This window comes from Halomonas meridiana (genome assembly GCF_009846525.1).
GTDB lineage: Bacteria > Pseudomonadota > Gammaproteobacteria > Pseudomonadales > Halomonadaceae > Vreelandella.
Genome location: NZ_CP024621.1, coordinates 282617 through 336877 on the forward strand (window position 1 = coordinate 282617; position 54261 = coordinate 336877).

Annotated in this window: 66 protein-coding genes, 1 other RNA gene and 1 other annotated feature (2 of these 68 only partly in view); of the genes, 39 read left to right on the forward strand and 28 right to left on the reverse strand. The window is 57.4% G+C overall.

From position 1 onward, the window contains the following. Positions 1-2245 carry the 3' portion of an EAL domain-containing protein gene (locus CTT34_RS01405; protein WP_390620276.1) on the forward strand. 326 nt of this gene lie to the left of the window's left edge, so 2245 of the gene's 2571 nt are visible here — the last part of the coding sequence; its start codon lies off the left edge, out of view; the stop codon is at positions 2243-2245. A gap of 93 nt (positions 2246-2338) precedes the next feature. Here the strand turns inward: CTT34_RS01405 and nhaD are convergent, their stop codons facing one another. The 5 genes from nhaD to CTT34_RS18360 form a co-directional block, all read right to left on the reverse strand. After that, positions 2339-3817 carry a sodium:proton antiporter NhaD gene (gene nhaD, locus CTT34_RS01410; protein ID WP_159340726.1) on the reverse strand — a complete coding sequence of 493 codons (1479 nt, stop codon included), beginning with the start codon at positions 3815-3817 and terminating at the stop codon, positions 2339-2341. 260 nt (positions 3818-4077) lie between these two features. After that, complete coding sequence (locus tag CTT34_RS01415; RefSeq protein WP_159340727.1) at positions 4078-5697, reverse strand: ABC transporter ATP-binding protein; 1620 nt, start codon at positions 5695-5697, stop codon at positions 4078-4080. Continuing rightward, entirely contained in the window at positions 5690-6529 is an 840-nt protein-coding gene (locus CTT34_RS01420) for an ABC transporter permease (protein ID WP_159340728.1), read from the reverse strand. The genes CTT34_RS01415 and CTT34_RS01420 overlap by 8 nt, the downstream gene beginning before the upstream one ends. Before the next feature lie 37 nt (positions 6530-6566). Further along, positions 6567-7022, reverse strand: coding sequence for an ABC transporter permease subunit (locus CTT34_RS18355; RefSeq protein WP_254436436.1), 456 nt, complete (start codon positions 7020-7022; stop codon positions 6567-6569). A 9-nt stretch (positions 7023-7031) separates the two neighbouring features. After that, complete coding sequence (locus CTT34_RS18360) at positions 7032-7526, reverse strand: ABC transporter permease (RefSeq protein WP_254436437.1); 495 nt, start codon at positions 7524-7526, stop codon at positions 7032-7034. 336 nt (positions 7527-7862) lie between these two features. Here CTT34_RS18360 and CTT34_RS01430 point away from each other — a divergent pair, with 336 nt between their 5' ends. After that, positions 7863-8840 carry a TAXI family TRAP transporter solute-binding subunit gene (locus CTT34_RS01430; protein WP_159340729.1) on the forward strand — a complete coding sequence of 326 codons (978 nt, stop codon included), beginning with the start codon at positions 7863-7865 and terminating at the stop codon, positions 8838-8840. On the opposite strand, the gene CTT34_RS01435 is transcribed toward CTT34_RS01430, so the two are convergent. The 15 genes from CTT34_RS01435 to CTT34_RS01505 form a co-directional block, all read right to left on the reverse strand. Beyond that, entirely contained in the window at positions 8837-9793 is a 957-nt protein-coding gene (locus CTT34_RS01435) for a calcium/sodium antiporter (RefSeq protein ID WP_159340730.1), read from the reverse strand. The two genes, CTT34_RS01430 and CTT34_RS01435, sit on opposite strands and share 4 nt — an antisense overlap. Before the next feature lie 743 nt (positions 9794-10536). Beyond that, positions 10537-11094: a Panacea domain-containing protein gene (locus tag CTT34_RS01440; RefSeq protein ID WP_074211148.1), complete on the reverse strand. Its 558-nt coding sequence runs from the start codon at positions 11092-11094 to the stop codon at positions 10537-10539. Positions 11095-11182: 88 nt separating this feature from the next. Next, positions 11183-12346 (reverse strand): site-specific integrase, encoded by a 1164-nt coding sequence (locus tag CTT34_RS01445; RefSeq protein WP_159340731.1) that lies wholly within the window; start codon positions 12344-12346, stop codon positions 11183-11185. A 150-nt stretch (positions 12347-12496) separates the two neighbouring features. Then, on the reverse strand, positions 12497-13300 hold the full coding sequence (locus CTT34_RS01450) for a hypothetical protein (protein ID WP_159340732.1): 804 nt from the start codon (positions 13298-13300) through the stop codon (positions 12497-12499). Continuing rightward, entirely contained in the window at positions 13297-13959 is a 663-nt protein-coding gene (locus tag CTT34_RS01455) for a hypothetical protein (protein ID WP_159340733.1), read from the reverse strand. Before CTT34_RS01455 ends, CTT34_RS01450 begins: the two co-directional genes overlap by 4 nt. After that, entirely contained in the window at positions 13956-14177 is a 222-nt protein-coding gene (locus CTT34_RS01460) for a hypothetical protein (protein ID WP_159340734.1), read from the reverse strand. Before CTT34_RS01460 ends, CTT34_RS01455 begins: the two co-directional genes overlap by 4 nt. Beyond that, positions 14174-14419 (reverse strand): hypothetical protein, encoded by a 246-nt coding sequence (locus tag CTT34_RS01465; protein WP_159340735.1) that lies wholly within the window; start codon positions 14417-14419, stop codon positions 14174-14176. The genes CTT34_RS01460 and CTT34_RS01465 overlap by 4 nt, the downstream gene beginning before the upstream one ends. Then, entirely contained in the window at positions 14416-15069 is a 654-nt protein-coding gene (locus tag CTT34_RS01470; RefSeq protein WP_159340736.1) for a hypothetical protein, read from the reverse strand. The genes CTT34_RS01465 and CTT34_RS01470 overlap by 4 nt, the downstream gene beginning before the upstream one ends. A gap of 72 nt (positions 15070-15141) precedes the next feature. Next, the gene (locus tag CTT34_RS01475) at positions 15142-15945 is read right to left on the reverse strand and encodes a DUF2303 family protein (protein WP_159340737.1); all 804 of its coding nucleotides are present in this window, start codon (positions 15943-15945) and stop codon (positions 15142-15144) included. A gap of 57 nt (positions 15946-16002) precedes the next feature. Then, a complete protein-coding gene (locus CTT34_RS01480) occupies positions 16003-16362 on the reverse strand; it encodes a hypothetical protein (protein WP_159340738.1) in 360 nt (119 codons plus the stop codon). An 86-nt stretch (positions 16363-16448) separates the two neighbouring features. Next, complete coding sequence (locus CTT34_RS01485) at positions 16449-16769, reverse strand: phage antirepressor KilAC domain-containing protein (RefSeq protein ID WP_159340739.1); 321 nt, start codon at positions 16767-16769, stop codon at positions 16449-16451. After that, the gene (locus CTT34_RS01490; protein ID WP_159340740.1) at positions 16766-17092 is read right to left on the reverse strand and encodes a hypothetical protein; all 327 of its coding nucleotides are present in this window, start codon (positions 17090-17092) and stop codon (positions 16766-16768) included. Before CTT34_RS01490 ends, CTT34_RS01485 begins: the two co-directional genes overlap by 4 nt. Further along, positions 17089-17280 carry a hypothetical protein gene (locus CTT34_RS01495; RefSeq protein WP_159340741.1) on the reverse strand — a complete coding sequence of 64 codons (192 nt, stop codon included), beginning with the start codon at positions 17278-17280 and terminating at the stop codon, positions 17089-17091. Before CTT34_RS01495 ends, CTT34_RS01490 begins: the two co-directional genes overlap by 4 nt. Positions 17281-17426: 146 nt before the next feature. Further along, entirely contained in the window at positions 17427-18509 is a 1083-nt protein-coding gene (locus CTT34_RS01500; RefSeq protein WP_159340742.1) for a type I restriction endonuclease, read from the reverse strand. A gap of 24 nt (positions 18510-18533) precedes the next feature. After that, complete coding sequence (locus CTT34_RS01505) at positions 18534-19262, reverse strand: S24 family peptidase (protein ID WP_159340743.1); 729 nt, start codon at positions 19260-19262, stop codon at positions 18534-18536. A 75-nt stretch (positions 19263-19337) separates the two neighbouring features. Here CTT34_RS01505 and CTT34_RS01510 point away from each other — a divergent pair, with 75 nt between their 5' ends. From CTT34_RS01510 to CTT34_RS01520, 3 genes are all read left to right on the forward strand, one after another. Further along, positions 19338-19526, forward strand: coding sequence for a Cro/CI family transcriptional regulator (locus CTT34_RS01510; protein WP_159340744.1), 189 nt, complete (start codon positions 19338-19340; stop codon positions 19524-19526). Positions 19527-19721: 195 nt separating this feature from the next. Beyond that, positions 19722-20231, forward strand: a complete 510-nt coding sequence (locus tag CTT34_RS01515) for a phage regulatory CII family protein (protein WP_159340745.1) — start codon at positions 19722-19724, stop codon at positions 20229-20231. Further along, on the forward strand, positions 20224-20424 hold the full coding sequence (locus tag CTT34_RS01520; RefSeq protein WP_159340746.1) for a TraR/DksA family transcriptional regulator: 201 nt from the start codon (positions 20224-20226) through the stop codon (positions 20422-20424). The genes CTT34_RS01515 and CTT34_RS01520 overlap by 8 nt, the downstream gene beginning before the upstream one ends. Positions 20425-20435: 11 nt before the next feature. On the opposite strand, the gene CTT34_RS01525 is transcribed toward CTT34_RS01520, so the two are convergent. Further along, positions 20436-20696: a hypothetical protein gene (locus tag CTT34_RS01525; protein ID WP_159340747.1), complete on the reverse strand. Its 261-nt coding sequence runs from the start codon at positions 20694-20696 to the stop codon at positions 20436-20438. 23 nt (positions 20697-20719) lie between these two features. On the opposite strand from CTT34_RS01525, the gene CTT34_RS01530 reads away from it, so the two are divergent. The 3 genes from CTT34_RS01530 to CTT34_RS01540 all read left to right on the forward strand — a co-directional run bounded on the left by CTT34_RS01530 (position 20720) and on the right by CTT34_RS01540 (position 24170). Further along, a complete protein-coding gene (locus CTT34_RS01530) occupies positions 20720-21748 on the forward strand; it encodes a PriCT-2 domain-containing protein (protein WP_159340748.1) in 1029 nt (342 codons plus the stop codon). Continuing rightward, positions 21748-23466 (forward strand): DUF5906 domain-containing protein, encoded by a 1719-nt coding sequence (locus CTT34_RS01535; protein WP_159340749.1) that lies wholly within the window; start codon positions 21748-21750, stop codon positions 23464-23466. Before CTT34_RS01530 ends, CTT34_RS01535 begins: the two co-directional genes overlap by 1 nt. A 326-nt stretch (positions 23467-23792) precedes the next feature. Then, on the forward strand, positions 23793-24170 hold the full coding sequence (locus CTT34_RS01540; protein ID WP_159340750.1) for a hypothetical protein: 378 nt from the start codon (positions 23793-23795) through the stop codon (positions 24168-24170). Positions 24171-24327: 157 nt separating this feature from the next. Here the strand turns inward: CTT34_RS01540 and CTT34_RS01545 are convergent. Beyond that, positions 24328-25544 (reverse strand): IS3 family transposase gene (locus CTT34_RS01545; protein WP_159340751.1). Its coding sequence is split into 2 segments (ribosomal slippage): positions 24328-25259 and positions 25259-25544, totalling 1218 coding nucleotides; the frame shifts between segments, so codons are not numbered across the junction. After that, positions 25153-25269, reverse strand: a sequence feature (AL1L pseudoknot). (Overlaps the previous gene by 117 nt.) 199 nt (positions 25545-25743) lie before the next feature. On the opposite strand from CTT34_RS01545, the gene CTT34_RS01550 reads away from it, so the two are divergent. The 21 genes from CTT34_RS01550 to CTT34_RS01650 all read left to right on the forward strand — a co-directional run bounded on the left by CTT34_RS01550 (position 25744) and on the right by CTT34_RS01650 (position 41573). Further along, positions 25744-26322: an N-acetylmuramoyl-L-alanine amidase gene (locus CTT34_RS01550; RefSeq protein WP_159340752.1), complete on the forward strand. Its 579-nt coding sequence runs from the start codon at positions 25744-25746 to the stop codon at positions 26320-26322. 25 nt (positions 26323-26347) lie between these two features. Beyond that, the gene (locus CTT34_RS01555; protein WP_074211129.1) at positions 26348-26671 is read left to right on the forward strand and encodes a phage holin, lambda family; all 324 of its coding nucleotides are present in this window, start codon (positions 26348-26350) and stop codon (positions 26669-26671) included. Beyond that, positions 26668-27099 (forward strand): hypothetical protein, encoded by a 432-nt coding sequence (locus CTT34_RS01560; RefSeq protein ID WP_159340753.1) that lies wholly within the window; start codon positions 26668-26670, stop codon positions 27097-27099. Before CTT34_RS01555 ends, CTT34_RS01560 begins: the two co-directional genes overlap by 4 nt. A 135-nt stretch (positions 27100-27234) precedes the next feature. After that, positions 27235-27555, forward strand: a complete 321-nt coding sequence (locus tag CTT34_RS01565) for an HNH endonuclease (RefSeq protein ID WP_159340754.1) — start codon at positions 27235-27237, stop codon at positions 27553-27555. 215 nt (positions 27556-27770) lie between these two features. Beyond that, on the forward strand, positions 27771-28286 hold the full coding sequence (locus tag CTT34_RS01570) for a phage terminase small subunit P27 family (protein WP_159340755.1): 516 nt from the start codon (positions 27771-27773) through the stop codon (positions 28284-28286). Further along, positions 28249-29970: a terminase large subunit gene (locus CTT34_RS01575; protein WP_159340756.1), complete on the forward strand. Its 1722-nt coding sequence runs from the start codon at positions 28249-28251 to the stop codon at positions 29968-29970. Before CTT34_RS01570 ends, CTT34_RS01575 begins: the two co-directional genes overlap by 38 nt. Positions 29971-29981: 11 nt before the next feature. Then, entirely contained in the window at positions 29982-31289 is a 1308-nt protein-coding gene (locus tag CTT34_RS01580; protein ID WP_217352975.1) for a phage portal protein, read from the forward strand. Then, on the forward strand, positions 31252-31956 hold the full coding sequence (locus CTT34_RS01585; protein ID WP_217352976.1) for a head maturation protease, ClpP-related: 705 nt from the start codon (positions 31252-31254) through the stop codon (positions 31954-31956). The genes CTT34_RS01580 and CTT34_RS01585 overlap by 38 nt, the downstream gene beginning before the upstream one ends. A 65-nt stretch (positions 31957-32021) precedes the next feature. Then, the gene (locus CTT34_RS01590; RefSeq protein ID WP_159340758.1) at positions 32022-33269 is read left to right on the forward strand and encodes a phage major capsid protein; all 1248 of its coding nucleotides are present in this window, start codon (positions 32022-32024) and stop codon (positions 33267-33269) included. A 62-nt stretch (positions 33270-33331) separates the two neighbouring features. Beyond that, positions 33332-33712 (forward strand): hypothetical protein, encoded by a 381-nt coding sequence (locus CTT34_RS01595; RefSeq protein ID WP_159340759.1) that lies wholly within the window; start codon positions 33332-33334, stop codon positions 33710-33712. Next, the gene (locus tag CTT34_RS01600) at positions 33709-34239 is read left to right on the forward strand and encodes a head-tail connector protein (RefSeq protein WP_159340760.1); all 531 of its coding nucleotides are present in this window, start codon (positions 33709-33711) and stop codon (positions 34237-34239) included. The genes CTT34_RS01595 and CTT34_RS01600 overlap by 4 nt, the downstream gene beginning before the upstream one ends. Then, positions 34236-34556 carry a phage head closure protein gene (locus CTT34_RS01605; RefSeq protein WP_159340761.1) on the forward strand — a complete coding sequence of 107 codons (321 nt, stop codon included), beginning with the start codon at positions 34236-34238 and terminating at the stop codon, positions 34554-34556. Before CTT34_RS01600 ends, CTT34_RS01605 begins: the two co-directional genes overlap by 4 nt. Then, on the forward strand, positions 34553-34972 hold the full coding sequence (locus CTT34_RS01610; protein ID WP_074211120.1) for an HK97-gp10 family putative phage morphogenesis protein: 420 nt from the start codon (positions 34553-34555) through the stop codon (positions 34970-34972). The genes CTT34_RS01605 and CTT34_RS01610 overlap by 4 nt, the downstream gene beginning before the upstream one ends. Further along, positions 34969-35298: a gp17 family tail completion protein gene (locus CTT34_RS01615; protein ID WP_159340762.1), complete on the forward strand. Its 330-nt coding sequence runs from the start codon at positions 34969-34971 to the stop codon at positions 35296-35298. Before CTT34_RS01610 ends, CTT34_RS01615 begins: the two co-directional genes overlap by 4 nt. Positions 35299-35355: 57 nt before the next feature. Next, positions 35356-35829 (forward strand): phage tail protein, encoded by a 474-nt coding sequence (locus tag CTT34_RS01620; protein ID WP_159340763.1) that lies wholly within the window; start codon positions 35356-35358, stop codon positions 35827-35829. Positions 35830-35832: 3 nt separating this feature from the next. Further along, positions 35833-36261, forward strand: coding sequence for a phage tail assembly chaperone (locus tag CTT34_RS01625; protein WP_159340764.1), 429 nt, complete (start codon positions 35833-35835; stop codon positions 36259-36261). A gap of 26 nt (positions 36262-36287) precedes the next feature. Continuing rightward, complete coding sequence (locus CTT34_RS01630; protein WP_159340765.1) at positions 36288-36578, forward strand: phage tail assembly protein T; 291 nt, start codon at positions 36288-36290, stop codon at positions 36576-36578. A gap of 55 nt (positions 36579-36633) precedes the next feature. Next, positions 36634-37074, forward strand: coding sequence for a hypothetical protein (locus tag CTT34_RS01635; RefSeq protein WP_159340766.1), 441 nt, complete (start codon positions 36634-36636; stop codon positions 37072-37074). A 55-nt stretch (positions 37075-37129) separates the two neighbouring features. Then, on the forward strand, positions 37130-40393 hold the full coding sequence (locus CTT34_RS01640) for a phage tail tape measure protein (RefSeq protein WP_159340767.1): 3264 nt from the start codon (positions 37130-37132) through the stop codon (positions 40391-40393). Beyond that, a complete protein-coding gene (locus tag CTT34_RS01645; protein WP_159340768.1) occupies positions 40390-40977 on the forward strand; it encodes a hypothetical protein in 588 nt (195 codons plus the stop codon). Before CTT34_RS01640 ends, CTT34_RS01645 begins: the two co-directional genes overlap by 4 nt. Beyond that, complete coding sequence (locus tag CTT34_RS01650) at positions 40977-41573, forward strand: hypothetical protein (RefSeq protein ID WP_159340769.1); 597 nt, start codon at positions 40977-40979, stop codon at positions 41571-41573. The genes CTT34_RS01645 and CTT34_RS01650 overlap by 1 nt, the downstream gene beginning before the upstream one ends. Here the strand turns inward: CTT34_RS01650 and CTT34_RS01655 are convergent. Next, a complete protein-coding gene (locus tag CTT34_RS01655; protein WP_159340770.1) occupies positions 41557-41778 on the reverse strand; it encodes a hypothetical protein in 222 nt (73 codons plus the stop codon). The two genes, CTT34_RS01650 and CTT34_RS01655, sit on opposite strands and share 17 nt — an antisense overlap. A 70-nt stretch (positions 41779-41848) precedes the next feature. Between CTT34_RS01655 and CTT34_RS01660 the strand changes: the two genes are divergently transcribed. From CTT34_RS01660 to CTT34_RS01685, 6 genes are all read left to right on the forward strand, one after another. Next, positions 41849-42253, forward strand: a complete 405-nt coding sequence (locus CTT34_RS01660; RefSeq protein ID WP_159340771.1) for a DUF6950 family protein — start codon at positions 41849-41851, stop codon at positions 42251-42253. Then, positions 42246-46751 carry a phage tail tip protein J-related protein gene (locus tag CTT34_RS01665; protein WP_159340772.1) on the forward strand — a complete coding sequence of 1502 codons (4506 nt, stop codon included), beginning with the start codon at positions 42246-42248 and terminating at the stop codon, positions 46749-46751. The genes CTT34_RS01660 and CTT34_RS01665 overlap by 8 nt, the downstream gene beginning before the upstream one ends. A 9-nt stretch (positions 46752-46760) precedes the next feature. After that, positions 46761-47150, forward strand: coding sequence for a hypothetical protein (locus CTT34_RS01670; protein ID WP_159340773.1), 390 nt, complete (start codon positions 46761-46763; stop codon positions 47148-47150). Next, positions 47137-47496: a hypothetical protein gene (locus CTT34_RS01675; protein WP_159340774.1), complete on the forward strand. Its 360-nt coding sequence runs from the start codon at positions 47137-47139 to the stop codon at positions 47494-47496. Before CTT34_RS01670 ends, CTT34_RS01675 begins: the two co-directional genes overlap by 14 nt. Continuing rightward, positions 47493-48821, forward strand: a complete 1329-nt coding sequence (locus tag CTT34_RS01680) for a phage tail fiber protein (protein WP_159340775.1) — start codon at positions 47493-47495, stop codon at positions 48819-48821. The genes CTT34_RS01675 and CTT34_RS01680 overlap by 4 nt, the downstream gene beginning before the upstream one ends. A gap of 360 nt (positions 48822-49181) precedes the next feature. Beyond that, complete coding sequence (locus CTT34_RS01685) at positions 49182-49475, forward strand: hypothetical protein (protein ID WP_159340776.1); 294 nt, start codon at positions 49182-49184, stop codon at positions 49473-49475. A gap of 298 nt (positions 49476-49773) precedes the next feature. Here the strand turns inward: CTT34_RS01685 and CTT34_RS01690 are convergent, their stop codons facing one another. Next, complete coding sequence (locus CTT34_RS01690; protein ID WP_159340777.1) at positions 49774-50004, reverse strand: DUF1654 domain-containing protein; 231 nt, start codon at positions 50002-50004, stop codon at positions 49774-49776. Positions 50005-50100: 96 nt separating this feature from the next. Here CTT34_RS01690 and CTT34_RS01695 point away from each other — a divergent pair, with 96 nt between their 5' ends. Continuing rightward, a complete protein-coding gene (locus tag CTT34_RS01695) occupies positions 50101-50688 on the forward strand; it encodes a HEPN domain-containing protein (RefSeq protein WP_159340778.1) in 588 nt (195 codons plus the stop codon). Between the two features lie 92 nt (positions 50689-50780). Here CTT34_RS01695 and ssrA read toward each other — a convergent pair. After that, positions 50781-51160, reverse strand: a transfer-messenger RNA (tmRNA) gene (gene ssrA / locus CTT34_RS01700). Positions 51161-51204: 44 nt separating this feature from the next. After that, positions 51205-51696 carry an SsrA-binding protein SmpB gene (smpB, locus tag CTT34_RS01705; RefSeq protein WP_062360527.1) on the reverse strand — a complete coding sequence of 164 codons (492 nt, stop codon included), beginning with the start codon at positions 51694-51696 and terminating at the stop codon, positions 51205-51207. A gap of 126 nt (positions 51697-51822) precedes the next feature. On the opposite strand from smpB, the gene CTT34_RS01710 reads away from it, so the two are divergent. Next, the gene (locus CTT34_RS01710; protein ID WP_159340779.1) at positions 51823-52257 is read left to right on the forward strand and encodes a type II toxin-antitoxin system RatA family toxin; all 435 of its coding nucleotides are present in this window, start codon (positions 51823-51825) and stop codon (positions 52255-52257) included. Continuing rightward, positions 52247-52558, forward strand: a complete 312-nt coding sequence (locus CTT34_RS01715; RefSeq protein ID WP_159340780.1) for an RnfH family protein — start codon at positions 52247-52249, stop codon at positions 52556-52558. The genes CTT34_RS01710 and CTT34_RS01715 overlap by 11 nt, the downstream gene beginning before the upstream one ends. Positions 52559-52565: 7 nt before the next feature. Here CTT34_RS01715 and bamE read toward each other — a convergent pair whose 3' ends face one another. Next, complete coding sequence (bamE, locus tag CTT34_RS01720) at positions 52566-53030, reverse strand: outer membrane protein assembly factor BamE (RefSeq protein ID WP_159340781.1); 465 nt, start codon at positions 53028-53030, stop codon at positions 52566-52568. 72 nt (positions 53031-53102) lie between these two features. Here bamE and fur point away from each other — a divergent pair, with 72 nt between their 5' ends. Then, positions 53103-53555, forward strand: coding sequence for a ferric iron uptake transcriptional regulator (fur, locus tag CTT34_RS01725; protein ID WP_016915905.1), 453 nt, complete (start codon positions 53103-53105; stop codon positions 53553-53555). A gap of 182 nt (positions 53556-53737) precedes the next feature. On the opposite strand, the gene recN is transcribed toward fur, so the two are convergent. Next, a protein-coding gene (gene recN, locus CTT34_RS01730; RefSeq protein WP_159340782.1) for a DNA repair protein RecN crosses the window boundary here: on the reverse strand, positions 53738-54261 show its final stretch. Its footprint extends 1150 nt past the window's final position; 524 of the gene's 1674 nt are visible here — the last part of the coding sequence; the start codon falls outside the window, past its right edge; it ends in the stop codon at positions 53738-53740.

Below are 54261 nucleotides of genomic sequence, written 5' to 3' on the forward strand. Positions count from 1 at the left end.
TGCGTTTCATCGCGAGCCGGTGATGCATAGCTGGTCCCAGCTCTACCAAGCCAACGACAACCGCGTTGAAGCCATCCTGGATTTAGAGCAGCAGCGAGTCGCCGTGGTGGATGGTTCGATCCAGCAGAGCTATCTTGCCGCCGTGACCGAGCGATTCGATATCCGCGTCATCTGGATGCCGGTGGACAGCTTCGCCGCAGGTTTTCAAGCCGTGGCACGCGGTGACGCTGATCTCGTAGCCTCCAACCATCTGTTTGGTGACTGGCGAGCCCGGGATTACGGCCTGCGTGAAACGCCGATCATATTTCAGCCCTCGCGCCTCTTTTATGCCGCCTCGCCCTCCCTATCTGCCGATGTGCTAGAGCGCATCGACACCACGCTGCTAACGTGGAAGGACGATGTGGATTCGGTGTACTACCAAACGCTCAGCGCATGGCGCTCGGGCGGCGCGACCGAGACGCTGGTTCCCCGCTGGCTGTGGTGGGCCTTAGGGCTGTTGATCGTCGTGTTGGCGCTGGCCGTAGGGGCCTCACTGCTGCTCCGGCGGCGGGTCAGTATCAACCGCGCCAAGCTCTCCACCAATGAACACCTGCTGACCACGATCCTCGACAGTGTCGATGCGTATATCTACATCAAAACGCCGTCGCTGGAGTACCGTTACGTCAATCGACAAATCAGCGAGTTGTTCAAGCGGACGCCAAAAGAGATTCTCGGCAAGCGCGATGACGCCTTTTTCGACCCCGCCAGCGCGGCCGAAATGGCCGAAATCGACCAGCAAGTGCTCTCTTCGGGCAAAAAAGTCACGGTAGAAGAGCACAACGTGCTAAAGGGCGAGGAACGGGTACGCACTTTCCTGTCGATCAAAATGCCGCTGGAGATGTCCCCCGGGGAAGCGCCGTGCCTGTGCGGTATTTCCACCGAGCTGACTGAATATTTAGAGATGCAGTCCCGCACCCACCACCTGGCGTTCTACGATGCGCTAACGGGGCTGCCCAACCGACGCCTGCTGCTGGAGTCGCTGGCAGAGGCCACCGACCCCGATAGAGGGCCTAGTGGTTACAGCGCCGTACTGATCGTGGATTTGGACAACTTCCGACTGGTCAACGACATTCAGGGGCACGAGAGCGGTGATCAACTGCTAATCAACGTCGCGCAGCATCTCAAGCAGCGCCTGAGCGACGATGCCACGCTGGCACGTTTTAGTAGCGATGAGTTCGTCGTGCAGGTCAATGGCTTGGGCGAGCGGCAAAGCGATGCGGCTGCCAACGCTGAACGGCTGGGGCGCCAGCTTTTGGACACGGTATCGCAACTGCGCAACGACCGCGCTCTACCGATCAGCGCCAGTATTGGTATCACGCTGTTCGACGGTGAAGGCCTAGGCGTCAACAGCGTGCTGCAGCAGGCCGATATGGCCCTACAGCAGGCCAAAGCGGCTGGCGGCAACACCCTGCGCTTCTTCAATGTCGATATGCAAACTAGCGTGCTGGAGCGGGCCAGTCTCGAAGGGGATTTGCACCAAGCGCTAGAGCGTAACGAACTGGCCCTGCACTATCAGGTGCAGGTCGACCACCAGGGGGCCACCACCGGCGTGGAGGCGCTACTACGCTGGTACCATCCCCAGCGCGGCTGGGTATCGCCCGGTACCTTCATCCCGCTGGCCGAAGAGAACGGACTGATCGTGCCCATCGGCTACTGGGTGTTGCAGTGTGCCTGCGAGCAGCTGGCCAAGTGGTCGCATCAGCCGGCCTACGCGGGGCTGACCATTTCGGTGAACGTCAGCTCGGTGCAGTTCCAACAACCGGAATTCGTGCGTAACCTCGAAGGGTTGCTGGCGCAAACCCAGGCCCCGCCAGGTCGACTGGTGTTGGAAGTGACCGAAAGCCTGTTGATGCGCGAACCCACCCGGGTGCGTAATACCATGCTCAAACTTCGCACCCAGGGCATTCGTTTTGCGCTGGACGACTTTGGAACTGGCTACTCATCGCTGAGTTACCTAAAGCGCTTGCCGCTGGACGAGCTGAAGATCGATCAATCCTTCATCCGTGAGCTGCTCACCGACAAGACCGACGCTGCCATCGTGGATACCACCATCTTGCTGGCGGTGAGCTTGGGGCTGACGGTGGTGGCCGAAGGGGTCGAGAAGAAAGAGCAGTTGGATTGGCTGAAGGGGCACGGCTGCTATCGTTATCAGGGGTACCTGTTTGGGCGGCCTACGCCTATCGAGTACCTGTTCGAGAGCTACTGAACCACTGGCCGCATACCAACATAAGACGCCCGAAAACAGAACACCCGCCCAGGTTGCCTGGGCGGGTGTTGTGCATAGCGACTCAGCAGAGCGCTAGCCAAAGACGCTGAAGCTGCCGGCGTTGAGCCACATGTGTACCGCAATGCTTGCGATGTAGCCGAGCAAGATCACCGGCGACCAGCGTAAATGGCCCAAGAAGGTATACGAGCCGCGCGCCTGACCCATGACCGCCACCCCGGCAGCAGAGCCAATCGACAGTAGGCTACCGCCCACTCCCGCCGTGAGTGTGATCAGCAGCCAGTGGCCATGGGACATGTCGGGCTCCATGGTGAGGACCGCGAACATGACCGGAATGTTATCGATCACGGCCGATACGATACCCAAGGCAATGTTGGCCCAGGTGGCGTTCCAACCGGTGTAGAGCGCCTCTGAGAGCAGTCCCAGATAGCCCATGAAGCCTAAACCACCAACGCACATCACCACCCCGTAGAAGAACAGCAGGGTATCCCACTCGGCGCGGGCCACACGGCTGAAGACATCGAAGGGCACCACGCCGCCGAGCTGTTCTAGCTTTTTATTATCGCCCAAGCGGCTATAGCGTTCGCGCTTGCGCTCCAGCGAGCGGGGAAGGCTTTGGCGTAGGTAGTAGCCAAAGAACTGTAGATAGCCAAGCCCTGTCATCATGCCCAAGACCGGCGGCAGATGGAGCAGCGTATGGCAAAGCACCGCCGTGACGATCGTCAGCAAGAACAGGGCAATGATGCGCCGTGCGCCGCGTTTGAGCTGAACGTCTTCATACACGCTGCTGGGTTTTTGATCCTTGATGAACAGGCTCATCACGATCGCAGGAATCAAGAAGTTCACGAGAGAGGGAATGAACAGGATAAAGAACTCTTGGAACTCGATGAGACCTGCCTGCCAAACCATCAAGGTGGTGATATCACCAAAGGGGCTAAAGGCACCGCCTGCGTTGGCCGCGACCACGATGTTAATACACGCCAAGTTGATAAAGCGCTTGTCGCCTTCGGCCACTTTGGTGATGACTGCGCACATCAAGAGGGCGGTGGTTAAGTTATCGGCAATGGGCGACAGCATAAACGCCAAGCCGCCAGTCAACCAAAACAGCGTGCGGTAGTTAAACCCTTTGCGTAGCATCCAAGAGCGCAGCGCATCGAAGACGCGACGCTCTTCCATGGCGTTGATATACGTCATCGCCACCAGCAGGAACAGCATTAGCTCGGTAAACTCCAGAAGCGTCACGCGAAATGCGTACTCGGACGTATCCGACATGCCGTTCTGAACGTATACCCAGCCAATGAGTCCCCAGATGATGCCCGCCGCCACCAGCACGGGCTTGGATTTGCGCATGTGAATCTTCTCTTCGGCCATCACCAGCGCATAGGCCAGCACGAAGATCGCCACGGCCACATAGCCTACGGCAGAGGTGGTTAAATCTACCTCGCCGGTGACGGCAAAGGCCGCCGGGCTGATGAAAAATAGTAAGGCCGCTAACAAAAAAGGCCAGCAACGAGTGTATCGAGGCTGGCCTGGGTCATGATGTAGCGTCAACATGGCGCGTTTATCCTTATAATGGTTAAAAGAAGGGGGAATAAGCGCCGCCAGTTTAACAAGCTATATTGCGTCGCAATACGGAATTAAACCGAATGAACAGGGCGTATCTTTTAGAGATACCGTCTTTTTTTTAGAAATTATCCGTTTCGCTAATAGTAAATAACGCACAATAGTGTAAGAAGTTTAGCCGGTTAAACGAAAGGTGAATGCCTTACATCCATAAAGGCAGCGATGGTGCCACTGCCCTTATTGGCACTTAGTTAATGGCCGTGAGTCGTCAGGGCCTCTTCGAGCCATCCTAGCTTCATTTGCGGCACCGACGCCAATAGCGTTTGCGTATACTCGTCGAAAGGCGGGCTCAACACGGTATCACGCTCGCCGTCACGCACCACACGCCCTTGGTGCATCACCGCAATGCTATCGGCAATCGCCTTGACGGTGGCCAAGTCGTGAGTGATGAACAGGTAGGCCACGTTCTCCTGCGCCTGTAGCCGCAACAGCAGCTTTAAAATACCATCGGCCACGAGCGGGTCGAGCGCGCTGGTGACCTCATCGCAGATGATGAGCTTCGGTTTGGCCGCCAGGGCACGCGCAATGCATACGCGCTGTTTTTGACCGCCCGACAGCTCGGCCGGATAGCGGTCCATAAACGCTTCCCCCAGCTCGATGGCGTCGAGCAGCTCGATCACCCGCTGACGGCGTGCTTGGCCTTTCAAGCCGAAGTAGAACGTGAGCGGGCGGCCGATGAGGGTGCCTACGGTGTGGCGCGGGTTCATGGCCACGTCCGCCATTTGATAAATCATCTGCAGTTCGCGCAGCGTCTCTTTATCACGTTTGGCGAGGGTGTTGGGCAGTGTGCTCCCGTCAAAGCGAAGCTGGCCCTGGTTGGGCGGCAGCAGCCCGGTGATGACCCGCGCCAGGGTGGATTTCCCCGACCCAGACTCCCCCACGATGGCCAGCGTTTGGCCTGCGCTCACCGAGAGATGAACGTCCTTCAACACGTTGCTTCCGCTTTGGTGGTACGCCGCACTGACGCCCTCGATGGCCAGCAGTGGCGTGGATGACGGCGTTTTCGGCGCATGCTCGATGGAACGCACCGACACCAGCGCTTGCGTATACGGCGCTTGAGGCGACTCAATGATGTGCGCGGTGCTGCCCATTTCGACTTTTTCCCCCTGCCGCAGCACGAGGAGGTCATCTGCGACTTGAGCGACCACGGCAAGGTCGTGGGTGATATAGAGTGCACCGACCCCCGTGGTTTTGATGGCCCGCTTGATGGCGGCCAGCACGTCGATTTGCGTGTTGACATCAAGGGCCGTGGTGGGCTCGTCGAAAATGATCAGATCGGGCTTTGGACAGAGTGCCATCGCGGTCATGGCACGCTGTAGCTGCCCGCCCGATACCTGGTGCGGGTAGCGGTGGCCAAACTGTGCCGGGTCGGGTAGCCCAAGCTGCTCGAACAGTTCGATGGCTCGTGCCTCGGCCTCTTGGCGAGTGGCTAGGCGGTGGTACAGGGTGGTCTCGATGACCTGCTCCATCAGCGTGTGGGCGGGGTTGAACGCGGCTGCCGCTGACTGCGCCACGTAGCACACCGTTTTACCACGCAGCTGACGCAGTGCCTTGGGCGAGTCTTTCAAGATATCGCGGCCGTTCACCCACACTTCACCGCTCAAGCGAATATCGCCGCGTCCATAGCCCGCTGGCGACAAGCCAATGGTCGATTTGCCCGCGCCGGATTCACCAATCAGCCCCAGTACTTTGCCGCGCTCCAGGGTGAAGCTGACGTCGTTGACGATGGTGATCTCCCGGGGCGCTTCGCCGGGCGGGTAGGCCGTGGCTTCGATGGTCAAATGACGAATGTCTAACAGCGAATCAGCCACGGCGGCCTCCTTTTAGATCGGTGGTGTGTCGCAGCACCCAGTCGGCTACCAGGTTCACGGAAATGGCCAACATCGCGATGGCCGCCGCAGGAATCAGCGCAGCGGGCACGCCAAAGACGATGCCTTGGCGGTTTTCACGCACCATGCTGCCCCAGTCGGCTTCCGGTGGTTGAACGCCGAGCCCCAAAAACGACAGCGAAGAGAGGAACAGGACGGCGAAAATGAACCGCAGGCCCAGCTCGGCCACTAGCGGGGTGAGCGCGTTGGGCAATATTTCTCGGAAGATGATCCAGACGTTGCCCTCGCCGCGCAGCCGAGCGGCTTCCACGAAGTCCATCACGTTGATGTTCACCGCGACCGCTCGAGAAATACGAAACACTCGGGTCGAATCGAGCACGCCCATGATCAAAATCAGCATGAGCAGCGTGCTGGGCATCACCGACAGAATGACCAGAGCAAAAATCAGCGTCGGGATCGACATGACGATATCGACACCGCGCGACATGAGTTGATCCACCCAGCCACCGTAGACCGCCGCCAGAATGCCCAGCACCGAGCCAATGGAGAACGCCAGCGCCGTGGCTAGCGCGGCAATGGTCATCGTGGTGCGGGCGCCGTAAATCAGCCGTGAGAGAAGGTCGCGGCCTAAATTGTCGGTGCCGAGCCAAAACTCTGCCGATGGCCCCATCCACATGTCGCCCACACTGTCGGCCATGGGGTAAGGGGCCAGCCAAGGGGCGAAAAGGGCCATTACTAAAAAACCGAACGTGAGCAGCAGGCCGATCAGCGCAGTCACCGGCATCCGTTTCAGCAGCGTTAAACATATCGACATGGTGGTGCGTTCCTATCTAAAGACGGTGATCAGCGAGTTATTTGGGGTGGCGCAAGCGCGGGTTGGTGACGATGGCGATGATGTCCGCCAGCATGTTGAGTCCGATGTACACCGCTGCAAACAGTAGTCCCACCGCCTGTACCACCGGTACATCGCGCTTGGCGACGTGGTCGATCAGGTACTGACCCATGCCGGGGTAGACGAAGATCACCTCGACGACGACCACGCCCACGATCAAGAAAGCGAGGTTCAACATGACCACGTTGACGATGGGGGCAATGGCGTTGGGAAAGGCGTGTCGCGCAATGATGCGAAATAGCCCCAGCCCCTTGAGTTCGGCGGTTTCGATATAGGGGGACTGCATCACGCTTAAAATGGCCGCCCGCGTCATGCGCATCATGTGAGCCAGAATCACCAGCGTTAAGGTGGCAGCAGGCAGGACAATGGCGTGTAGCCGCTCGCCCAGGCTCATGCCGCTATAGACGGTGGACACGCTAGGGAACTAGTTGAATTTCACGGCAAAGAGATAGATCAGCAAATAGCCGATGAAAAACTCGGGTAGCGAGATGGCCGTTAGCGTGGTGCCGGAAATGATGCGATCTGGCCAGCGATTCTGATAACGCACCGCCACGAGCCCTAAGAGAATGGCGAATGGCACGGCCACCACGGCCGTCCAAAACGCCAAGAACAGCGTATTCCCCGCCCGGCCCCACAGCGACTCGCCAATATCCTGGCGATTGGACAGGGCCGTGCCTAGATCGCCCTGTAAGATGCCGCCCAACCAATCGATGTAGCGCGCCCAGGCGGGTTGGTCGAGCCCTAGTTCACGACGTAGGTTCTCGAGGGCGTCAGGGGTGGCGCTCTGCCCAAGGATGGATTGCGCCACGTCGCCAGGCAGTAGCTGGGTGCCCACGAAGATCAGTACCGAGACGGCGAGAAGGAGTAACAGGCCCAGCGCCAAGCGCTGAGCGATCAGCTTGATAACGAAGGTGTTCATCACGAAGGTCCAGATTAAGAAGCCAGCGAGCGCTTCGAAAGCGCAAAGCCCGCTATCATCTCGCCCATGGGAGGCGCTGACCAGCCCCTAATGCGGTTTAATATTGCCTCGTAGGCACTGCTGCCCCTCGGCAGGCGCGGGTCGAGCCGTTTAAACCGACCATTGGTGTCCGTCACGGCGGGTTGCTAACGTAAGAACGAATATGCCGCTATGCTATCGGTGTCGACCGGTAGGCGATGAGTAGCCAGCCAATAGACGGCGAAAGCTTCACGTGACGGCATTCAGAATCCGCTCAATCCATCAGGCCGAGAAGGCCTCAACTGCAAAGGACGTTGCATGCGCGCCCGTTTCTGCTCTCTTTTTCGTACCGGTGGTGTGTTGGCATTCACGCTGATGATGGCGGGTATGGGGCTGGATGCCCACGCGCAAACGCGCATTACTTATAAATCGGCACTTGCGGGCACGGCCTATCACCAAATGGGCAGCGAGCTTGCTAACGTCATTCGACAAGGCAGTGACGACGCTATCGTACTGACCAACGAAGAGAGCCAGGGGTCGGTGCAAAATGTTCAAGAAGTCATGACCCGGCAGGGGCGCTATGTATTCACGGCACCGCCTGCCCTCGTGGCTCAGGCCGTGGCGGGCGAAGGGCCGTTCGCTGGTCATGAGGATGAGCGGTTCGCGGCCATTCGTGGACTGTTTCCCATGCCGTCGCTGACCATGCACTTCGTCATGGCGGGGGACGATGGCACGGCATCGTTCGAGGCGTTACGCGGCCAGCATGTGCTGATTGGGCGTGGCACGTTTAGCGCCGGAGAGGCCGCTCGCTATTTTCAGCTCTTCGGTTTGGAAGGGAGGGTGCGCTTGGCCGATGCCTCGATCACCAACGGCCCAGAAGCGTTGAGAGAGGGCCTGATCGATGCGTTCGTCACGGCCAGTTCTTACCCCACCCCCAACGTGATCGAGACGGCGTCGCTCGTGCCCATCACGCTCATTAGCTTGACCGCCGAGCAGATCGCTCAGACGGGGGCGGTACCCCAGGTCATTCCAGGAGGCACCTATCCCGGCATCGCCCAGCCCACCCACACGACGTCACGCCCCGTCATTGCGTACACCACCGAGCAGATGGATGCAGAGACCGCGTATCGCCTTACGAAGCTCTTTTGGGAGCAAAAAGCGCGTCTCGCGGAGCAGGCCGCCTGGTGGGCGGGCGTCACGCCGGACCTGCTCGCTCATATGACGACACCGCTGCACCCCGGCGCTCTGCGTTACTACGACGAAGTGGGCACTGACTTACCCGTGCATGTCCGTTAAAAGATAGTAAAGCTCAGTGCAATGTACGCTGCGTATCCACCCAGTAGCGCGGTGCCTTCCCAGCGGGATAGGCGCATGCCGGTATAAAGAAAGAGCAGCAGCAGGCCTGCCGAGCCCAGCATCACCCACTGGTCAAACTGGCTCACCCGTTCGGCAATGGGCAGCGGCTGGAGAACGGCCGAGATGCCGAGAATCCCAAGCACGTTGAAGATGTTGCTGCCTAGGATGTTACCCACGGCGACATCGGCGTGACGGCGCAGCGCGGCAATTACTGACACGGCCATTTCTGGCAGTGATGTACCGACCGCGACGATGGTCAAGCCGATGACGGCTTCTGAAATCCCCATCGCTTGGGCAAGGCCAATCGCTCCATAAAGCAAGAGCTGCGAGCCACCAATCAACATGCCCAGCCCCACGACGAGAGCGGCGACGATCATGACGGTCGAGGTGGGAATGGCCGTGACTTCCTCCGCTTCGGCGGCGTGCATGTCGCCTTCCGGCATCGGCTGTTGGCGCTCGGTGCGGTAAGCCCACACCAGATAGGCAGTGAGGGCGGCTAGCAGTAGGGCCGCTTCCCAGCGACCCAGTGCACCGCTCCAGGCCAGTACGATAAACAGGACACTGGCGCCGACCACCACCACGCCGTCTCGCCGCAGCGCCAGGGGCTGAACGGTCATGGGGCAGATGGCGGCACACAGCCCTAAAATCAGTAACACGTTACCGATGTTACTACCGACGATATTGCCCACGGCGATGTCCGGCTGCTCGCGTATCGCGGCATCGATCGATACCACTAGCTCAGGCGCCGAGGTGCCAAAGCCCACGACCACCAATCCCGTGAGTAGTGGTGAAACCCCCATTCGCTTGGCACCAGCGACCGCACCGCGTATTAACGCCTCCCCGCCGCCGAATAGCAGCACGATACCGGCCAGCAAGCTCAATCCATACAGCATGTGTCACTTCCTTCTCGATACGCTTGGACGTTTGCCAAGCTTAGGCCTCTAACAGTAGCTGGCTTCATGAGGCGTGCAAAGCCCTTTGCATCGGCCACATAAAAGAGACAAAGGGCGGGAAGAGGGCATGAGAAAAGCGGTCGCTTTCATACTGGAAATAACGCTAAAAAGAGGCGCTTGGACGTATAAGGGCAGTGAGCAGGCACAAAAAAAGCACCCGTGGGTGCTTGATTTGTAGGGGTGTCTGGTGGAGGCGGCGGGAATTGAACCCGCGCTCTTGTTATTAATATCATAGGCTTACAAAAAAAACTGACTAGATAATGACTATTAGTGTCTCACTCATTCAAGCTACATGTAGTTTTTAATGAAACGCTTAATCTTGGGTGTGACCCTGGGAGAGCTGTGAAAACCTGCCAAAGTACGTTCATAAAGTTGATCTGAAATAGGCGTTCTTGGTGTGAATTCACCCATGGTGACAAATTGGGAGATGTCTTCAGCATTTTTGACAACAGCCTCACTGTAGACCACATAGCTTTGCTGGTTCACGAACGGATGCTCACCGGGGTGGAATAGGCATGTGCTGTCAAACTTGCGCCCATCTCTGACAGTAGAGATGTTAACAAGCAAAACCCCGTGGTAGCCCCTTTCGGGATAGTACACGGGGTCATTCATCACTATGTGTAGATGGTTAACAGGGCCTGAAAGTATCAGGAGAGTCCCCTTGCGAAAAGGACAATACCCTGTCATCTGAGACGATCCATCACGGCGTGAAGCTGGCGGCGCTGAAAAATTTCAGCTGTTAGCTGTTCAGCTTCTTCAGGGGTTTTCCCTAATGCTTTGTAGACGTCCTGAGGGGAGATGGGTCGTGCTGACTTGTTTGGATCAACCCACTCGGAGCAATATTCGTGGGTGAAATCTACAATCTGCCAGCGATTCATTGAGCCGTAATCGTTCCAAACAGAGTCCAGCAATTCAATGTCTGCGTCACTCAATTCGTCAAAGGCTTCTCGTGTGCAATCACTTTGAGCAAGGGCAACTTCATGACGCTCAGAGCCTTCAGCGATCCATTTTTCCCATTCACCTGTACGACTACCGCCTTGCATTAGTTCAAGTACAGAGGAAAGCACAGGGCCTTTGTCCATTGAGAACCAAGCGTCATGGCTTAATGGTTCGTCATATCTCTCCATCGAAGCACGATCTGCCAGATACATCAGCTTCATCAGCTTCAAATACGACATTTGCCCACCACGCCGCCATGTGAAGTAGGCTGCAATTTGCGCAACTTTTTCTTCGTTAAGCATGATAGCTACCTCCAGATGCTCTAACTTAGAGCTTCTCCACTATTAATGGAGGATGCGCAGCATAAATGCAAGTTTCTCGTCTTGCAAGCTACGTCGCGTTATGTTTAACCGAAAATTTATCGTTAGCCAGCATCCCCGCCTGGCTATTCGTCGTCGGTATCCAACCTGCGTATATCCGCGCCGTGGTCACCACGCTGGTATGCCCCATCTGTTTTGATACCCACGCGAGTGGCTCGCCAGCGCTGACCATCATGGATGCGTAGGTGTGGCGGGTTTGGTACGGGCGGCGGTACCGGACTCCGGCGCGCTTCAGTGCGTGGGCCCATAATGTTTTGCGTATAGCCTGATCGCCGGACCATGGTTCGCCTGTGCGGGGGTTGAGGAACACGCGGCCGCTGGGGTGTAGGTAGCTGAGTGTCTTCTGCGCTTTTAGTGCTTCCAGTGCACGGGGCAGGAGGTCAATGGTACGTGTGCCTGCTGTAGTCTTAGTGGTTTCCGCTTCACCTTTGGCTGCTTGGGTGATTGCACGTGTGATCCGGCAGCGCTTTTGCCGCCAGTCGATATCTCCCCACTCAAGCGCGACAAGCTCCGATGTGCGTAGCCCGCTCCACAGTGCAAACTGAATCAACGGTAAGCCGTCGCTGGGGAGAGCGGCTAGGATCGCGGCTTGCTCTTCGGCTGTGAACGGGTCGATATCATCCACCTCTTTGGGCGGTTCTATTTTCCGGTAGTGCCAGCCTGCTAGTGGATTGCCTGCAATCATCTCATCGTGCATGGCATCATCCAGCGCTGCTCGCAGTGGACTAATGAGGTTCGATATTCGTTTGTTGCTGCAGGTCAGGCGTGATGCCCAATCACGTACGTGGCCACGCTTTAGCTCTGCCAGTAGCAGGTGGCCGAACTCGGGGATCAGCTGACCCTCAATGGTGTTTTTATAATCTTTGTAGCTGCTGGCTTTCAGAGTGGGCTTTTTGGTGGCCAACCAGGTGCGCAAGTACGTATCGACCCGATCCTGACGCATGAACTTGCGAGCGTTCTTACTGCGGGGAAACGTCACTTGATAATCAAACGTGCCGGCATCGATCGATGAAATGACCGCGGCGCGATGGCGCGCCGCTTTCTTCAGGTTAGCGGGGGTGGGCTCGAGCTTGAGCCGTTCGCGGCAGCGGGTGCCCTGGTAGTAGAAGTCGATTTCGATACTACTGGTCGAAGCTGCCCTGACCCCTTCGTAACTGCTCCCTTGGTTACCCACCGTGCATACCCCTCAAGTGACATTAGTATTCGCCCGTCCGGCGCTTTGAAAAACTGCTCGCCTTGCCGCCAATCCCCGCGCTTGATCTTTGAGCGAATGGCAAACTCGCTGTAGCCGGTCAGCTCGCTAAACCTTTCAATGGTGACGTGATCAATCGGCAGCATGTGAGCCTCCTGATAGTGTGCAGGTGGCGGGTGCGCTTTGGCTTGGCATCGTTTCAGGCTTAATGCCAACGGGCTGCAGGTCGTAGATCCATACCGGTGGGTTTGCCTTCCATGAATCGGAGCCGTTGATGGATTCCCATAGCTCCTGGAAGGCGTGACGCGAATCTGAATAACGGTAGCGAGCACCTTTAACAGACCGATAAGCAACGTGAGGAAGGTAGAATTCGCTTTCTCGCCAGTCATGCTTTTCTTTGAAAACTCCCTCCTTGCGCGCATCCTGCTCACTAATATCCTGCAGTCGCTCAAGGCGTACATTCACCACATCAAACACTAGGCGGGCTGCCCAGCGTGGCATGAATATTGATGGCCTCCACGGGAAGCTACGCGCCCGATCGAAGTTCTCGCGGTAAACGCAGGCTTCGTAGTCATCATCTGGATTGATCGTTTGGATGATGCCCGTGCTGCGGCGGTACGCTGGCTCTGGGACAAATGCGTGTGCTTCCTTAACGTATATCCGATCACCTGGCTGCACCCGCGAGTAAATCCGGTGGGTGGTGCCTTCCGCGCACGTGGCTTTGAGGTACGGGCCTGGGTTGCCTGCGGGCGATGGGCCGTTGTCGATCGTCGCATTGGCGAGGTCAAACGCTGCAGCTTCCCAGCGCTTTTTGCTGATACCGTTGCCATCGACCAGGGAGTTCTGAGCATCGACCACGCGGCGGGTTTGGTTTTTGCGGCCTTCGAGGAAGGCCTGAACCATGGCGGTGTTGAATAGTTTGCCGTGTTCTTTCATTGGCTACCTCCCGCTTCTTTTCTGATCTGGTTACCCACCAGGATGGCAACGTTCGCAGCTTGCTCTCTTGGTGTGTCGCCAAATTTATTCCAGTCGATGGGGCCGTTCCGCAATTCTTCAGCAGCGCGTAAGCAGCCTTGCTGCTGCTGGTTAACGCACAATACTTTTAGGCTTTCTTTAGGTGCGCGTTTCAGCACAGTTTTAGCGTCATCGGCGTAAGCCGGGGTTACTTCCCCGTCATGTGCTAAAGAGTGAAGCACTGCTTGGCAAGCGGTGAGCTTGCTGATCAGATCAGCTTGGAAGGCAGCTAGGGTATCGCGCTCTTCCTCAGCGGCAGCGGCTTTCCTGCCCAGCTCTCTGTAGCCTTCAAGATGGTTGCTGGCAGCCTTGGCGACCATTTCCCGGTTAAATTGCTCAGCCTTCAGCGCCCGTGCTTTCCATTTCTCACGGCGAGCTTTCAGCTTCTCAATCACCTCTAGCACTTGGGCGGTGCCGCCCATCAGTTGATCTTCTTTGCGAAGGCCTGCAGCCTCGGATATCTCGAAGATGCTGCTGATTGCCATGGCGAACAGCCGTTCGTACCGCTGCGCTTCTTGAAAGGCCGCTTTCGCGGCCTGCTCGCTGTCTTGAAATGAAATACGCCATGCTTCGTAGCTCATAGCAGACGCTCCTTAGGTGGGTTCGCGCCAAGCGCTTCTAGCCGGTCCACGGTGGCGTTGAACGCTTTGGCGAGTCGTTTGCGGCGACCGCCGGTGAGGTGGTCCGCCAAATGGTTGCCGCAGCCGAGGTGGTCGTGGGCTTCCACATAGGCGATGTACAGGCGACGAGCACGTTTCTTGAGCTGCTGAATACGGGCGGCCTTGATGAGCGCTTTCATCCCCGGCCCCCTTGCCCATAGGCCTTGAGCGCTTCGGTCAATGCTTCGTGTGGGCCCCACTGGCGAATGTTGTTCTGCAGGTCGCCGGCGCTCATCCAGATGCAGTCTTCATCGCCTTCTGCATAGATGATCTCGATACGGGCGCATTCAGCACCGCGCATCTGGCGACGCTTATTGAACTCGATGAAACGGAACTGGGGGTATTGCGGGCTGGCTTCGGGGTGCTGTGGTTGGGTGCTCATGCGTCACCTCCTGCAGCTGCAGCTTTTGCGGCGGCGCGGTCTAGGCGATCGATTTCGGCTAGGATTAGAGCGCCTGATTTAATTAGATTACGGCGCGGATCAGGGCTTGGTTTCCACCACGTTTGATCAAAAGGCCACACCGCCGCCGCGGCGTCCTTACCGCTTTCTGGTGATTCAACTTGTAGAGCATCTGCTGCGTTAATGGCATAAGAAGCACCAGCAACCGCTAAGCTGCCGGGTTTATGCTGGTCGTCATTCTCACGGCTAAACCCTTCGCTGAAGATTTGTCGCATGCGTTCGTTGTAAACCGCGAGGTAGGACGCGTTGACGGTGTCTTCAGGGCCTGAGTAGCGGATGTCTGTGAATAGCAATAGCTGGGCAAATACCGTTTTTGCGCGAACGGATACGATTAAAATGCCATCTTCGTTCTCGGCACGGTAAATTTCGGTGTATCCCGCAGGTGCGGTGTTATCCAACTGGTCGATATAAGTGTCTGGTTCAGCTTCATAGCGGGCGTAGTCGTCGCCACCATCTAGGTCGCTGGGTAGCTCATGGGTAACGGTATGCACCGCAAAGCCAAACGGTTCCAGAATGTCTTTGACGGGGCGCTCTTCAAAATATGGGTGCTCAAAAATTTGATGGATGTGCATCGGTTTGCTCCGTGGTGGTAGAGCCCCGCCGCTGGTGGTGGGCAGCGGCGGGGTGGTGTTGCGGGGGTGGGCTTACGACTTCTTGAAAGCACCGAGTAGCAGGGTGCTGTGTTCGTCTAGCTCCTTGGCCAGCACGTCCTTGAACTCTTTCGCCATCTCTTCCTTGACGGCTTCCAGGCCGATAATGCGCAGCTTCAGGCGCGGCTTGCTGTCGTCAGCGAGGATCGATACGCGAATATCAAAGGTGCGGAACGACAGCCCCTCATACGGTAGGCAGTGGAAACGGATAATGTCGGGTGTGCTATCACCGGCGCTGGCATCTAGCGCGTCCATGCCTGACCGGCTGCTGCCCCAGTCGCGATCTTCTGACACGCGCTCAGAAGTGGCCTTGATCTCAATGCGGCGTACGGCGGCGGCGAGTTTCTGAGCAGTCATCTCGACGCCGTTGCTGTCGATCCCGGTGATGCAGTGGTGCCAGTCCTCAATCCAGTGGGCCAGTTCCTTTTGCCCAAACGCGCTTTCGTGAGCATTTAGGCACGCCACAAAGGCGCTGGTTTTTTCCAGGGTAAGGGTGGCGGTGTGGTCGCCGTGGCCTGGTTCAGCGGCGTTGCCCAGGTCAAAAAACGCCTTGGCCGACATGGCGTCCACGTTGACGAAGACGCGTGATTCATCTTCTTCGTTGACGTAGGCGGCGTAGTCTTCGATCGAGCTGGTGGTAAAGCTGCCACGGAAGCGAGCGGGCGATTGCTGAAAGTTTTCCAGCGACTGCAGCTCGTAGCCCTTCGGTACCAGCATCGTGGGGGTGTCGGTGCCGGGGTTGCCGATCTGCGCGGCGTGAACGAGGGCTTCAATCTTTTCGATGGCTTGGTGGTCCATGGTCATTCCTTTTGCATTGGTTTGCGTTGGTGGGTGGTGGGTGTATCCGTGCGCTGGTTAGGCGCGCTGGGTGCTGCTTTGGCCTTCCTGCTGGAAGTCGAACTTGCCCTGGTTCTCGGGGAACAGCGTGAGCTTGCCGCCTTTGCCGACGTATAGCGGCGTTTTGGTGGTGTTTTCCTCGCTGCGCTTGCCCTTTGCCGTGGGTACCACATAGCTGAGCTTGTGGGCACAATCGACCTGCGAGCTGTCCGCGATCTGTTTCAGGCTGAACTTGATGGTGACGTCGGCGGCTTTGCCGTGCTGCACGCAGCCAGCGGCTGCATCGCTGAGGGCGCGGGCTAGCTTTTCGCGGAAGATGCCAGCGTCCAGATCGTCCAGTAGGGCGTTGATATCGGTGGAAGTCGGTTCGTTTGCCATGGTTGGTTTCCTCTTGCGTGGTGGTAGTGGCCGTTTGGCCGGGGTTTTTCGGCGTTGCCTGGGCAACGTCGCGAAATGGTAATGGCTTAGCCGTCGTTGGCGGCTTCGCGCTGGATGCGGATGTTCAAGCGGTTGGCGATGTAGAGCAGGCCGCGCTCTGTCACCAGCGTTTTGCCGTAGGGGCGTTCGGCACCTAGCCCTGGGTTTTCATACGCTTTTAGCTCGACGACCAAGCGACCCGTGCTGGTGTGTGGGCGGGTGGCCACGTTGCTGGCGTCTAGCATGCCGAGCTCGCGTAAGCGCTTGCATAGCGTGTTTCGGCCAGTGCCGAGCAGCGCGGCGGCTTCTTGAAGCGTGTAGCGCTGGCCGAGTACGCGGGGTGGTTGTGGGCGTTGGGGGGCGTTCATGCGGCGTCTCCCGTAGGTGGGGTTAAGAGGGCTTCTAGTTCGCGGGCGATGCCTTGAAGTTCAGGTAGTGCCTGCTCGCCCATATAAGGGGCGTCACCCGGTAAACTTACATACATCACCTTGCGGGCGGTGTAGTTGCCCAATGCCGTATCACTGAACAACATCACGTCGACATTGAAGGTGTGGACGTGGCCTGAGTACTCCGCCGAAACGGCATAGGTGCCTTGCATGGTGATCGTGATGGCCAAGTCTTGGATGTAGGCCATGGCGTCGCGGTGTGCTTGCGTTAGCACCGGGGCGGGAAGTTGGGCAACGGTGGTCATGCCGCACCGCCTTGGCAGCGATAGTGGGCCGCTTCTTCAGGCGTGAGCAGGTGGATAGTGCGAGAGGGGGAACCAGCGCGGCGGGCGGCGATGCGGCCTGTGGTGGCTTGCATGGCCGCGATAGCGATGTGGCTGTTACCTGCGGCCGGGTGCATGTACACCCGGCATGGTTGGGCATTGGTTTGCATGTGTTGACTCCAAGCTGTGGTGGTTACAGCTGACGTTTGCAGACGTCGTAGAATTGAAGGTAAATGTATTTACCTTTAGAGTCAACGTGCGATGTTAATTTACCTATTGATGCAAGAAAAAGCCGGTGCAAGACCGGCTTAGGAGCTTACTCGTAGCTTTTTACGACTGAAATCAGAGCTTCTCTGTGGTTGAAAATGTCAGTCAAAGCACTTAGATCATGCTTAACTGATTCATTATCTTGACGAATTTCGATTCTCTTCAATGTCTTGGAATTGAAGTGAAGTCGACAAATAGGCTTACGATTATTGTCATCGAGAAGCACGGCACAGTAAGACTTTGCATCTCGCATGAAAACCCTTTCAGGCGCTACTTCACTAGCGACGATGGCCCTAACCATGTTGTAACCATCAATTTCTTCCTGAGTCGTGACAATCTCGTCATCTGAAGACTGTTCAGGTGTCTCCTCGTCCATCTGAATGGACTGGACGTTTACTGATCCTGATTCATCTCCACTGGTCGTGGCTAGTGCCTGCTTCAAACGAAGAGACACCTGTTCTTTGATGTGCTGAGCCATAGCATCGCGGATGATAGGGGTAAATTCATCCAGCACCTGCTGGGTCATGCGGCCATCGAAAAAATCTTGAGCGATGAATTTGATGAAGTCGCGCGGTGGCTCTTTGAGCATTTTGCTGAAAGATGCCATCGCAAGATTGGTGTATTTTAAGCGGTTTGCCGTGCTGAGAATGGTGTCAACATTGAAAACGGGCTTGGCAAATTTCTTCAGCTCTTCAATGTCTCTTTCGTTATAGTCGGTAAGTCGGAAGGTGAAAAACGGCCTGTTATCCAGCTTGTTGGTGTCATCGAGATCTGAATAGAAGCGATACTCGATACCGTTGGTCAAGATCGCGAATTTGGCTTCTGTGCAGTTGAAGTAGCGATAGAGCTGGCTAAATTGAGCATCAGCCAAATCAGTGGTGCGCGGCTTGCATTCAATTAGTATGGAGAGCACACCATCGTTTTTAATGGCATAGTCGACCTTTTCGCCTTTTTTCAAGCCGACGTCAGCTGTAAATTCAGGCAGTACTTCGGTGGGGTTGAAAACGTCATAACCTAAGCTTTGAATGAATGGCATGACCATAGCATTTTTCGTCGCTTCTTCATTGACAATGTGGTCAAGCTGCTCTCTGGCACGGCCCGCCAGTGTTGCGATTTTCTGTGCTATCTCCATGTTCCCTGCCTTTTGGTTGGTTTGCTACATCCTCCCAAATGCCCAGCGTCCCAAAAACCGAGCGCAAATTTGGAAGTTATCTGTTTCATCCATTTCGTAGCTGGGGTACAGCGTATTGTCAGATATAACTCTAATTCGGTTTCCAGGTAAATGCTGCAGACGTTTAACGTGTACTTGGCCGTCGAGTTGAAAAATATAAACGCCGTCGTCCTGCATTTCTCGGACAGAAACATCAATGATTGCAAAGTCACCATGGCCCAGCGTCCCCATCATAGAGTCGCCTCGGGTACTGATGATCCTCAAGTGAGGGGAGGGTTCGATTCCGATAGCCCGTAAGACCGCTCTGGGCACTTCCATGTAGGCAGTGGTTTCTTCCGATAGAACAACCGCACCATGACCTGCGCTCGCAGTTACGGCAAGAATTGGAATCCTGTAATCAGCACTGCTGGTACCTTTCTCAGCATGCTCGTTGAGTAGCGGCTCCATAAGAGTCGACTCCACATTTTTACTGTGCATGGGTACGACGTTGCTGCTAGTGGTCGCTTTCTCACGCTTGCCCGTCAAGATCCATGCGGCTGTTGTTTGAAGGACTTTTGCTAAGCGCTCAAGGTTATGAGAACCAAGCTGTTGGTTAGAGTTTTTTTCCCATTGGGAAATTGATTCACGCGTGACGCCTACGCGTGCAGCTACCTCACGCTGAGTAAGCCTGAGTTGGGTGCGCCTTGATTTGATTCTTTCTGCTTGATCGCTCATGTAAATAATCTTACGCCTTGTAGCGGTAATATGTTTCCGCTACAGTGGGTAAATGTATTTACCTGGGTGAGCGACATGCGTAAATCAGATGTAATTGAGCATTTTGGTAGCGTGAAGGCGGCAGCGAAGGCTTTGGGGCTGACTTCCCAAGCAGTGAGCATGTGGCCGGAAACGGTACCTAAAACCCGCCAATGGCAAATCGATGTATTGACGGAAGGCAAGCTGAGAGCGCAAAGGGTAAATGAATCTGAGAAATCAGCCTAATAGGGCTGTTTGAGGTGCTGAGCGGGACTGCAATCCCGCTCAGCTATTGCCAGTGAGGGTCTGCCCACCACAGACGTTCCCACACTGGACTTGTAGCAACGCAAGTGAGCAAACCAATAAAGCCGCCTGCGTTACTCTTCCCATCATACACCACGGGGGAGCGGTAACGCATGGCATAGAAACGGGAGTAATGCCATGTCTAAACGCTGGCCAACCTCAAAGGAGCGCGCTGAGCGCGAAATCCTGCCCCTTAACTTGGCGCTGTATCACGCGGCGCGTGACTACCTCGGAGGCGGCAAAGCCATTGCCGCCATCTACGGACTGCCTGCTACCACGCTGCAGCATCGGCTAAACCCCAACGCCGAGAATCACAAACTGACCATCGACGATCTGGAGCATGTGCTGGAAGCCACCCGCGATCCGCGCATTCTGGATTCGCTGCTGGCCCTGGTGCCGGGGGCACATTGGTTCGAGTACCAGGAAGCAACGAACGAGTGCAGCGAGCAACATCTGTTGAACTCGGTGGCGAACTTATCCAGCCAAGTGTCTGAACTGCTCACGCGGATCAGCGAGCACCGCCGCGATGGCAAGTACCACGACCATGAAAAAGCGGAGCTGGAAAAGCTGAAAGGCCAACTGTTTGGCGCGGTTCAGGCGCTGCTGGTATGTGCTCAGCAGTTTGATGGGGAGGTGAGCCATGGATAAGGCGGATGTGGCGAACGATTACATCGAGTGGCGTACTGAGCAGGCGCTGAAAGCCCGCGAGTATCAACCGAGCGCACTGGCCAGCCGTGCGATCTGCAAAGAGTGTGACGAGCCGATCCCGGCAGCGCGCCGTAAGGCGTTGCCGGGCGTTCAGTTGTGTGTGGCGTGTCAGACTGTGTTGGAGGGGCGATGATGCAATTAACTCTACTTGCCTATTGCTCTCAAGCCAGCCGGATAGATAGTGATCCAAATTTTTTGATTGGCATCTTTAAAGCTAGGAAGTTCGCGATTCGTGCCAAGCTGAGTTCTTGGATCCTCGAAATCCAGCATGCTCTCTTGTTCGAGCTCTTCGCAACATTTGATCACCTCCTCAAATGTTGCATCCATCTGGCTCACATCAATCTCTGTCTGCTTCAAAGGAACTGCACGTTTCAAAATTTCAATATGGGTAGGTGTAAGCTGCATAATTCTGCCTTTGGGGGTGAAGTATGAATGACCTCCTTAGCATAGACGAATTGCGCTTAGCTCTGACACATATCCCCGCCGATGACCGCGAGACGTGGGTCAACATCGGCAACGCCGTCAAGACTGAGTATGGCGATGATGGTTGGTTTGCCTGGGACGAATGGAGCCAAGGCGGGGCGAGCTATAACGCGGCGGATGCCAAAAGCGTGTGGCGTAGCTTGCAGGTGGGCCATGTGCGATTGGGCACCATCATCAAGCTGGCGAGTGATAACGGCTGGCAGCGTGAGCGAAAGGCGATGACGCCGGAAGATCGGAAGCGCTTGAAGGCTGAGCAGGAGGAGCGACGCCGTAAGGCAGCCGCGCAAGTAGAAGCCGATCAGGCGAAGTTGGCCCGTATGCAACAGGCGGTATCTCGGGCTTGCCAGCAGGTAGTTGAAAGGCATTTAACGGCGGAAGGTTCAGCAGCGTACCTGGAAACCAAAGGCGTGGGTGCTCATGGTGTGCTGTTCGTGAAGCGGGCGGTGCTGGTGAGCATTGATGCCAACGTGGAAGCGGCCAGCGTGTGGGCAGGCAGTGAGGTGAAGGATTTCTTTGACCAGTTGCCTTCGCCCCGACCGGATCACCTGCATCTGTTTCAGCTTCGCGTGGGTGATGTGGTGCTGCCGCTGTACGATGGCGGCGGTGTGCTGTGGGCGCTGCAGGTGATCAACGGGAAGGGCACGAAGCTGTTTCCGAAGTTTGGCCGCAAGAGTGGTTGCTGGCACCGTATTGCGTGGCAAGAGCCGCCTAGCATTATTGGCGTGGTGGAAGGTTACGCCACCGGGGCCAGCGTTCATGAAGCGATGGGGTGGCCGATGGCGGTGGCTTTGGATGCGGGCAACATGGCCCGCGTGGTGCCTCAGTTGCGCGATCTGTACCCGCAAGCGCAGCTGGTGATCTGCGGTGATGATGACGTAGAGACGGAAGGGAACCCTGGCAGAACCAAAGCGGAAGCGTTGGCGTTTGAGTATGGATGCCGTGCCGTTTTTGCTGAGTTAGGCGAGGTGGCCTGATGCCGGATTGGAACGATCTTCATGCAGCGCGTGGCCTTGCGGCCGTGCGTGAGCAAATCAGCGCGCAATTAGCCGACGCGGCGAATGATGCAGAACTCCCCCCGGCCCCCTCTGAATGGCAGCCCCCGGCACCGGTGGCCGCTGCTGCACCTTCGGGGGGCGTGGGGGAGGCGCCAGAATGGAATAGCGAAAGCGTTCATCGCCGCTTTGCACTGCTGGAAGGTGAGAAGCAGGTATATGACCTGGTGCGTAGGCGGTTGATCAAATGGGGGGCGTTTGAGGCACTGACCTCTAAGTCGTTAGCCAAAGAGTGGGTGGAACGGCAGGATAAGAAGCTGATCGACCCGGATCAGGCGCGTATGCAGGTGGCAGAGGCGAAGCTGGCGGGTAAGCAAAAGGCGAGCCGCGGCAAAATGGGCATGCCGCCGACTGAGCGTTACGTTTATTTGGACGGTACCCAAGAGATATGGGACCGCCAGCTAAAGCAGCGCTTGCCCGCCAGGGCGGTGCAGTTGGCGTTGGGGGATGCGTGGTCGCTTTGGATCAATTCGCCAGAGCGTCGGCAAATTCCCCATGACTGCTTGATCTTCGACCCGGGCATGACGCAGAGCCCAGGCGAGCATATCAACACGTTTGAGGGGCTGCCACTGGAGCCGGTCGATGCGCCCGAGCGATGCAAGTCGATTCATTACCTGATTCAGTGGCTATGTAGCAACGATCCAGACGCGACGCACTGGCTGACGTGCTGGCTGGCTTACCCGCTGCAGAACTTAGGCGCCAAGCTAGATACTGCGGTGCTGGCTCACTCGACGATCGAAGGGTCGGGCAAGTCGTTGCTGTTGTCGGATATCATGGGGGCGATCTACGGCATCTATTCGGCCACGGTGGGGCAGGCTCAGCTGGAGATGAACTGGAACCAGTGGCAGGAGAGTAAGCTTTACGGTGTGTTCGAGGAGGTCGTGAGCCGCGACCAGCGCTATAACCAGGTCGGCAAGATCAAGCACATGGTCACCGGCAAGACGATGCGCGTTGAAGCTAAATTCATGAACGGTTGGGAACAGGCCAACTACATGAATGCGGCGTTTCTCTCCAATGAGATCATGCCGTGGCCGATCAGCGAGCATGACCGGCGTATGTTGGTGATCTGGCCCGAGAAGACACTGCCTCCTGAAGCGAGCAAAGCGATAGGCCGCGAGCTGGTGAATGGCGGCATCGAGGCGTTTTATCACTATCTGCTCAACTATGACACCGGCGACTTTGACGAACGCACACGGCCACCTAAGACCCCCGCCCGTGAGCGGTTGGTGGCATTGAGCCGTGCAAGCTGGGAAAACTTCCTGGTGGCATGGCGTGAGGGTATCTTAGGTGTGCCTTTCACGGTGGCTAGGACGCAGGATGTTCACGACCTCTACCTTGAGTGGTGCAGTAAGAACCGCGAGCACACCATGAGCGAAACGAAGTTCTCTTTGTTTATCAGTACGCAGGTGCTCAAGACGGATAAGCAGCTCTGGTGGTATGACATGGATAACGCCCGAAAGCGCTCTATCTTCTTCCTCCCGAACCCACCTGATGGGGTAGACCTGAGCGATGGTAAAAAGCTGGGTGCCTTGGTCAAGGCGTTTAGGGACCAGGCATTAGAAGCGGGCTGGAACCCTGCGAGCTGGGATAAGTGCCAGGGTTGGGTCAAGCCGTATGGCGGCTCACCACTCGATGATTAATGTCTAGGGTCACTAGGCTATGTCTAGGCTGTTCTATGCCAAGGATAGACAATGAAAACCAATTTTAAACAATGGGTTATGCGAACCTGTCTAGGGTGTCTAGGGTTTCACACGCGCGCGCGGGTGCGCTCACGCTATTACTAGGCAGTTATCCACACCACCTTTTTAAATTTCCCCTATATAGGGAAAACCCTAGATACCCTAGACACCCTAGACAATTATTTATAAAGCTATGTAAGTATTAAGTTTTTAAGTGTCTATGGTGTGTCTAGGGTTGGGGTGAATTGATCTAGGGTTAAAAAGTGCCACCACCACGGAGCAAACCAATGCTGAAAGAGATCGATGATTTGTTGCACCACTGGGCCGATCAGCTGAAAGGCCGGGGAATGCGTCAATGCTCACCTCTGGGACGCTTGGCGGAGTTTGGCGGCGTGATGCCGCCTAGTGGCCCCAAAGGCTCGCGTGATCTTCTAGGCCTGGGCGATATGGATGATGCCGCCTGGGAAGTGCAAAAGGCCGTGAACGGGCTGAGCGCTGAGTACCAGGTGTTAGCCCATGAGCATTACCTATGGAATGGGTACAACGACGCGAAAGCTGAGCGCCTTGGACTCGCTGAAAGCACTTACTATGACCGCCTGCATCGCATGCATTACGAAATCCAGCAGGCGTTGAAGGACAACCACCGCCGCTCAAAACGGGCCTAATCATTCATGCCTTTCGATGTTTGCCTAACCATGCCCAACTTTGTAATTAGATTTTTCGTTTGGCATTAAAAACGGCTTGATGCCACCGGAGTCAAGGCTCACCATTCAGCTACTGTCTTGAACCGCCCCGGTTATTCCGGAGACCGGTTTGTTTGAGTCAAGCAGCTTCACCCGACTCTTCCAGTTGACGATAATACGTCCTTTCTCGTTCTGCTGGTGGAACGTTTCCGATGGGTTCCAGCAGTCGGCGGTTGTTGAACCAGTCAACCCACTCCAGCGTGGCATACTCAACGGCATCCAGTCCCCTCCATGGGCCACGATGATGGATCACCTCCGTTTTGAACAAGCCGATGATGGTTTCAGCCAGCGCATTGTCGTAGGAGTCGCCGGTGGTGCCGACTGAGGCATTGATACCCTCGTCAGCCATACGCTCGGTGTAGCGGATCGAGAGATATTGGCTTCCCCTATCACTATGATGGATCAACCCTTGTCTGTGTTTTCGTGCCCACAGAGCTTGCTCCAGAGCGTCCAGCACCAGTGCCGTTCTCATCGACGTCGCTACACGCCAACCCACGATACAGCGTGCATAAACATCGATAACGAACGCAACGTAAACGAAGCCAGACCAGGTAGCGACATAGGTAAAATCGGCTACCCAAAGCTGATTAGGACGCATAGCCGTAAAGTCACGTTTCACTAAATCAGGTGCCCGTTTCTGGCCGGGATCACTGAGGGTCGTGAAGGGGCGTTGGCCTCGCACCACGCCGCGAATTCCTAGGCGGCGCATGAGCCGTTCTACAGTGCAACGAGCAACATTAACGCCTTCACGGCGGAGTTGCCGCCAGACCTTACGGGCACCGTAGACGCAGAAGTTTTCTTCCCACACGCGCTGAATCTCAGCGGTAAGAAACGCATCCTGTCGATACCGGTCTGCCCGCCGTTCAGGATCAGCTTCAAGTGCCTTGTGGTGGTAATACGTCGATGGGGCGATTGGCAGTTGACTACAAATCGACTCGACCCCGAACTGAGCACGATGCTCGTCGATAAATGACACCATCAATTGGGTTTGCGGTCGAGCTCCGCCTGGGCGAAAAAAGCAGCCGCCTTACGGAGAATTTCATTAGCGCGCTTCAATTCGACGTTTTCACGCTCTAGCTGCTTGAGTCGTTCATTTTCAGGCAGGTTAACCGAGCTGTTTTCCTGCGTGAGTTCTGTGCGTTTGCACCAGGCTCTCAAAGTCTCTGGTGTACAGCCGAACTTGCTGGCAATGGAGCAGATCGCCGCCCACTTGGACGGGTATTCGCCTTGCTGTTCAAGGACTAATCGAACAGCTCGCTCCCGGACTTCTGGGGAATATCGTTTTGGTGAGTTCATAACTCCATCCTCTCAAGATATGGAGTCTCCGGTAAAGCCGGGGCGGTTCAGTCTAGTAGATGCGCCTGAACCACTAAGCCCCAACCATTGCGTTGGGGCTTTTTGTTGGGCGCTAGATAACCAGTGCTCCCGCTCGTGGTGGGCGGTGCCTCGCATGGCTTCGGCTGTGCGGGGCATTTTTATTTGAGGAGGTGGCCAAATGGGCATGCGTTGGATCGATCAGGTGAACGCGGTGCCGCAGCGGCCCCCTCAGCGCAAAACGGTGATGCTTTCGGCTGGGCACAGCGATACGGTGCCGGGCATCGTGGCGAACGGGCACAAGGAAGCCGACAAGGTGCTGGCGTTCCGCGATGACCTGAGCGTTAGGCTTGCTGAGCTGGGTATTCGCCATGTGCTCGACGGTGAACCGGGCGAGAACCTGCCGTTGCGCACGGCGACGGCCATGGCGTCCGGCTGCGACATTGCCATCGAGTTTCATACCAACGGGGGCGGCCCTGGTGCCACGGGTGTGGAAACGCTGTCTCGGGCGTTCAACAAGCCGTTGGGTGCCGAGCTGTGCCGCGTGACGTCAGAGGTGCTAGGCATCGCCAACCGTGGCGCCAAGCCGGAGAGCGCGGGGCAGCATCACCGCTTGGCGTTCGTGAGCGACGGCGGCGGCATCATTCATGAGTTGTTCTTCCTCTCCAACGCCAACGATCTGTACCAGTTCCTGACGCACCGTGAGGCGCTGTTGGATGCGGTGGCCGAGGTAATCGCGGACGCGGCGCGGGCGGCGTGACATTCATTCGACAAAGAGTTCTCTCATGCCGGGACGTGACCCTAACCTTTGGCAGCAGTTGCTGACCTATATCGCGCTGGTTTGGCCGCAGATCTATGCCGGTGGTTTGGCGTTCGTCGTGGCGCTGATTCGTGGCCTGCACGCGGGCAACAAGGCGCGGCAGTCGTGGTTGGAGGCCATCTTGTGCGGTTGCCTGACGTTCGGGCTGTTCCCGGTGCTGCACTATCTGGGGTTGCCGGGTGGTCTGGCGGCGTCGATCGGTGCCTTCATCGCGTTCAAAGGCACGGAGTGGTTTGGCACGCGTGCAGATGAACTCTACGAAAAGCTGATTGGCAGGTGGCTGAAATGATCAAGCGCATCATGGGCAACTTATCAGGCTGGATGATTGCGGGGCTGTTGGGCATCACGGTGTATGCGGGCATGCAGGCGCGTGAGTATGCGCTGCAGCTCTCGGTGACGGAGAGCCGGTTGGCTCGAGCCCACGAACAGGTGGAGATCCTGCAGGAACACCAGCGCTGGCAGCGTGAGCAGATCGACACGCTGAGCGCGGTGCTCTCGGCAAGAGACGAGCAGCTGCAGCGTGACGCTGAGCTAGTAGACATGATGCGCAACACGGCGCGGCAACTGGAGAGAGACGATGCGACGACTAGCGATTGGGCTGGGCAGCCTCTGCCTGCTGCTGTTAGCGACTGGGTGCGCGAGCTCGCCACCGACGATGACGATTCCCGTGGTGGTGGCACCGGAAGTGCCCCCGCACCTGCTGACGCCCCTGAGTGAGCCTCAGCGGCGTGTGTCGCACAACCGCGACTTGCTCCAGTTGCTGGCGGACTATGAGTCGCTGAGAAGGCGGGCCAATGCGGATCGTGAGTCGGTGTATCAGCTGTTGCTCAAGCCTGGGTCTGCGGGGGAGCAATGAGCGACTACGATCAGCGCCGTGGTTCATCCGCTCAGCGTGGCTACGGGTACAAGTGGCAGAAGGCGCGAGCGGAGTACCTGAGGGCTAACCCGCTGTGCGTGTTTTGCCAGCGCCGGGGAAGGGTCACGGCGGCCACGGTTGTCGACCACATCAAACCGCATAAAGGCGACCTGAAGCTGTTCTGGCGACGGTCGAACTGGCAGAGCCTGTGCAAGCCGTGCCACGACATCGACAAGCAGCGATTAGAGAAGGGAGGCGCGCTGCCTGGCTGTGATGCCGAGGGTATGCCCGCTGACCCGCATCATCACTGGGCGTGACGCTGCACTTTTGGCTTTTGCGCCATCAGTGAGGGTTTTCTCGTTGTCAGGCATGGGGGGAGTCAAAAGTTCAGGGCTTTTCGGCTCTAGACCGATACGCCCCCTTTTCTTGTGCAAGCGGGAAAAATGGGAGGGGGGTATATCGGTTTGAGGGCATCCAAAGCCTAGCATTTCATCGGTTTAGTGCCGACCAATTTCACATTCTGGAGGTTTCCATGGCTGGCAATAAGAACTCTGGACGCCGCCCGTTGCCGGGGAACGTCCATCTACTGCGCGGCAACCCAAGCAAGAAGGGCGCACATGAATTTCACGACACGGGCCAGGCGCCCCAGCTGAAAGTAGAAGCGCCGCCGTGCCCTTCCTTCTTGACCAAGGATGCCAAGGCCGAGTGGCGGCGCATCGTGAAAGACCTGGAAATCCTGGGGCTGATCACCAAGGTAGACCGTGCGGAATTGGCCGTTTACTGCCAAGCGTGGGGCGATTGGAAGGCCGCCCGCGAGAAGATCGCTTCACTGGAAGACAAGGGCATGGTCGAAGTGACCCCCAGCGGCTACAAGCAGATGAGCGCCTGGATGCAGCTAGCCAACCGTGCCGAAGAACGCATGCGTAAAGCGGGCGATAGCTTCGGCCTGAACCCCAGCGCCCGCGCCAAACTTGGCCCCGGCACCGTAGGACAAGGAGAACTGTTCCCCAATGAGCAAAAAGAAACCGCCGCAAAATACGGTCTGTGATGACCGGGCGACGGCGTTTGCTCAGGCGGTAGCGGACGGTGAACTGATTGCGGGGCCCCAAGTGCGCGATGCCTGCGCACGCCACTTGCGCGATCTGGAAGAGAGCGAAGCACGCGGCCTTTATTGGGATCTGGGCGCGGCCAACCACGCCATTGGTTTTTTTGAGGAAGTACTACGGCTCAACGGTGGGCGCTTTGAAGGTGAGCCGTTTCACCTGCTGCCGTGGCAGGCGTTCATCGTCGGTTGCCTCTACGGCTGGAAATCAGATGACGGCTGGCGGCGCTTCCGCGTGGCGTACGTTGAAACGGCGAAGGGCTCGGGCAAGTCGCCACTGGCGGCAGGCGTGGGCCTCTATGGCTTGGTGGCCGATGGAGAGGAGCGCGCCGAAGTCTACGCGGCCGCGACGAAGAAAGACCAGGCGCAAATCCTGTTCCGCGACGCGGTGGCCATGGTCGATCAGTCGCCGCTGCTCGCCACGCGCATCGTCAAATCGGGCGCGGTGGGCAAGGAGTACAACCTAGCCTTTCACAAAACGAGCAGCTTCTTTCGCACGGTGGCGGCTGACGATGGGCAATCAGGCCCACGGCCACACGTCGCGCTGCTGGATGAAATTCACGAGCACAAAACCCCGCTAGTAGTAGAGATGATGCGGGCCGGTACCAAGAGCCGCGAGCAAGCGCTGATCTTCATGATCACCAACTCTGGTACCGACCGACTATCGGTATGTTGGGACTACCACGACTACGCGGTAAAGGTAGCCAGTGGCGCGCTGGAAGACGATTCGTTCTTCGGCTTCGTCTGCTGCCTGGATGAAACCGACGACCCGTTTGAAAGCGAAGAGTGCTGGTACAAGGCCAACCCATCGTTGGCGTATGGCATCCCCGGCTTGAAGTACTTGCGTGAGCAGGTGACCCAAGCACGCGGCATGCCCAGTAAAGAGGCCACCGTTAAGCGTCTCAACTTCTGCATGTGGGTGCAGGCGGACAACCCCGCGATCAGTCGCGATGCTTGGTTAGCCACGCAAGATAAAGAGTTTGATCACGATAGCCTGCTAGGCCGCCGCTGTTACGCGGGGCTGGATCTCTCCAGTACCCAGGATTTAACCGCCTTAGTGTTGATGTTTGAGCCGGTACCGGATGACCCCGTGTGGCGGATGATCCCTTACTTCTGGCTGCCAGAAGAGGGCTTGGCGCGTAAGGCCGAAAAAGACCGCGTGCCCTACACGCTCTGGCAGGAACGGGGCTACTTGCTGACCACACCGGGCAAAGCGATTAACAAACGCCACGTGCTGCATCAGCTTTCGGAGATCGCCGCGATGTACGACCTGCAGCGTATTGGCTACGACCAGTGGCGCATAGAAGATCTCATAGCATTGATTGATGACGAAGCCGTCACGCTGCCACCGATTGAACCTGTTCGCCAAGGGTTCCAAACCATGGCTCCAGCAGTGGATGAATTTGAAACACGGCTAATTAACGGCGTGTTACGCCACTCCGGACACCCTGTGCTGACGTGGTGCGCTGCAAACGCGATTTATAGCGAAGACCCTGCGGGTAATCGCAAGATTGATAAGAAGAAATCCACCGGCCGTGTGGACGGCATCGTTGCCGCCGTGATGGCAACGTCGTTAACGCTAGGCGTGCTCGAAGACGACGGTGGCGACCCTGACTTTATTCTGCTGTGACTGGAGATGCCGTGCGCAACTTACTGAACCGACTAACAGGCAACAATGCCGGGCCTGCGGTGCGCGAAGAGCCAACCGTCACGCCTCAACTAAACAATGCCACAGAGGGAGAATCTGCGGTTAGCAGTTCTGACTACAACGGCATGATGGAGCTGTTTCAGGTCAACCCCAGTTTTGCAGGCCCGGTGGTCACGCCGGAAACCGCGATGCGGGTGACGGCGGTTTACGCCAGCGTCCGCATGTTAGCCGGTGCGGTGGGCACCATGCCGGTGCATATCTATGAGCGCACCGCTACCGGTAAGCGCCGTATTGATCACGACCTCTGGTGGATACTCAACCAAGAGGCAGGCCCTGGTTTTACATCAGCGTCAATGTGGGAATTCCTAATAGCCTCAATGCTATTGCGTGGCGATGGCCTGGGTTGGTTCAAGCGTAATCGATTAGGTGAAGTGGTAGAGATCGAGCCGTTAGCACGCAACCAGACCATCATCGAAAAAAAGGATGGTCGGCTGCGCTACCACGCCCAGCTTGATGCTACGTCTTCAGCAGGGCCGGGCTACAAAGGGCTGGATCAAGACGATGTGTTCCACCTACCTAACGTTGGCTTTAACGGCATTTGCAGCCCCTCCGTGATTGGCTTGGCCGCCAAGCAGGGCATAGGCCTTGCACTGGCGGCAGAGGAGTACAGTGCCCGGTTCTTCTCCAACGGGGCGCGCCCGGATCACGTCATCACCATGGACAAAACGCCCACGCAGGAACAGATCGACCGTATCCGTGATAACTGGCTGAAACGACACACCGGCACCGCTAACGCTCACTTGCCGGGCATGCTGGTGGGCGGTGCCAAGGTGCACCAGATCACCATGAGCTCAGAAGATGCGCAGCTGATGGAGGCACGCCAGTTCCAGGTAACCGACATTGCCCGGGCGTTTGGCCTGCCGGGCTGGATGATCAACGCTAACGAGAAGTCCACCAGCTGGGGTAGCGGACTGGAGCAGATGGGCTTGGGCTTCATCATCTACACCCTTCAGCCTCACTTAACGCGAGCTGTGCAGGAACTCAATAGAAAGCTGTTCCGTGACCGTCGCCATTTTGCGGAATTCAACGTGGCTGCGCTTTTGCGTGGCGACGCTAAGACCCGCTCTGAATACTACAAGGGCGCGCTAGGTGGAACACAAAACCCCGGCTTTATGACGCAAAACGAAGTGCGGGCAAAAGAGAACCTGCCGCCGATCGAAGGCGGCGACCAGCTCTACACACCCGAGGGGAAATCCAATGCCGATGCCCAAGCTGCTCCAGCTTTTCCTGGACAACGTTAACCGCCCGCGTGACTTCAAGGTGGCCGTGGAAGGCGATGAAGCCGAGATCTACCTGTATGACGCCATAGGCGATTGGTACGGCGTCAGCGCTGCCCAGTTCGTGCAAGAGCTTCGCGGGCTGGATGTTGCCACCATCCACCTCCGCATGAACTGCCCCGGTGGCGATGTGTTTGAAGGCCGGGCCATGGCCACCGCGCTGGCTCAGGTAAAAGCCAAAACCATTTGCCATATCGAAGGCTTGGCCGCATCCGCTGCCACCTACGTGGCCGGTGCCTGCGATGAAGTGGAGATTACCCCCGGTGGCTTCTTCATGATCCACGAAGCATGGACGCTCACTATGGGCAACAAGCGCGATCACCAAAAGCAAATCGATCTGCTCGCCAAGGTCGATGACAGCATTCTTGCAGATTACGAAAAGCGCACCGGGGCAAGCCGAGAGCAGCTAGCCGCCTGGATGGAAGCGGAAACGTGGTTCACCGCAGAGGAAGCCAAGGAAAACGGCTTTGTGGATACCATCACCGACACCGACCGCAAAGCCAACCGCGCCGCCTGGAACCTCGCAGCCTACGCCAACGCACCGGCTGCGCTGACCAAGCCGCCAGTGGTAGAAGATCACTACAACCGTGAACAGGCGGAACGTCGCCTGGCACTGTTAGAACGGCAATAGCGGGCTCCCGCTAGCCAATTCACCAGCCGCCTACGGGCGGTTTTTTTACGCCTAGGAGAAACACCATGCCCAAGAGCATTCAAGAACTGCGGGAGCAGCGCACCAAAGCCGCCAAGGCCTGCCGAGAACTGCTGGACAAACACCCTGGTGACCAGTGGGGCGATGCTCAGCAAAAGGAGTACGACAACCTGGTGGGCAACATCGACAACTACGATGCCGAGATCAAGCGTCACGAAACCCTGATGGATCGTGAAGCGGAAGAAGCACATCGCATCGAAGACCGCGCCAACCGCGACGGCATCTCTACAGATGAAGCCAGCCATCTGAAACAGAAAGAGCAAAAGATTTTCCGTAACTGGATGCGCAACGGTGTGGATGGGCTGGATGCGGAAGAACGCCAGCACGTTCAACAGCTTCGCCAGCAGATGATGCAGAACGCCATGAGCACCGGTACCGGCAGCGAAGGGGGCTACCTAGCGCCGGACCAGTTCAGCAGCGAGCTGCTGCAGGCGCTTAAAGCCTTTGGTGGTATGCGTGAAGTGTCGAATGTCATCCAGACAGCCAGCGGTGTCGCGATCAGCTGGCCAACCACCGATGCCACCACGGAAGAAGGTGAAATCGTTGGTGAGAACCAGCAGGTGTCTACGGGAGAAACCAGCTTCGGCACACTGCCGCATAACACCTACAAGTTCAGCTCCAAGTCGATCGCCATTCCGTTTGAGCTGCTGCAAGACAGCGAGATCGACATTGAGGCCTATATTCGAGAGCTGTTGAACCAGCGCCTGGGTCGCATCACCAACCGCATGTTTACCGTGGGTACCGGGGTAGGCCAGCCTCACGGCATTCTGACCGGCTCACAAAGCGGCAAGATCGCCCCGACTGGGCAGGTGTCTGCCATCACCTACGACGACTTGGTGGATACCGAACACAGCGTAGACCCGGCGTATCGCATGGCGACTTGCCGCTGGATGTTCCACGACCACACCCTGCGGGATCTCAAGAAGCTGAAGGATGCCGACGACCGCCCGATCTGGGTGCCGGGGGTGGCCACCAAAGAACCGGATACGCTGGCAGGCTACGGTTATGCCATTAACCAACACATGCCGAAGCTGGGGGCCGGTAACAAGCCGCTGCTGTTTGGCGACTTCCAGAAGTACATCATCCGCGACGTGATGCAGATTCAGCTGTTCCGCATGACCGACTCCAAATACACCGAAAAAGGCCAGGTAGGTTTCCTCGCCTTTATGCGGGCTGGTGGTCGTTTGATGGATGTTGGCGGTGCCGTGAAGCATTTCCAGTGCGCGGCTTCCTAAACCCTCAGCGGGGCGCATGGCCCCGCTGAGTTTTTCTACTTGCAGGAACGCAGGAGCAAACCATGGCTACCAAGAAAGCAACCCCGGAGGAGGCCACCCAACATGCTGACGCAACCACAGATGAAGGGGCCGCCCCCGAGCCAATCACCCCCGAGCCCAGCCCCGCAGCAGCGGCCGATGCCGGTACCACCCCAGCAGCGCCCGAACCACCGCCACCTGCCGATGATGAACCCGAGCAGCCGTTGCCAGAGCTAACGGTGCTCATCCTTCGGGATGAAACCATTGGCGGCAAAGACTACCGCCCCGGCGATACCCCCAAGCTGCCGGGTGCCGAGGTGGAAGCGCTGGTGGCTCGCAAGGCAGGCGACATTAACCATAAAGCCATCGCCGCCGCCCGCAAGGCGCGCAACAGTGGGGCCAATGAAGAAGCGGTGATCGAATGATGCGCTCCACACTGGTTGCGCCGCCATCGGTCGAGCCGGTCAGTGTGGCAGAGGCTAAGTTGCAGGCGGTGATAGAACATGATGAGCATGACGATATGGTGTCGCGGCTCATCATGGCCGCCCGCCAGGAAGCCGAGCAGCTGACCGGGCGGGCGCTGATTACCCAAACCTGGCAGCAACGGGGAAACCCCCACGGCGGGGCGGTAGAGCTTCGCCGCTGGCCTGCGCTTGAAGTAGTCAGTGTCAGCGATAGCCGCGGCGAACTGCCCACTACCGAGTGGGCGGCGCAGCTGGGGGAATCGCCGGTAGTCGAACCCGTAGACCGCTTTGAAGGCTTGGTGACGGTGGTTTACAAGGCAGGCTATGGCGCTGAGCCGGAAGCGGTACCGGCGCCTATTCGCCAGTGGATACTCGCCACCGCTGCCTCCCTTTATGAACACCGAGAGCGCGCTGTCGCTGGAACCATCACCGCCAAGCATGACTTCCTGGACGGCTTGCTGGATACGTATGTGGTGCAGCCTGTATGAGAGCCGGACGCCTAAGAGATCACTTAACCCTGCAAGGCTATGGCGATGTGAAAGATGCCATCGGCGGTACCCGCAAGGATTGGTTTGAGGTCGGCACCGTCTGGTGCGAAGTGCGCGGTGTTAGCGGTAAAGCCTTTCTCTCTGCCAGTGCAGAACAAGCGGAAGTGACCGCTGAGATTCTCATGCGCTACCGCCCCGATGTGAAAAGCGGCATGCGCCTGGTGCGTGGTGCCGAGATCTACACCATCGTGACGCCGCTACCCGATCCCAAGCGCCGCCAACTGCTGTGCATGTGCACGCAAGGGGTGAAACAGTGATTCACAGCCATCTCGACTTCTCAGGGCTTGCCAGCCTGGAAGAAGACTTAAAGCAACTCACGCGGGCTGAAAACGACCGCGTGCGCCGCCAAGGGGCTAGGGCAGGCGCTGGGGTAGTGCGTGACGAAGCCCGCCGCCGTGCCCCAAAGCGCAGCGGCAAGCTGGCAAAGAACATCGTAGCTGTGACCGCCAAAGTCTCGGAGAACAGCCGGGCAACGGCGGGGGTACGTGTGCGAGAGCGGGGAAAGGCCAGCGACCCGAGTAACGCCTTCTACTGGAAGTTTGTAGAGCTAGGCACTTCCAAACTTCCACCAGCGCCGTTTATCCGGCCTGCCTTCGATGCCGTTGAACAGCAGGCGGGTGACGCGGCCATCGAGAAGATCACCCAGGCACTTGATAAGGTGCTGACGAAATGATTCAGGTGGACATTTATCAGGCCATCGAAGAGCTGGCAGAAGGGCGCGTGTTTGCGCTGGTGGCCCCCCAAGGCACGGCGGTGCCGTACTTGGTTCACTCGCTGCCCAGCCGCAACAGCGACGACACCATAGCGGGCATGGGCGCTACGAGGGCAAGCGTTCAGCTAGATGCCTACGCCCATTCACAGCTTGAAGCGGACCAACTGCTGGAAGCTGCGATTGACGCCTTAGACACGCTGGACCCCGGCGAGTTAACCCAACTGCAGGATTACGAAACCGACACTGCGCTCTACCGAGCCACCGCAGAGCTCACGATCTGGCACTAGCCAACAAGCAACACACCACCCGCCGCCGGCGGGTTTTTTTATGCCTAGGAGGCCACCATGGCACGTAAAGCTAAATACCAGTTAACCGCCGGTACCATCGTGTGGGTTAGCGCCACTGCTGTCGCCGATATCACCGCCACGGTGCCGGAGGGTGAGCAGAAGAAAATCTCCACCACGGCCAAAGAGATCAGCTACACCGGTGGGCAAAAGTCAGATCTCGATATGACTGTTTTGGAGAGCGATGAGCAGGAGATGGAGAACGGCTTGCGCGGTATGGGCGAGCTCACCATCAGCGGCAACTGGAAACCAGAAGACGAGGGGCAGGACAGCCTGCGTACGGCGGATGCCGACGACTCATTGCGTCTACTAAACATCACGTTCAAGTCTGGCAACTCCGTGAAGCTTTTGGTGCAGGTGCGTCAAGACAGCTGGAGCCTTGCCCAAAACGGCGTGGCTAGCGGCACCTTCAACCTGCGAGTGATTGGCAAGCCAGTATACGAACCAGCCCCGACGCCACCGGCAGGAACCTAATCTATGGCAGCGCGTAAAAACCCCGAAGCCCACAACCTTCGCCAGGAGCTACTGCAGCCCCTGGCGGGGTATCGGCACAAAGAAGTGCCCGTGCCGACTAGCAAGCGCAAGGTGATCGTGCGCGAACCAGGTGCCGATGACTGGCTAGAGTGGCAAGCACGTTTGCAGGCGGTAGCGGGCGAAGAGGTCTCTGAAGACAACTCTGATGCCGTGAGCGAGCGCATCAGCCGCTTGGATGACCACACGCCTGAAGCGGCCATGCTGGTTCGCGTACTGATCGACCCGCAAACCTATGACCGTATTTTCAGCGATGAAGACGTGGACAGCGTGGCCGCCAGTTGGGGGCCGGTGTATGGCCGATTCCTGAACGCAGCGTTCGAGCTGGCGGGCCTGACCACTGCCACACCTGTCGAAGACGCAAAAAAAAACTAACCGACCAGCCGGGGCTTCTGTTTCAGATGACCCTGGCATTGCGGCTGGGTAAGACCCTCGCAGAGCTGGCAGGCCACCAAGCACCGATGACGGCTCGCGAGCTGATTCAGTGGATGGCGTTTGATCAGCTGTCACCCATTAGCGACCGCCGTGGCGACGTGCACGCCGCCCAGATCGCCACCGCCGTGTACCAGTCGCAAGGCGCGAAGGTGGACTTTGAAGACGTGCTAATCGACTGGGGAGGCAGCGACACCACCGAAGGTGTTGAAGATGATGAGGCGCTGGAAACGTTGTTTGCGGCGCTGGCGGGGAGCTAGCCAAACTTAGCAAAGTGGGTTAAGTTCCCCATGGGAAACTAATAGGGAACATAACATGAAGAAAATATTGATTATGGCTGGTTTGCTTATTGGGTTATCTGGTTGTGCTCAGCAGGAGGTAATGCAGCAAACTCAATCTGGCTTTGCTGAAAAGACTATTCAGGATAAAAGTCAGTCTGTAGTTAGTCAGGATATCATTAATGCATGTATCAACAGGGGGCATACAATAAGAGAGTCTAGTGATTCTAGAGTCGTATGCTCTTCTACTATGCAAGGTGCTAATGCGGCACTTACGCAAATGTTGATTGGAAACTCATATTCAACAACGCCTGAGGTTGTTGTTTCATTTGTTATTGCATCAATTGGTGAAAACGTAAGAGTGGTAGCTCAGCCGCACGTAGAAACCCAAATGGCGATGGGTCAGAATCAAGTTCAATCCATGCGTGATAACAATGCGCTAAGAAACAATCTTCAAATGTTTCTAAACTCTCTTTAGTAATTATGATGCTTAAAACCCGCTACGGCGGGTTTTTTTACGCCTGGAGAAAAGTATGGCCGCTGCGTCCCTGCGTGAATTGATTGTGCGTATTAGCGCTGATTCCAGCGTTTACCAGCGCGAGATGGCTCGAGCCTCACGCATGGGCACCGACTACTACCGCACCATGGAGGGCGGGGCGCGGCGTCAGGATCTGGCCTTGCAGCGCAACCAAACTAACTTGCGGGCGCTGAATGCGCAGATGTTGGAAATCCGCCAAACGGCGGTGGGCATGGCGGGCGTGCTGGCCGGTGCCTTTGCCGTGGGGGCGTTGATTCAGACCGCCGATGCCTACGGGCAAATGGCCTCGCGCATCCGCCTAGCCACCGAAGGGGAGCGGGAATACGCCCAAGTGCAGGAGCGCTTGCAGCAGGTAAGCCGCGTTACCTACAAAGCGCTGATGGATAACAGCGAGCTGTTCGTGAACTCGGTTCGCCCGCTGAAAGAATTGGGTTTCGCCACAGAAGAAGTGCTGGACCTAACGGAAGCATTGAGTGCTGGCTTAGTGATCAGTGGGGCCAACATGCAGGCCACCACCTCGCTGATTGACCAGTTCGGTAAGGCCATGATCGCGGGCAAGCTGCAGGGTGATGCCTTCGATGCCGTGATCGAAAACGCCCCACGTCTACAGCAGGCCATGGCTAAAAGCTTGGGTGTCACGACGCGCAAGCTTCAGGAAATGTCGACGGCAGGCGAGCTGACCGCCGATGTTGTGATGCGAGCACTGCAGGCGTCGTTGGGTGATCTTCGCCAAGAGCTGGATGAAATGCCCACCTCGGTGGAAGACGCCACTCAGGTACTCAAAGACAGCTTTATGGTCTATATCGGCCAAGCCAATGAGGCCCATGGCACCACAGCCGCGCTGGCGGGTGGCATCGAACTGCTAGCCGATAATATCGAGAACGTGGTAGCGGTGGCCGGTGTGTTTGCCGCCATGGGCTTGGCCCGCTACATGAGCACCCTGGCGATTACCGCCGGTGCGGCTGCCCTTGAGTTTGTGAAGAACACCCAGGCACAGATCGCTTATGCCGCTGCCCAGCAGCAGGCTGCCGCCGCCACGGTTCGACTAGCCGCTGCTGAGGCCACTGCTAGCAAGCGTGAGTTAGGCCGGGCCATGGCAGCCGAGCGAGCCGCACGGGGCACCGATCAACACACGGCGGCGTTGGCCCGCCTTGGCACAGCCCGCACGGCTTCTATCGCCGCCTCTGCACAGCACACAGCAGCTACCAACGCGGAAGCAACAGCTCAACAACGCCTGGCAGCCTCTACCAGTTTGGCTGGGCGTGCCAAAGCAGCCGCGTTGGCATTGCTGCCGGGGCCTGCTGGATTGATCACGCTGGCCGCCGGTGCGGCCGCCAGCTTCATGCTGTTCCGCGATCGCACCGATGAAACCGCCGCCTCGCTGCTGAATATCGAGCAGCCAATGGATACGCTGATCGCACAGTTCCGTGAGCTCACCGTAGAGAACCAGAAAGCGGCGCTGATTCGTTGGGGCGATCGACAAGAGGAGGAAGCTGAAAAAGCCCGTAGCGCCATGGAAAGCATCCGCCAAGGGCTGTTGGGTGAAGCCTTTGGCGATATGGATGGTGCCAGTGCGCGTGTCTTCTTCGATGAAGTCAACGCTATGTTTGAGGAGGTAAAGACCGGCGCCCGCAGCATGGACAGCGTGCTGACTGAGGTACAGGCGCGCATCGGTATCGATGATAGCGTGATGCGTGAATATCGACTGCTGGCCGCTGAGTTCTCAGATGGTCGTATCAATGCTGACGAGTTTGGCGAGCGCATCGATACTCTGAACGGCCTGCTGGATGAAACCGCTAGCGCAGCGGGGCGGGCGGGAAGCGGTATTGAGAATAACGCCCCCAGCGACAAAACCCTGCAAGCCTGGCAGCGTTACAACGACCAGCTGCGCGAACAGATCGCCAACCTGCGGGACCCTTCCGCGATGGGGCAAACTAACCGCCGCCTGGATGCCATGGGGCCGGAAGTCAGCGATGTAATGCGCGGCTATACGCTGTGGCTTTCCGCAACCGCTGAACAGGAGCAAGCCAATTCAGAAGCGCGTAAGAAAGCCGCCGACGCAGCGCGGGATGCCGCCCGAGATGGGCAACGTAACGCGGAGCGAATCGTTCAGGCATACGAACAGCAGGCCGCTTCGCTGCAGCGTCAGATTGCCCTGCATGGCGATAACAGCCGAGCGGCAGCACTAGCGTACGACCTTGAAAACGGCAGCCTACGAGAGATTAGCCAAGCCCATGCCCGCCACCTGCAGCAGTTAGAGCAGGAGTTAACGACACGCGAGCAGCTGGCCAAGCAAGCGATCGAAGCCCAAGAGCTACTTCGGTTTGAGGCCGCTGAGCGCGCCCGCTTGTCTACCCGACAGCAGGGCATGGAAATCGACATCATCGCCGTGGGCCGAAGCGATCAGGCCATCGAAGTCATGCGCGAGATTGCCAGCGTTCGCCAACGCTACGCCGATGAAATGCGCGAGCTCCATCAGCGTCAGGAAGACGACAGCACTCGGATTAGTGAAGCGGCGTATGAGGAGCGGCGGGCGCTGCTGCAGCAACTCATGGATGAAGAAGTCGGCATGGTCGAATCAGCCGCTGCACGTAAGCGGGCGGCTGAGGAGAACTGGCGCAATGGTGCTAATCGTGGCCTTGAAAGCTACATGGACCAGGCGCGTGATGTTGCCACTCAATCAGAGCAGGCAATGAGCAATGCCCTGCAGCGCACTGAAGACGCGCTGGCGGAGTTCGTCAAAAACGGGCAGCTAAGCTTTAGCGACCTAGCTGACAGCATCATCAACGACATGATCCGCATGGCGATTCGGCAGCAAGCGTTGGGCCTGTTTAGCATGTTCGGCGGGGGCGGCGGTGGTGCCATTGCGGGCGGCTTCATGTCTCAAATTGGTTTTTCGGAGGGTGGCTACACCGGCCCGGGTGGCAAGTACGAACCGGCTGGCATCGTGCACCGGGGCGAAGTGGTGTGGAGCCAAGAGGACGTAGCACGGGCGGGTGGGTTAAGCGTGGTGGAATCGCTGCGTAAGAACTTTACCGGATACGCTAATGGCGGTGCGGTAGGGCAAGGTGTGGTGCCTTCGCTGCCTAGTCGTCAGGAGAATGGCGCTATTCCCAGGGCAGGCAATACGTATCACATCACCGGGCAAGTGGATAACGATGTGATCCGCCGTATCGAGCAGGCCGAGGAAAACGCCTATCGCCGCGTGCTTAACGATGCAATGCGTAACGGGAAAATCAGAAGGGCGTTAAGCGTATGAGCACAGTTGATTGGCCCACCGAGCTGCAGCCCGCCACCATGGAGTGGGGGCGAGTGTTTAACTCTTATGCGTTCACAAGCCCGTTCACGCAGTCTCAACAGATCCGCACCCATCCGGGTGCTTACTGGAAATGCTCGCTCACGTTTCGCAACTTGAAGCGGCCCAAAGAGCGCGTGCTATCCACCTTCATTGGATCGCTCCACGGCATGGCGGGCACGTTTAAGCTGAAACCCTGGACGCGCCCACCGGGGCCGTTCGTGGGCAATGCGGTGGTGGATGGCGGCGGGCAGGCAGGTGCTCAGGTGGTGACTCGCAACTGGAACGCCAACGCCTTGGTGTTACGCCTTGGCGACTACATCACCATCTCAGACCAGCTGCTGGAAGTGCTAGCCGATGTGACCAGTAACGCTCAGGGTATTGCCGTGGTGCCTGTTTCCCCTTGGCTGCGAGTGCCCCCGGCCAACGGTGCAACGGTCAATTACCGAGAGCCATACGCCATCATGCGCTTGGCGCGGGATGATGTGTCGCTGTCTATTCAGGCGTTGATAGCCGGTGGCACGTTGGAATGTAGAGAGGCCTTCTAATGCAGGTATTCCCGTTTAGTGATCAGGTGGTGGCTATGCTGGCCAAGCCCACCGTGCGCATGGTGTATGCCGCTGAGCTGGATTTCAGAGATGGCGTAGCGCGTGCCCATACAGGTACGGGGCCGTTGGTGATCGAAGGCCATACCTATGAGGGCATTGGCGCTTTTGGTGGTGTCAGCAGCACTCAGGAGCAGCTGAACAGCACCTCGCCTATGTCGGTAACGCTCACCTTGTCGGGATTGGATGCGCCCCTGGTGGCATCGACCCTACAGGATCGGTGCCGAGGGCGAGCGGGCAAGTTGATGCTAGTGGCTTACGATGACGCCGGTAACTACGCCGCCGATATTCTGTTCAGCGGCAAGATGGACGCCGCCGCCATGAGCTACGGCGGCAGTGAGGACGACAACGCCATTAGCGTAACGATCACCGACAGAATGATTGATTGGCAGCGCGGCGGTACCGAACGCTGGACCGATGAAAACCACCGCGCCCGGCACCAAGATGACCGCTTTTTCTTTGCCGTGGCGCAGCTATCCGATTGGCCGATCTATTGGGGGGCCAAGCGTGATGCGCCGAGTTTTAGTTATCCTCGTTAGTAGCGCCATAGGTAAAATCATCGCTTCCTAGCCGGTGTGAGCCATATTCAACTTTATAGCCTTCAGGGCAAGTCGCTTCTGCTTTTTGTTTTGAAGCGTAAACACCAGCTAAGTGCCAGGGAGATGTTGTCAATACTGCCCAGCCTAAGACCCAACCTTTGTTGTCTGGGTCAATTTTTAAATTTTCATCTATTTCAAAATTCATTCTTAGCTCCTGTTGGATTCTTAATGTCAATGCACTAACGACTCTATCACAGATTATTTCAGGGTAATTCATGCGCTATCGAGACTGGACCACCCAGCTCCACAATGCCATTCAGGCCGCCTCCGGGCGGCCTTTTTTGTGGGGTGAGTTTGACTGCTGCCTATTCGCTGCTGATTGCTGCATCGCCATTTGCGGCGTTGACCCAGCCGCCAAATACCGTGGCCGATACCACACAGAGCTAGGCGCTAAGCGCGTGCTTCGCACTACTCACGGCAGCCTGGAAGCTGCTTGGGATGAAGCGTTTAAGCGTGTGCCTGTGACCATGCGCCAACGGGGTGATGTGGTGCTGTTTGATAGCGAGTTCGGCCGCTGTGTGGGTGTGGTGTGGGCGAACGCTATTTGGGCAGTTACAGAAACAGGCGTGCACCGAGTGCAGGCAGAACCGCTGGTATGTTGGAGAGTCGGCCATGAGTAAAGCGGTCAAAGCGGTTGCAGGGGTCGCGGCGGCGGTGGTGGGGTTTGCCACTGGTCAGGCTTGGCTTGTGGCCGTTGGTGGCGGGTTACTTTCCCAAAGCCTTGCCAAGACTCCCAGCGTTGGGAGCGGCACTCAAACCGAGCTAAAACAGGTTATCCGCAGCTCAAAAGAGCCCGCTCGCTACGTGTTTGGCCGCGCCGGTACCGGTGCATTGTTGGCGTGGGCGCAAGAGCAACCGGGCGAACAGCAGGAGAACGAACGGCTGCACCTGGTGTACGTGCTGACCGAGGGCACCATCGCAGGCCTTGATCAGATCTACGTCGATCAAGAGCCGGTGGCCAGCGCGGGCGACCGCATCGAATACCAGCTCATCACCGGCGCCACTGCCCCCGATGCCTACATGCTGGCGAATAGCCCGGATTGGCAAAACAGCCAGATTGGGCGTGATCTCTCTTGGGTGCGCGTCACTCTCAAATACGACCCCGACTACTTTGCCAGCGGCATTCCGGATCTGCTCTTTGAGTACCGTGGCCGTAACGATATTTACGACCCGCGCACCTTAACCAGCGGCTACACCAACAACGCCGCGCTGGTCATCCTGTGGTACATCCGCCACCGTTTGCGCGTGCCCGATGATGAGATCCTGTGGGATACGTTCATCGATGCCGCGAACGTGTGCGATGAGATCATCACGAACCCAGACGGCAGCACCGAGCGCCGCTATACCGTCAGCGGTGGCTTCAAAGCCGACGAGCGTAAAGACCGCGTATTGGCAGACCTAGAGGCCGCGTGCGCGGGCTCGCTGATTCGCGTGGGCGGTAAGTTTGGCTTACAGGTGGGCGCGTACTACGGCCCCTATGAGCTGACCATTGATGAAGACATGGTGATCGGCACCGTTACCGGGCAAACCGAGGTATCACGCGCCGATGCCGTGAACACCATGCGCGGCAAGTTTATCTCTCCGGAACAGCGCTGGACTGAAACCGACTACCCCGCCGTGAGCGTGGCCGAGTGGGTGGCTGAAGATGGGGAGGAAATTGAGGATACGCTAGATCTCCGTTTCGTCAGCAGCCCCTACCAAGCTCAACGCCTCGCCAATATCGCGCTACGCCGTAAGCGGGCCGGGGGCACGTTAGAGCTACCGCTGAACTTCCGGGGCTACGCCTGCCGCCCGGGCCGGGTTGTGCAGGTGGCCTTGCCCACGCTGAATATCAGCGGTGAGTTCCGCGTGGTTGACTGGGATTTCAGCGGGGAAAACGGCTGCCGCGTCACGCTGCAGCAGGAACAGCCCGAGATCTACGACGACGCCGTGGGCCAACCCTTTAACCCGTTCGGCTTCATCCAACTGCCTGCTGGTGGCATCGGCTCGCCTACGGGCCTGCAGTACGTGCTACAAAACGTGGGCGAAGTCATCCAAGGTCGTTTGGTGTGGAACCCGGTAGACGCCGCGCTGCATTACAACGTGGTGATCAAGCGCGACGGCGTGGCCGTACAAGCGGCACAAGTGCCCGCAGGCGTAGAGCGCTGTGACGTGGGCGGGCTGGAAGCGGGGAGCTACACAGCAGAAGTGCGGGCGCGTGGGCGGCTGGGGCAGTCTGGCCCTGCCGTGGTGTCGTTTGCCATCAACGTACCGCCGATGCCGGAGAGCGTCGGTATCTCTGCCGCGAACGACAGCATCACCCTAACGCCACGCCTGAGTGGCAGCTATGGCCGGGTAGAATTCGAGTTCCGCTGGAGTGCTACACAGCTACCGCTTAACCAGGTGGCCGCCAGCGCTGAGTATCTGAGCATTGGTGCCAGCTATACCCACACAGGTTTAACGTGGGGCACCGATTACCACTACTACGTGCGCAGCGTAAACGCCTACGGTGCCAGCCCCTGGCTCTACGTGCCAGCTTCTACCACCGCTGACATTGAGCAGATCCTGCAGGGGCTAACGGGCGAGATCCGCGAAAGCGCATTAGACCAGGCCCTACAGGAGCGCATCGACAAAATCGACGGTCCTGCATCGCTACCCGGCAGCGTTGCCCAACGCATCGCCGCCGAAGCGGAGCAGCGTGGCGAGGAAGTCGAGACGGTGCGAAGCGAGCTGGTCGACGGCTTTGAAGCCGAAGCCCTGGCCCGTGCCCAAGCCATCCAGCAGGAAACCGACAACCGCACGGTGGCCATCACTGCACTGAGCGAGCAGGTAGAAACCGAGTTCGGGCTGCTGGGGTTAGAGATCAACGCCATTGCAGCGGCCTACGATGCCGCGGCGGCGTCGATCTACACCATGACCCAGATCCGTATCAACGACGCGGAAGTGGTGGCCACTCAGATCAACCAGCTGAGCGGGCGTGTAGAGGACAACGAATCGCTGATCCTCGACGAACGGCAGATTCGTACCAACCAGTACAGCTCGCTGGCCACGCAGGTAGGTATTCTCTCAGCACGACTGGATGCCCGCCCATCGCTCAATAGCGGCTTTGAGCCGGGGGCGGATTTTGACGCCTGGAGCGCGACCAGCGGCAACGCCATTAGCGCCGTCACCAGCGGTGTTTATAGTGGGCTGCAATCCGCGTTGGTCACCTCGACCACCAGCAGCGCGAACCCTAACGGCGGGGGCGTGCGTCGCATCATCGCGCCTGAAACGGCGGCGGAGTTTGCAGGGCATGAGATCCGCCTAGCAGTGTATGCCAAACAGCCCGCCACCGGCGCGGCCGCAGAGTTCGCGCTGGCGTATCAGATCGCCGGGCAGTCGGTGCAATGGCAGCGGTTTACGCCGGGCGCTGAGTGGGCGTTTTATGACGTCGTGATCGACGTCCCCGAAGGCACCGGCGGCGCGCAGCATGCCGTTGCGATTTGGGGCAGCACCGCCGGGGGTGGCAACGGTGTGCAGGTCGACCGCTTGCTAGTGACCTTTGCGGAAACGGACATTCCCGAAGTCACCGCCGCTATCGAACAGATCCAACAAGCCCTGGTCGATCAACAGCAGGCCGTAGCGCAAGAGCTGAGCGGCTTTGAAACGCAGCTCAACAGCAACAGCGCGGCTATTCAGGAGGAAATAACCACTCGCAGCACGTTAACCGATTCGCTGGCCACCAGCGTGCAAACCCTGCAGGCGCAAACCCAGGACAACGCCGCGGCGATTATTGCCGAGCGCGACGCATGGAGTAGCGAAACCGACGCCCTTGCTCAGCAGATAGAGCAGCTGGTCGCGGATTTAGGCGATGGCGGTGTGGCATCGCTGGAAGAAGAACGGCAGGTGCGTCGCAGTGAAGATGAGTACTTAGCATCTCTGCAGCGAGTACTTGCTGCCGCCGAAGGTGTCAACTCTGCTACGTATCAGTTCCAGACCACTACCCGTCTAACCGCCGAAGAAGCCGAAGCGCGCCGCAACGAGCAGCTACAGGCGGAAATCAGCGACAACAAAGCAGCAATACAGAATGAAGCGAGCGTTCGTGCTACACAGCTCGGCGCTCAGGCATCGCAGCTTAGTGCCCTACAAAGCACCGCGAGCGGCAATACCGCCGCGATTCAAGAGGAGGCCAACACGCGGGCAGACCAGTACGGCGCACTGGCTCAGCAGATCGACATTGTTCAAGTGCAGTTCAATGAAGAGCTCGCCAGCGTTCAGCAGAACACCCAAGCGCAGTACAACGAAAACACAGAGCGGCTGGAAGCGATGTGGACGCTACGCATCGACAACGGCGGGCGGGTGTCGGGCTTTGGGTTAGCCGACGACGGCCAAGAAAGCTTGCTGGGTTTCCGCGCCGACCGTATCTACTTCGCCCACCCCAACAGCGGCGACGAAGTTTTCCCAATGGTGTTGGATGCCGGGTCGGTCGTGATGAACGATGCGCTGATCACGAAACTGTTGTTTACCAAACTGCGCAGCAGTGACGGCAGCGTAGTGTTTCAAAACGGCAAGCTGCAGGCGTCGTATATCGCCGCCGACCAGCTCACTGTGAATTGGGCGCAGATTCAGAACGTCACTGTTCAGCGGGCGCAAATTGCCGATGCGGCTATCTCCGCCGCCAAGATTGGCATTGCCGAGGTAGACACCCTGCGAATCCAAGGGAACGCCGTCACGATTCCGCTGGCCGTGCAAAACGCTGGGGCCGTTCAGATTGCCCACGGCTCCCCAGGGTTTAGCGGCTGGCAGCCGGTGGCAAACATCAATACGGGCCGCGTCATGGAAGGGGGCGGTTCAGTCCAAGGGGTTGTGTTTGTTGCGTGGGAAACGTACATGGATACCGATCGGAACGGGTCAGCGAGTGAGTTAGAGGTGGAACTGTACAGCACTGCGACCGGCGCCACGCTGTTTCGTGGTCTGTATACCCATGTCTACGGCGACTCCCGGCGAGACGCATACACCCTAGATAGCCGGCTGATCGGATTCCCAGTATCTGGCACTGATCTACGACTGCGTGCGCGGGCTAAAAGCACTGTGGCCGCCGGGATACATGACTACCGGGTTATCAACGGCCGTATCACTCTCATCATCACAAAGCGGTGATCTATGAGCATGAGCACTAAGCATTTCCTGTTTTACGACGCCGATGGTCGCATCACTGCGCAATTCTCGGCACCTTCAGCACGTTATGCGCGGCGGCAGGGCCAGCGTTACGCCCTGGCTAGCGGCCATGAGTCCGCCGCCACCCACTATGTGGACGTGGCTACCCGACAAGTACGGGCTAAGCGCTCGCTTGACATCGATCAACGCACTGACGGCATGACCATCACGCTAGACGGCATACCCGCTGGTGTGACGGTGGCTACCAATGGCCAGCAAGCGGTGACCAATGGCGCGCCGCTAGTCATCACGTATGACCTTCCTGGCACATATGAAATCCGGTTAAGCGGCCATATCGAGTACCTAGATAGGGTGGAGGAGGTGACCGTTGACGACGCTTAACGCGCACACGTTCGCAAGCCGCACCGATGCCGAGACACACTACTTGGCGTTGATTGACAGCGCGGCGGCGGCGGCTCGGCACATTGACCCGGCCCAAGCCGAGGTGTACCGGGAAAAGCTGGCAGAGGCGAAAGCGGGCGGTGGGCCACGGCTCATTGCCGAAGCCGCCGCGCTGGGCATTGACGCTGAGACAGTGCTTAACGGAGTACTCAAAAACCACGAACAGCGGCAGCAGCATATCCACCGCATCGAGCTAGCCCGCATCACCGCCAAAGCCGCAGTGCGCAACGCCGCAAATGCTGCAGCTATGCACCGCATTTATCGAGAGTATCAGGAGGCGCTATGAGCGCAGAGCAGGATTTAGCCAACGCCAACGTGCAGATCGCGAACTTGATTGCAGAAGTGACGCGTTTCCGCGACGCGGCGATGGGCATCAACAACATCTGGCCGACAATCACCGAGGGGCGGAACAACACGGCGGATGGCAAGTATTTCTCGGTACCGGGCGATGGTGCTTACCTAAAGCTTTACCGCCGTGCCGGTACTAGCCAAACGCTGATCGCAGAGTTTCCCGATCGTGCTCAAGTGCAAAGCTTGATTGATACGTTGGGTGGGCGTGGGGTCGTGGGTGGTTCTGGGGATTTGATGGCTGTGGGGGCGTTTGGTTTGGGCTCTAACTCAGCACCAATATTACAAGATGCTGACAACAATGAAATGCAGATTGGATTGTATACTATTCGCAGCGGCGTCACGGTCGGCGGCTCCCCAATCGCCAATGGATTTCTATTCAATAATAAGTATACAAGTGGGCGTGTCTGTCATATATACGTAGACGAGTCAGTTAATCCAAGAGCTTTTTTGCGCACATACAATTCTGGAGCGGGCGGTTGGGGTCAGTCGTTCCAGTTTTATACAACACGTAATACCACAGTTGACAGCAACGGTTTCATCAAGGCTGCATCGCCCATTTTCCGCATCGCCAACAGCGCAGAGAGCGCGACCGACGAAAGCCATAATTTCACCGCCGCGGGAGCGGGCGCGGCAAATAGCCAAGCCCAAGGCGTCACTGCTTCACACAATGGCGTCGGATTTTACACCGTTGCAGGTTCTTTAGGCTTCGCTGCTAATGGCTGGACAGTTGAGATACCCCAGGACAGCAACGGCAATCGTTTGTGTGTTGTGGAAACTGAGCAAGCAGACGATGGCACTATCACTGTGCGCACGTTCTCCAAAAAGGTCGATTCAGCGACGGGTGATGTAGTAGCCGATCAGCCGATGGATATTCCCGAAGGGCGCTGGATCGATCTACGCCTGAGGATGCCGGAACCACCCACTATCGACCACCCGGACGACGCTCCAGAGCCACCCGCACCGCTCACCCCCGAAGAGCAAGAACAGCAGCGCATCGAGCAGCTAGAACGCTGGCGAGCGAGTGCGGCGATTACGCCACGCCAAGCGCGCTTGGTGTTGGCCAAGCATGGACTGCTGGCTGTCGTTGCCGATGCCATTGCCGCGATTGATGATGATCAAGGTCGCCAGGTGGCAGAGATTGAGTGGGAGTACGCCACCACGATTGAGCGCTCAGCCCCTTGGGTGAGTGTGCTGTATGGGTCGTTGGGGTTGTCGCAGGAGGGCGTAGACGAGTTATTCAGGGAGGCGGCGTCGCTCTGACAACAACGCTGAGCAATTCACGCAGTTTCAGCGGCTGACGGGGTGACGGCAGCGGCTGGTGAAAGCGGTGCGGGAGGCTGGGACAGTGGAGGGGGTGAACGCTATTCAGTGGTAGGGCAACAAAACGCAACATCACACGGGCCGCCTTGAGCGGTTTTTTTGTGCCTTTTGTAAGAGATTTCTTACACAGCCAGTGCTGATTTCCTACATCAATGCAGTGCAGCATGATCTAGAGTGTCGATGTGACGCCATGGAACACCACGATTAGCACGATGGTTGCGTCACAGTTATGGAAGATGAACTGATTTAAAAGGATTTAAGAGTGCCACGGACGGCGCTGCTTTAGGAATATTCATACCAATGAAGCCTGCCACTATAATTACCGCTCTATTTCTTTCGACACCTTTACTAGCTCAAGAGCTACCGATTGAAAGCCATGCTCCAGTCTGTGGAAATGGCTCTGTTGAAATGAGCGATGAAGCGCTGTCTGAGATGTTGGACTGCGTACTGGAACAACGCGATGCCATGGGATATTTGATGGATCGTTGGTCAAATTATACGGCTGAGCTGAGGCAAGCCTGCGTGGCACGCTCACGCAGTGGGGCAACCGTTGACTATGCCGAGCTTGAAGCCTGCGTGAAAGAAGAAGCTTAACGCTTCTACTTCCAAAGTCTCCGAACCACTCCCCACTCCCCATCCGGGTTTCGCGCCATGCGCCAAACGCCTTCGCGCATTAAATCCCGCCGCGTGATGATGTACGCCGCTGTGCCAGGTGTACGGCAGTCCTCAGGATCAAAGCTAGTGCCGTGGCGCCCGCTATAGAGATAGCCGTTGTGAATGATGTGAAACTCAATCACACAACGGGGGAGTGATGCAGAGGTAAAACGACGCCATCCATTGCGTCCGCGCTCTAGTTTCTTTCGCCAAACCGTAGCCCGGTACCGATCATCCATTACATTGCCTCTTCAGGATTCCAGCGTAAGCGCACAGACTCGCCTTTGTCATCAAGGGGGATCATGGTTACGTTCTCTACAGTGCCCAGATCTGCAAGTAGCTGTGCCCAGTCTTCTGCGGCATCTTCAGCCTGACGTTGGATCTCAACGCAGTGCCTCGACTGGGCGTCAGGGCTACCGATCTTACGCTTCACACGAAGAACAAGTTTTTCATAGCTCTGAATGCCCATAATAAAATACCTTTTTAATGTTTTTTTTATACAGTATATAGGTTGCTAATCCATGGCAAGATAAAGCCATTACATTAGCTATTTCGGAGCTGGTTTATGCACGATCAGGGCGACAATTACTTAACGGCTAATCAGATGCATCCGAATCATTGGAGAAACCGTGCAGCCGATTTACACGCATCGGCAGGAGCAGTGTGGTACGCGATGACTCTAGGCAGTGAGGATGTGAGGAAAAGCATAGGGAAATGGGAAGGGTTTGATATGGGGGTCGCGTGCAGGCCTGTATATTTCATGCTCTGCGGCTTATCCCTAGAGCTAGCGTTGAAAGCGGTCATCACTTTAAAAGAACCTGACACCAAACTAAAGGGGCACAATTTGGTGACATTGGCACATAAAGCAGGTATCGAGCTAAATACTGAGGATCGGTTGAAGCTCGATTTCTTAACAAGTTCGGTGATTTGGGCGGGCCGCTATCCGGTTCCGAATAACCCAAATGATGAGAAGCTTCGCAGCTACTTTGACCTAGCGTATCAGGTGTTAACTGAGCCAGCTGACTATGTGAAAGAAATAAAGCTAAGACATAGTAGTGACGCACTTGATTGGCCTGATTTCGATAGAATTTGGCAGAGCGTGATGGCGGGTTTCTACGCGCTTGAAGATGGTGCAGCTAGCACGAAAAGCTGACTAAAAAACTGACCAAGCTATGCCTAAACAGGCCACTCTCAGACGACAGACACAAAAAAAGCACCCGTAGGTGCTTGATTTGTAGGGGTGTCTGGTGGAGGCGGCGGGAATTGAACCCGCGTCCGCCAGCACGCGCCCATTGGCTCTACATGCTTAGATTCCGTCATTTGCTTTAGCGCGACTGACTCCGACGGTCAGGATTCAGCCACGCGAGCCTTCTAAAGTTTAACGGTTGACGAGAAGACACCGCCAACCGCGGTCCTATCAGCTTTAGCTCATATCCCCGCAGCGATGAATAGGCACATCACCTTGGGGCCAGACAAGAAGCTAGCAGGGTTTAAGCTGCCAGCGCGCCTTGAGCGTAGTTTTCGTCGTTTGCGACTATTTTTCGTGATGTGGTATTTACGAGATACATCACGCTCTCGGCATGCACCGCAGGGTTTGTCACCGGCGTCGAAACCATGTCGCCCCCTTATTCAAAGCCACATTCTAACGTGCTCACGGCAAATTGACCAGTTATGCCTTGTTATGTTCCCGCATAATTCGGCCTTTTTGGCGATTCCAGTCGCGATCTTTTTCGGTAGCCCGCTTGTCGTGAATTTTCTTACCGGTTACTAGCGCCAGTTCGCACTTTACCTTGTTACGCTTCCAGTAGAGCTTGAGCGGCACACAGGTGTGGCCCTTGTCCTGGGTGACCGAAAAGATTTTGGCGATCTCTTTACGATGCAGCAGCAGTTTACGAGTTCGCGTGGGGTCAGCAATTTCATGGGTGCTGGCCGTGTTCAGCGGCATGATATGACTGCCCAGCAGGAACGCTTCGCCGTTGCGAATCAAAATGTAGGTGTCGGTGAGCTGCGCTTTACCGGCGCGCAGGCTTTTTACTTCCCAGCCCGCCAGCGCCAAGCCCGCTTCGAAGGTTTCGTCGATATGGTACTCAAACCGTGCCTTCTTGTTCTGGGCAATGACACTGCTGCCGGGGCCCTTGCTGTTACCTTTCTTAGTGGCCATGGAACCTCATCGTTGATCTGTCAGTAGCACCCCCTTCGTTATGTGGGGAGGCGTGATACCATTCAAGGTCTGAAAAAATGTTTCCCATGATACGCTTTGGGCACTGTGAAGTCAGCGGAGAGGTCAATGCCAACCGTTAATCGTACCGCCTTGGTGCGGCACACCCCCCAACAAATGTTCGATTTGGTCAATGACTTCGAACGCTACCCCGAGTTCCTGCCGGGGTGCCGCCGGGCGCGTTTGCTCGAGCATGACGCTGATCATCTGATTGGTGAAATGACGCTTGGGCGCGCGGGCGTGGAGCAAACCATTACCACGCGCAACGACCTGTACGCGCCTGAGCGCATCGAGCTGTCGCTAGTGAAAGGGCCGTTCAAACAGCTCAAGGGTCGCTGGCTGTTTACGCCGATGGGCGAAGATGCCTGTAAGGTTAGTTTGGAAATGGAGTTCGTGTTCGCCAATCGGCTGCTGAGCATGGCGTTTGGCAAGCTGTTCCAGCAAATTGCCGGGCAACTGGTCGACGCGTTCACCAAGCGCGCCGATGAGATGTATGGCCGATAACCTGCTGAAGGTAGAGGTCGCCTTCGCATTACCCCACAAACAGCGCATCGTTGCGCTCGTGGTGCCTGAGGGCACGACCGCACGACAAGCCGTCGCGCTGGCCGATTTGCCTAGCCTGTTCCAAGAGGTACCCAGCGACACCTTCGCGCAGGCACCGCTGGGCATATTCGGCAAGGCCATTCGCCAGCCGGACAAAGAGACTCTGCGCGAGGGCGACCGTGTGGAAGTGTATCGCCCGCTACAGATCGACCCGAAAGCGGCCCGCCTAGAGCGGGCCAAGCGTCAGGCCAAAGGGCAGTAGCCCTGGCTTACTCGCCGGTAATGATGGGCTGTGGCTCGGGGGCCGTTTCCGGCGTGGGGGTACGCTGGCTGGGCAGCGTGTCCAGCGGGTCTGCGCCTTCCACGGCGGGGCCCATGCTGCCGTCGGTGCTGATCGGCAGATCACTGGATAAATCGCCTTCCTGTTCGATGTTCACCAAGCGACCCGCGTTATCGAACGTGAGCGTCACGCGGCGCTGCTCGACGCCCTCGTAGGCTTTGTCGACGCGGTAGACATAATCCCACTCACTGGAGTCGAACGGCGCTTCCAGCAGCGGGCGCCCCATGACGTAGGTCACCTGCTCTTGGGTCATACCCGGCTGGAGCTGGCTGACCATCTCCTGGGTGATCAGGTTGCCCTGGGGAATGTCGCGCTTGTAAACGCCAACGTAGCTGCAGCCGCTAACAACGGTCAGGGCAACGGAAAGAGTAATGATACGAGTCAATTTTTGCATTTGAGCCTGTTCTTCACTATCGTGGTTTCGGTCGATGATACCCGACCTAACCTGTTACTGCGAAGAGCAACCATGGCCGATCAGAACCATGAACTGCGCAAAGCCGGGCTGAAAGTGACCCTGCCGCGCGTCAAGATCCTGCAGATTCTCGAAAATGCTTCGGGTCAACACCACCTTAGCGCAGAAGAAGTGTATAAAACACTGATTGATGCGGGCGAGGATGTTGGCCTGGCAACCGTCTACCGCGTATTGACTCAATTCGAGTCGGCGGGCCTTGTGATTCGTCACAACTTCGACGGTGGCCACGCGGTCTTCGAGATGACCCAAGAGGACCACCACGACCATATGGTGTGTCTGGAAAGCGGTGAAATCATCGAATTCGTCGATGACATCATCGAGCGTCGCCAGCAAGAGATCGCCGAAGAGCACGGCTACGAGCTAGTGGACCATGCCCTGGTGCTGTACGTTCGCCCTCGCGGGTCTGATGTGACACGCCAGGATAGCGGCCCAACGAATCGCAAGTAGCGAATCGTTAAGCGCAACGCCGTGTAAAAACGCCCCCAAAGTGCGAGTGAACGTATCACTGGCGCTCTGGGGGCGTTTTGCATTCAACGGAGGCCTAGGTACGCTTTGCCACCTGCGCGAGTCAGGTGGCGTGGGCTTGGATGCTGGGGAGATAGATGCCTGGGCGTTAGAGACCCTGGGAGTTAGTGGGGCGGGCGCTGGCTGGCGTGGAGCATTTCCCGCGCATGGGCCAGGGTTTGGTCGGACAGCGTCACGCCGCCCAGCATACGCGCCAGCTCGCTGATCCGGCCGCGCTCGTCCAGCAGCGCCATGTGGGTGAGCGTGGTGTCTCGCTTGGCGCGCTTTTCTATGTGCAGATGCTGGTGCGCTTGAGCGGCCACTTGAGGCAGGTGGGTCACGGTCATCACCTGACCGTTTTCCCCCAGCTTCCGCAGCAGTTGGCCGACGATTTCCGCCGTTGCCCCAGAAATACCCACGTCCACTTCATCGAAGACGAGGCTCGGAATCGTCGAATGCGACGCCGCCACCACTTGAATGGCCAAGCTGATGCGCGACAGCTCGCCCCCGGAAGCGACCTTGGTGAGCGGCCGGGCGGGTTGGCCCGGGTTGGCGCTGATCAGGAATTGCACGTGGTCCAAGCCCTCGGGGGAAGGCGTTTCGCGCGGGGTGACGTCCACTTCGAAGCGTGCTTTGCCCATGGCCAAGA

Bases quoted from the DNA above. Each gene is read 5' to 3' on its own strand.
- CTT34_RS01575 (WP_159340756.1), top strand. From the start codon at position 28,249: ATGAGCAAAAAGAAACCGCCGCAAAATACGGTCTGTGATGACCGGGCG.
- CTT34_RS01635 (WP_159340766.1), top strand. From the start codon at position 36,634: ATGAAGAAAATATTGATTATGGCTGGTTTGCTTATTGGGTTATCTGGT.
- CTT34_RS01540 (WP_159340750.1), top strand. From the start codon at position 23,793: ATGCTGAAAGAGATCGATGATTTGTTGCACCACTGGGCCGATCAGCTG.
- CTT34_RS01500 (WP_159340742.1), bottom strand. From the start codon at position 18,509: ATGGAGATAGCACAGAAAATCGCAACACTGGCGGGCCGTGCCAGAGAG.
- fur (WP_016915905.1), top strand. From the start codon at position 53,103: ATGGCCGATCAGAACCATGAACTGCGCAAAGCCGGGCTGAAAGTGACC.
- CTT34_RS01440 (WP_074211148.1), bottom strand. From the start codon at position 11,094: ATGCTTAACGAAGAAAAAGTTGCGCAAATTGCAGCCTACTTCACATGG.
- CTT34_RS18360 (WP_254436437.1), bottom strand. From the start codon at position 7,526: ATGAACACCTTCGTTATCAAGCTGATCGCTCAGCGCTTGGCGCTGGGC.
- CTT34_RS01595 (WP_159340759.1), top strand. From the start codon at position 33,332: ATGGCTACCAAGAAAGCAACCCCGGAGGAGGCCACCCAACATGCTGAC.
- bamE (WP_159340781.1), bottom strand. From the start codon at position 53,030: ATGCAAAAATTGACTCGTATCATTACTCTTTCCGTTGCCCTGACCGTT.
- CTT34_RS01655 (WP_159340770.1), bottom strand. From the start codon at position 41,778: ATGAATTTTGAAATAGATGAAAATTTAAAAATTGACCCAGACAACAAA.
- CTT34_RS01550 (WP_159340752.1), top strand. From the start codon at position 25,744: ATGGGCATGCGTTGGATCGATCAGGTGAACGCGGTGCCGCAGCGGCCC.
- CTT34_RS01695 (WP_159340778.1), top strand. From the start codon at position 50,101: ATGCACGATCAGGGCGACAATTACTTAACGGCTAATCAGATGCATCCG.
- CTT34_RS01505 (WP_159340743.1), bottom strand. From the start codon at position 19,262: ATGAGCGATCAAGCAGAAAGAATCAAATCAAGGCGCACCCAACTCAGG.
- CTT34_RS01480 (WP_159340738.1), bottom strand. From the start codon at position 16,362: ATGGCAAACGAACCGACTTCCACCGATATCAACGCCCTACTGGACGAT.
- CTT34_RS01450 (WP_159340732.1), bottom strand. From the start codon at position 13,300: ATGAAAGAACACGGCAAACTATTCAACACCGCCATGGTTCAGGCCTTC.
- CTT34_RS01715 (WP_159340780.1), top strand. From the start codon at position 52,247: ATGGCCGATAACCTGCTGAAGGTAGAGGTCGCCTTCGCATTACCCCAC.
- CTT34_RS01640 (WP_159340767.1), top strand. From the start codon at position 37,130: ATGGCCGCTGCGTCCCTGCGTGAATTGATTGTGCGTATTAGCGCTGAT.
- CTT34_RS01605 (WP_159340761.1), top strand. From the start codon at position 34,236: ATGAGAGCCGGACGCCTAAGAGATCACTTAACCCTGCAAGGCTATGGC.
- CTT34_RS01620 (WP_159340763.1), top strand. From the start codon at position 35,356: ATGGCACGTAAAGCTAAATACCAGTTAACCGCCGGTACCATCGTGTGG.
- CTT34_RS01490 (WP_159340740.1), bottom strand. From the start codon at position 17,092: ATGACCACCGTTGCCCAACTTCCCGCCCCGGTGCTAACGCAAGCACAC.
- CTT34_RS01465 (WP_159340735.1), bottom strand. From the start codon at position 14,419: ATGAGCACCCAACCACAGCACCCCGAAGCCAGCCCGCAATACCCCCAG.
- CTT34_RS01430 (WP_159340729.1), top strand. From the start codon at position 7,863: ATGCGCGCCCGTTTCTGCTCTCTTTTTCGTACCGGTGGTGTGTTGGCA.
- CTT34_RS01570 (WP_159340755.1), top strand. From the start codon at position 27,771: ATGGCTGGCAATAAGAACTCTGGACGCCGCCCGTTGCCGGGGAACGTC.
- CTT34_RS01590 (WP_159340758.1), top strand. From the start codon at position 32,022: ATGCCCAAGAGCATTCAAGAACTGCGGGAGCAGCGCACCAAAGCCGCC.
- CTT34_RS01455 (WP_159340733.1), bottom strand. From the start codon at position 13,959: ATGAGCTACGAAGCATGGCGTATTTCATTTCAAGACAGCGAGCAGGCC.
- CTT34_RS01560 (WP_159340753.1), top strand. From the start codon at position 26,668: ATGATCAAGCGCATCATGGGCAACTTATCAGGCTGGATGATTGCGGGG.
- CTT34_RS01690 (WP_159340777.1), bottom strand. From the start codon at position 50,004: ATGGGCATTCAGAGCTATGAAAAACTTGTTCTTCGTGTGAAGCGTAAG.
- CTT34_RS01495 (WP_159340741.1), bottom strand. From the start codon at position 17,280: ATGCAAACCAATGCCCAACCATGCCGGGTGTACATGCACCCGGCCGCA.
- CTT34_RS01685 (WP_159340776.1), top strand. From the start codon at position 49,182: ATGAAGCCTGCCACTATAATTACCGCTCTATTTCTTTCGACACCTTTA.
- CTT34_RS01670 (WP_159340773.1), top strand. From the start codon at position 46,761: ATGAGCACTAAGCATTTCCTGTTTTACGACGCCGATGGTCGCATCACT.
- CTT34_RS01485 (WP_159340739.1), bottom strand. From the start codon at position 16,769: ATGAACGCCCCCCAACGCCCACAACCACCCCGCGTACTCGGCCAGCGC.
- CTT34_RS01600 (WP_159340760.1), top strand. From the start codon at position 33,709: ATGATGCGCTCCACACTGGTTGCGCCGCCATCGGTCGAGCCGGTCAGT.
- CTT34_RS01660 (WP_159340771.1), top strand. From the start codon at position 41,849: ATGCGCTATCGAGACTGGACCACCCAGCTCCACAATGCCATTCAGGCC.
- CTT34_RS01420 (WP_159340728.1), bottom strand. From the start codon at position 6,529: ATGTCGATATGTTTAACGCTGCTGAAACGGATGCCGGTGACTGCGCTG.
- CTT34_RS01525 (WP_159340747.1), bottom strand. From the start codon at position 20,696: ATGCAGCTTACACCTACCCATATTGAAATTTTGAAACGTGCAGTTCCT.
- CTT34_RS01510 (WP_159340744.1), top strand. From the start codon at position 19,338: ATGCGTAAATCAGATGTAATTGAGCATTTTGGTAGCGTGAAGGCGGCA.
- CTT34_RS01665 (WP_159340772.1), top strand. From the start codon at position 42,246: ATGAGTAAAGCGGTCAAAGCGGTTGCAGGGGTCGCGGCGGCGGTGGTG.
- CTT34_RS01565 (WP_159340754.1), top strand. From the start codon at position 27,235: ATGAGCGACTACGATCAGCGCCGTGGTTCATCCGCTCAGCGTGGCTAC.
- CTT34_RS01585 (WP_217352976.1), top strand. From the start codon at position 31,252: ATGCCCAAGCTGCTCCAGCTTTTCCTGGACAACGTTAACCGCCCGCGT.
- CTT34_RS01520 (WP_159340746.1), top strand. From the start codon at position 20,224: ATGGATAAGGCGGATGTGGCGAACGATTACATCGAGTGGCGTACTGAG.
- CTT34_RS01680 (WP_159340775.1), top strand. From the start codon at position 47,493: ATGAGCGCAGAGCAGGATTTAGCCAACGCCAACGTGCAGATCGCGAAC.
- nhaD (WP_159340726.1), bottom strand. From the start codon at position 3,817: ATGTTGACGCTACATCATGACCCAGGCCAGCCTCGATACACTCGTTGC.
- CTT34_RS01625 (WP_159340764.1), top strand. From the start codon at position 35,833: ATGGCAGCGCGTAAAAACCCCGAAGCCCACAACCTTCGCCAGGAGCTA.
- CTT34_RS01650 (WP_159340769.1), top strand. From the start codon at position 40,977: ATGCAGGTATTCCCGTTTAGTGATCAGGTGGTGGCTATGCTGGCCAAG.
- CTT34_RS01615 (WP_159340762.1), top strand. From the start codon at position 34,969: ATGATTCAGGTGGACATTTATCAGGCCATCGAAGAGCTGGCAGAAGGG.
- CTT34_RS01710 (WP_159340779.1), top strand. From the start codon at position 51,823: ATGCCAACCGTTAATCGTACCGCCTTGGTGCGGCACACCCCCCAACAA.
- CTT34_RS01515 (WP_159340745.1), top strand. From the start codon at position 19,722: ATGTCTAAACGCTGGCCAACCTCAAAGGAGCGCGCTGAGCGCGAAATC.
- CTT34_RS01435 (WP_159340730.1), bottom strand. From the start codon at position 9,793: ATGCTGTATGGATTGAGCTTGCTGGCCGGTATCGTGCTGCTATTCGGC.
- CTT34_RS01460 (WP_159340734.1), bottom strand. From the start codon at position 14,177: ATGAAAGCGCTCATCAAGGCCGCCCGTATTCAGCAGCTCAAGAAACGT.
- CTT34_RS01645 (WP_159340768.1), top strand. From the start codon at position 40,390: ATGAGCACAGTTGATTGGCCCACCGAGCTGCAGCCCGCCACCATGGAG.
- CTT34_RS01535 (WP_159340749.1), top strand. From the start codon at position 21,748: ATGCCGGATTGGAACGATCTTCATGCAGCGCGTGGCCTTGCGGCCGTG.
- smpB (WP_062360527.1), bottom strand. From the start codon at position 51,696: ATGGCCACTAAGAAAGGTAACAGCAAGGGCCCCGGCAGCAGTGTCATT.
- CTT34_RS01470 (WP_159340736.1), bottom strand. From the start codon at position 15,069: ATGCACATCCATCAAATTTTTGAGCACCCATATTTTGAAGAGCGCCCC.
- CTT34_RS01630 (WP_159340765.1), top strand. From the start codon at position 36,288: ATGACCCTGGCATTGCGGCTGGGTAAGACCCTCGCAGAGCTGGCAGGC.
- CTT34_RS01555 (WP_074211129.1), top strand. From the start codon at position 26,348: ATGCCGGGACGTGACCCTAACCTTTGGCAGCAGTTGCTGACCTATATC.
- CTT34_RS01530 (WP_159340748.1), top strand. From the start codon at position 20,720: ATGAATGACCTCCTTAGCATAGACGAATTGCGCTTAGCTCTGACACAT.
- CTT34_RS01475 (WP_159340737.1), bottom strand. From the start codon at position 15,945: ATGGACCACCAAGCCATCGAAAAGATTGAAGCCCTCGTTCACGCCGCG.